Origin of the sequence: Aliirhizobium smilacinae, from assembly GCF_006335145.1 — a bacterium.
Taxonomy (GTDB): Bacteria; Pseudomonadota; Alphaproteobacteria; order Rhizobiales; family Rhizobiaceae; genus Neorhizobium; species Neorhizobium smilacinae.
Genome location: NZ_VDMN01000005.1, coordinates 1 through 55,389, shown reverse-complemented (window position 1 = coordinate 55,389; position 55,389 = coordinate 1). Strand labels below are relative to the sequence as shown.

The window sequence follows — 55,389 nt, the reverse complement described above, 5'->3', positions numbered from 1 at the left end:
GCAAAAAAGCGATATTCGCCGAGTTGAGCAAACTCGCCGAACCGAACGCAATCTTGGCAAGCTCGACTTCCAGCTTTCCGGTTTCGACATTCGCTTCCGAACTCGATAATCGCGAGCGATGTATTGTCGTCCACCCTGCGACGCCACCGCACCTCTTGCCGGTAACGGAAGTGTGCCCTGCCCCTTTCACCGATGAGGATGTGACTTCAGCGGTATTCGCATTGCTGCGGGAATGCGGTCAGGTTCCCGTACTCATCAAACGCGAGATCCCGAGTTTCGTCCTGAACCGCTTGCAGGGTGCTCTTATCGTGGAAATGTTTCGCTGCCTGAACGACGACATCATCTCTCCCGCGGACATGGATACGATCATCAGCGAGGGGTTCGGGCTCCGCTGGGCATTTCTCGGCCCATTTGAAGCGGCCGACCTCAGCTCTTCAGGTGGCGTAAGGGAATATTTCGAGCGTTTTGGATTCATCTTCAACGCAATTGCAAGCGATTTCGGGATTGCGGAGCCAGTCGTTGTGCCTGCTTCCATTGATAAGATAGAAAGGTATGTGCGAGAGCGCCTGCCTATCTCAGCGATCGCAAGCCGCGCTCAATGGCGCGACGAATCTATCATATCATTGCGGACGCTGAAAATTTCGCAGCGATCTCCAACCCTAGACTCAGATGGACCCAGTGGCGGCATCGAATGAACGCGAAGGACGCGCTTTGGCTATTTTTGCTCTTGGCCAGGTTGAACCTTCGACCCATTGTTCGACGCCAACGAAGTCTGTGATATTCTTTTGAAACTTGCTGGCTATGTACTGTTCATTTTCAATGCCACGCCGGGCGCGGCGTAAACCTAACTCTTTGCGCGGTTCGTCTAATTCCATTGGTAGCTCCATGTGAGCAAGATCGGAAATGGAAAAGCGGTCGAGACAGGCTTTGACGGTATTATTTGCCCCAGGCATAACCTGATCGAGACCGCGATCCTCGGCCTGCTCTCCGGTTGCCTTCGCCCCTTTTGAAGCCCCAGGAGATTGGGCTTCCAACCGACAGATAATGTCGCCGAGCGAGACGGTTTGGGCCGGCCGCAAGAGTTCCAGTCCACCGTTGCGGCCGCGCTTGGCCTTCACAAAACCGGCGTTGACGAGCTTCAACACGATATGTGCGGCTAAGTCCGCAGTCGTGGCGTCAGCTGCTGCGGCATCCTCCGTCCTTAGTCGGCGCTCATTTGACAGGGCACAGGCGACCAATATTTCAATTGCCACTTCGGTTTCGGGTTTCATCTTCATGCAATGTGTTCTCCGAGATTTGATCTGTTTGTTCGTCCCACGTCACACCTGCGAGAATGCTCCACCTCCGCTCTTACGCAGCGTTGCTCCGCCCCTGAGCTAGATTAAGCGCGCGATATCGCCCAACGGCCTTCGACGGCAGATCACTGTGTCTGCCTCCTCCACGATACTTCTGTCTTCGACAGCGACAATCCGGTCGGCATTGGTAATGGTCGCTAGTCGATGGGCAATGACCAGCGTCGTGCGCCCTTTAGACCGTTCGGCTAGCGATCGCTGGATTGCCCGTTCCGCCTCGCTGTCGAGCGCCGATGTTGCCTCGTCCAAGATCAAGATCGGTGGGTTCTTTAAGGAAGATACGAGCGATCGAGAGTCTCTGCTTCTGGCCACCGGACAGTTTTACGCCGCGTTCACCGATCATCGTATCAAGACCATCGGCCAAGGCTGCGATGACATCGTCAAGACGAGCACGACGGAGCGCCTGGATGATGTCAGCCTTGGTTGCATCGAGACGGCCATAAACGATGTTTTCGCTTGTCGTTCCGGCAAACAGGAAGACGTCCTGCTGAACGATGCCGATATTGGAGCGAAGGCTGTTAAGGCTCGCGTCCCGGATATCGACCCCGCCGATACTGATTGCGCCCCCGGTCACCTCTTCGAAGCGCGGCAGAAGTGCACAGATCGTCGTCTTTCCGACGCCGGAGGGCCTCACAAAAGCGACCGTTTCCCCCGCCACCATCGACAGGTTCAGGCGGGCGAGGATCGGCGTCCCCGCCTGGTAACCGAAACTGACGTCGTGATATCTAATGCGGCCGCTCAGTCGCGAAATATCACACGCATCCGCACGATTCCTGATATCGGGCTGCCGATCAAGAAAGTCCGTATAGCGCTGGAAGCCGGCAATCCCTTTTGGATAGGTCTCGACGATCGAGTTGATCTTATCGATTGGCCGGAAAGAAACGCCGACCAGAAGCAGGAACCCGACGAAACCGCCGGCAATGAGTTCGCCACGCGTCACATACCAGGCTCCGGCCAGCATCACTACGACTTGGACGAGGCGCATCGACAGATAGGAGAGCGACGTGGAGGCGGCCATGACACGATATGCGTCAAGCTTTGTCGCGAGATAGTTGAGGTTGTTTTTGGCAAACAGCGCCCTCTCGTGATCCTCGTTGGCAAAAGCCTGAACAACACGAATCCCGCCAATATTTTCCTCGATACGGGCGTTGAACTCCCCTACCCGACCGCAGTGCTCGTAAGCGCTCCGGGAGGAATAACAGAGATGTCCCTGACGGCTGCGGTTCTGGAGATTGGCCCGCAATATGTCACAGCATGGCATCTGGGCTGCATCATCGTCGTAGCGTTGTTGACGGGTCCAATCTTTTATTTGCAACGCCGCGCCTTAGCGGCACGCCGCTAAGGCAACTGGCATGGCGTGTAGATAAGGTCGAATACATTCGCAGCATATTATCCCGAATGCACGCTCTTGAATGTGTTCGAACCGCTAACCCAGCATTCGGCTTCTAAGCATTGAGCGCCCCATCGCCTACATTTACACCTCTGCTCCTTCCGAGATCGGTCTATCGACCTAGACGGGCCGCATCAATCAAAGCAACTCTACCAGCACATCCAGGAAAGCGCGGACTGCCGGATTGGTCCGGCGGCTCTGTGGCCAGACGGCCGTGATATTGTGGCGCTCAACGGCAAAGTCGGAAAGAACAGGGACTAGATCTCGCCGCTTGACCAAGGGCGCTGCCATAAAGTTTGTGGCCATTCCAATCCCTGCTCCGGCTGCGATCGATGCGATGACAGCCTCACTTGCATCCACGATGATCGCAGAGGACGGCACAATCTCTATCTCCCGGTCACCAACGCGGAATGGCCAACGAAACATGAGACCCGTGCTTTGATAGCGCAGGTTAACGGTATCGTATGCCGGAAGATCATCAGGATGTTTCGGCGTGCCCTTCGTCGCCAGATAATCCGGCGAGGCATAACAACAAAGTCGATGCGAAGAGAGGCGCCTCGATAGAAGCCGTGAATCGGGAAGATCACCGATCCGAATGGCAATGTCTATGCCCTCCTCGATTAGGTCGATCCTCTGATCGCTCAGTCTGAGGTCGATCGACACCTTCGGATGGAGCGTGCGAAACCTTGGAAGAGCGGGCGTAATCACATGCAAGCCGATCGGCAAAGATGCCGCGATCCGCAGCGTGCCGGCCGGTACCGCACGGGCGGCCTTGGCTGCCTGCTCGATCTCTTCTGCGTCCCGCAACAGGCGGAGCGTCCGCTCATGGAGATCGCGGCCCTCGTTCGTGAGCGCCAGAGACCGGGTCGTCCGGGTAAACAAGGATACGCCGAGCTGACGCTCCAGTCGCTGGATGCTTTTGCTGACCGCCGAGGGTGAGATGCCCAAAGATCGAGCCGCGGCCGTGTAGCTGCCCAAAGAGCCGGCCCGCGCGAACGCGATCAAACCCGCCAGCCGTTCAATTCCGATTTGTTCCGTCATGGCATTAGTAAATCGACTTTCGATGCCATTATCAATCTCGAATGCTAGACATAAATGGTGTCAAGGAAACCACTTTGGATAGAGGCTGAAATGACCCAGATGATGAAAGCCGTTCGCCTGCACGAATTCGGCGGCCCGGAGGTTCTGCGATACGAGGATGCCCCGAAGCCGGTGGCATGCAAGAAAGAGGTACTTGTCCGTGTCCACGCGGCAAGCCTCAACCCGCCGGATCTCTATCTGCGTGACGGCTACAGAGCGCTGCCCCCGGAATGGCAACCCAATCCGAGCTTCCCTCTAATCCTTGGCACCGATATCTCGGGAGTCGTCGATGCAATCGGCGCCGGCGTCTCGGGCTTCAATGTCGGCGACGAGGTCTATTCGATGGTGCGGTTCCCGAATGAGTTGATGACGGGGAGCAGCGCTTATGCGGAATATGTCAGCGTTCCTGCGTCGGAACTGGCGTTGAAGCCGCGCAATATCGATCACGTCCATGCCGCAGGCGCGCCAATGTCGCTTTTGACGGCATGGCAATTCCTCGTCGATCTTGGCCATGATGCGCCGAACCCGTTTCAACCATTCGCTCACACACCCATCCCGCTCGACGGAAGGACAGTGCTGGTCAATGGCGCCGGTGGTGGTGTCGGACATCTGGCGGTTCAGGTTGCAAAATGGAAGGGAGCCCGCGTGATCGCAGTTGCATCCGGAAAACACGAAGCGCTTCTGCGCGATCTTGGCGCAGACGAGTTCATCGACTACACCAAACAGCCAGCCGAAACCATCGCATCGGATGTTGATCTGGTCATGGACGCCGTAGGTGGCTCGAACATCGAGCGGTTTCTGAGCGTCATCAAACCGGGTGGCGCGCTCTATCTGGTCAACCCTCTGGGCTTTTCCGGCCATGATGAGGCCGCAAAGCGCGGGATCAGGGTGTCATCGACGCAGGTGCGTTCCAACGGCGCGCAACTGGCCGAGGCCGGCCACCTCCTCGATAACGCCACCATCCGTGTCGTAATCGACAGCACCTTCTCGCTTGCAGAGGCATCGGCCGCACACGAGCATGCGTCCCTTGGCGGAATCCAGGGCAAGGTCGTGCTGATCGCGATGTGACGACCAATGAGTCCCGATCCCACAAACGCGGGGCCTGGGGGCCTTTGCAAGAAGGAACGAGTTATGCTGATCGTCACCGGGCACACATACATCGAGCCGAGCCAACTCTCGCTCTTTCTCGCGGATCTGCAAACGCTGGCCATTGCCACGCGGCTACGTGCCGGCAACATCGCCTATCACGCCGCCGTAGAGGACGCAGCGCTGGGCCAGGTGCTCGTTTCGGAGCGTTGGGCGGACCAGGCGTCACTCAGCGCCCATCTTCAGGCCGCAGGCACGTTGTCGTTTGTCAGTAAATGGCAGGGCCAGATGCACGGCGAGATTAGGAGATTCGATGTGTCAAATGAGCGAGCGCTCACCGATAGCTGATTACCCCCGCGGCCTGAGTTTAATAGCAGCCGCTTTACTATGCATCAATCGAATATGTGATATCACCGGCCGGCGGAAGAGTGCCTTGCGCTCTCTCACCCGCAAGGTGGCTACAGTAAGCCCAGAAACTCACTTGATCACGGTCCTTTGCAGATCGGGGCGCGACCGGTCACCGCTTCACCTACCTGCGCCTCATAGGCGCGAAAGCCTGAAGCGTCGATATTGATGATACGATAACAGGGATTGCCACCAGTCCAGAAAGGCATCGGATCTGTCAGATCGGTGATGAAGCGGTGGGCACAGGCCTGCCCCGAGCTAAAGGCGATCCCTTCGGCACTGGTTCCTGCGAGCGGAACGTGGATGTGACCGAAGACGATATGTCGGATGCCGGCCGGATGCCCAACCAGCCTCTTCATCACCGCCCCGTCATCATGCATGCCGATATGGTCGAAATGGGCGATACCACAGTCCATCGGCGGATGATGGATGAAGATCGTGGCAGGGAGTTCACCTGCTCCAGCCAGCGCCGTATCGAGAAACGCTAGACGATCTTCGCCATACATGCCGCCGATCACGCCTTGCTCATGGCTATCCAGGAAGATCAATCGACCGTATGTCGTGTCCATATAGGACTGTATGAAACCGTAATCGTCGCGGGGATGCTGCGGGAATGCCATTACGAAATTAGGCCGATCATCATGATTGCCGAGCATGAGACGGACGTCGAACGGCACTGGCGCAAGAATGTCTTTCAGGATGTCGTAGGCTTCGGGATCTCCGTGATTGCAGAGGTCGCCAGTCATCACCAGCAGGTCCGCGTCCGCATGTTTCTGAAGGACGTCGGCCATTGCGGCACGCAGATGCTTTTCGGGGTCGATGGCGTGTACCGAATGCCCGCGCGGCATAAGATGTGTGTCTGTGATCTGTATAATTTTCATGGAGAGCTTTCCGGAAACAGAATTGACCGCGGAGAAAATCCCCGCGGCCTTGGACGAGTGTCCTCAGAGGTTACTTCATCAGGGCGTTGGTCTGCTCGACGATCTGCTTCAGGCCGTCTTCCGGCGTAACTTCGCCACGCATGACGGTGCCGATGATGTCGCGCTGGGTGCGCCATATGCGAACGCTGTCGCCACCCGGATAGCCTGCCCAGGGAAGCGAACGATCAGCCTGCAGCGAAGCAGTCTTAACGTTCGGATGCTCGGCATAATAGGGAGCCAGGAATTCCGGGCCGGTCGCGAGCTTGTTGGTCGGCAGATAGCCGGTGATGCGAACGATGACGTTCTGGGCTTCCGGGCCGGTAACCCATTTCAGATATTTCCATGCCGCGTCCTGCTTGGCTGCGTCCTGCGTCAGCATGACTGCCGAGTTGCCACCGGTGGGAACGCCACCTTTTTCCGGGTTATCGAGCGGGAAGGTTGCAGTCTTCAACTCGAAACGATCGCCGACCAGACCTTCGACGGTCTGGACGTGAGCTGGAGTGGAGAAGATGAAGCCCGTCAGGCCTGCACCGAACTGCTGGCGCGACTGGTCCCAGTCGAGCAGGTTCTGGCCGCCTTCGGTGACAAAGCGGCGGGTCAGCTTCAGTGCGTTCAGGCCGATTTCGTTGTTGAAGCCGACAGTCTTCGTCGCTTCATCGACAAGCTTGCCACCCTGGTTGGTGACGAGTGCTTGCCACAACCAGTCATCCGGCCAGAGATTGATGTCGTAGCCCATGCCGGCAACCTTCCCGTCCTGGGCATGGATCTTCTTTGCCAGCTCAATCAGGCCTTCGAAAGTCTTCGGCATGTTGTCAGGATCACCGCCAGCCTTACGGACGAGTTCAGCATTGATGTAGATGATCGGCGAGGAAGCATTGACAGGCAGGCCGTACTGCTTGCCGTCGATCTTGCCGAGAGCAGCCATGTTCGGCGTGTAGTTCTTGTCGAGGAACGCCTGGCCACCTTCCTTTTCAATGAACGGTGCGAGATCGGTGATCTGCTTGCGCGGCTCAAGTGCGTGAACCAGTTCCGCGGTCAGGTTATAACCGGAGAAGTAGACGTCAGGCAGGTTGCCGGTGACTGCAGCGCGAAGAACCTGCTGCTGGCCATCGTTGTAGCCAGGTGCCGGTGCGAGGAAATTGATCTTGATGTCCGGGTTGTTCTTCATGAATTCATCGGCCAGCGGCTGATGGAATTTGGTGAAGCCGGGCAGGTTGTAGAGGACGTTGAGGGTTACGTCCGCAGCAAAGCTCGGTGCCGAGAAGCCGCTGAGGGCAAGACCGAGTGCCAGGCCGCCCAGAGCGGTCCGTCGATTGATGTTCATTGCGATCTCCGAGGAGTGGGGTTGAGGGAGGAGGAGAGTTACTTCACGCCGGTCATTGTGATGCCGGCGATGAAATGTTTGCGGGCGAGGAGGAAGCACACCACCATTGGCGCAGTAATGATCGTCGCACCTGCCATCAGCGCGCCGTAGTTTGCGCCGGATTCGACGTCGGCGAAAAACAGCATGCCGAGCGGCGGCGGAGCGAGGTTCGTGTCTGTGACGACGATCATCGGCCAGTAGAGGTCGTTCCAATGGGCCACGAGCGAAAAAACCGAGAAGGCGGCAAGCGAAGGCAATGAGCCGCGCAGCACCAGCCGCCAGCAGATCTCAAGCTCCGAAAAGCCATCCATGCGGGCCGCCTCGATGATCTCGTCGGGATAGCTGCGGAAGGACTGGTTGAACAGGAAGATCGCGAAGACCGAGAGCAGGAAGGGCATCATCATCGCGAAATAGGTGTTGAGCATCTGCGCCTTTGCAAGGCCAACGAAGAGCGGAAGCGCGAGCGCCTGGATCGGCACCGTCAGGGCTGCGATAATCAGTGTCAGCAGAAGCTTGCGGCCCGGAAAGCGTAGCTTCGCAAGTGCATAGGCCGCGGGCACCGCGGTGAGGATCTGGACGATAAGGATGCCGAAGCAGACGATTACGCCGTTTGCCATGAATTTCAGCATGGGCACCTGGCCTGCGGCGCGCGAATAATTATCGACCGCGGCAAATTTCTGCGGGATCGGCCAGAGCGACACGCTGAATATTTCCGCCGGTGAGCGGATTGAGGTCAGGAACATCCAGTAGAAGGGCAGAAGCATGACAAAGGCGCCAAGGCCCAGCACGGCATGCGGCATGTATTTGCGAAGCGCGAGCATCAGTAGTGTACCTTCCTGTCCATATGCAGCGTCTGGCCGATCGACAGGATCAGCACGATCGCAAGGAAGATGAGGGTCAGGGAGGCCGCGTAACCGGTGTTGGAATATTCGAAGCCTTCGAGATAAAGGGCGTAGAGAAGAACTTCCGAACCCGAACGACCCTTGGTCAGAACTGCCACCGTCTCGAATACCTTGAAGGCGGAGATCGAGGTGGTGACGACAACGAACATTGTTGTCGGTCCGAGCATCGGCCACGTGACAGTCAAAAAGCGATCGACCGGGTTCTTGGCGCCATCGATACGCACGGCTTCATGAAGGTCCTTCGAAATTGCCGTCAGGCCGGCGAGGAAGAGCACCATGTTGAAACCCAGAACCTGCCAGATGCCGATGATCGCCATGGTCGGGATGAGCAGGGAAGGATTCGACAGGAAGCCGACTGGTTCGAAACCGAACCATGTGATCGCGGCGTTGACGGGCCCGAGAGAGGGATGCAGCAGGAACTGGAAAACCGTTGCCATGGCCACTAGCGTTGCGGTCACGGGAAGAAAATAGGCGATCTCCCAGAAGGCGCGGCTGCGTTTGCGGTTATACACCAGGAGCGCAATCCCCAGCGCCAGAAAAACGCCGACCGGAATGACGATGACTGCGTAGATCACCGTGTTAAGCAGTGCTCTCATGAAGACCGGGTCGGCAAAGGCCTTGCGGAAATTCTCTAGCCCGATGAAACTGGTCGATAACGCGCCGAGCTGGTAGTCGGTCACCGAGAATGCGGCAAGTACGATCATCGGAATGATGTAGATTGCCAGCAGCAGCAGGACGGCCGGAAACACGAAAAACATGCCGCGAACCGCCATGCGGCGTGCTGGCAGAGACTTTCCAGCCTTTGCGGCAGGCGCCCCAGATGAGACATTTACCGCTGTGCTCACGCCATCACCTGTTCGAGCTGTCTCACAATGCAGCGTTTTTCGTCAGAGCCGAAAAGATGAATTTGCGTTTTGCTGAAGCCCAAACGGATCAACCCTTCGCTATCCACGCCGGTCGTGGTGCCAGCCTTTTCGCGCATAACGAGGCAGATAGATGTGTCATCTACGAGTTGGCAGGTGACAAAACGATCGGCGCCCTGGGTTTCCGTGCGCAGCACGCGCGCCGGGATACCATCCGTCGCCGGAAAGATATCTTCGGCCCGGATGCCAATCGTGGCCGGGCCGCGAGACGTGCCGTCGGCCTGCAGGCCAAGCTTACGACTGAACAGGACGATATTGCTCGAAGCGTCGATCTCGGCCGGCAGCAGGTTGATGGACGGTGTTCCAATGAAACGGGCAACAGTCAATGTCGCGGGTGCCTGATAGAGTTCATCAGGTGTACCCAGCTGCTCGATCCGGCCTTCCGACATCAGCGCGATACGATCGGACATGGTCATCGCCTCGATCTGGTCATGGGTGACGTAAATGAAGGTCGCGCCCAGACGGTCATGCAGATTGCTCAGCTCGCCGCGCATATGGGCACGCAGCTTGGCATCGAGGTTCGACAGCGGTTCGTCCATGAGGAAAGCGGCTGGCGAACGCACGAGGGCGCGGGCAAGCGCCACGCGTTGCCTTTGACCGCCGGAAAGCTGGGCCGGCTTACGGTCCAGAAGGTGGCTGATCTGCAGGACATCGGCCGCCTGTCGCACGGAGGCGTCAATCTCGCGAAGCGTTTCCGCCTTCGCGACTACACGGCCGAGAAGGGGAAGCCTTGCAAAGAAGGGCAGACGGCGCATGCGCAAGGGCGTCGCGATATTGTCACGAACCGTCATATGCGGATAGAGCGCATAGGACTGGAACACCATTGCGAGGTTGCGGTCCGCCGGATCGATTTCTGTTACATCACGGTTGCCGATCGAGATCGTCCCGCGATCCGCCGTCTCCAGGCCGGCAATAATCCGCAGCAGTGTGGACTTTCCACAGCCCGACATGCCGACGAGAGAAAGAAACTCGCCCGGACGAATGGAAAGATCAATGCCCTTGAGCACGTCATCGGCGCCGAAGCCCTTGCCGATCCCCGAAATATTTACTGATTGAGGCTGCATTCTGCGCTCCTTTTCGGGGGCGCGTATGCGGCGTTTCCGTAACAGGTTTGCGACAGTTTTTAGAAGCTTCTGTCACATCTTTAGCGCCTGAGGTAAGGAGCAAGAGCCCCGAAATCCCTTGGAGCCCACGGCCAGAAGACTTTCCATGCGATCGTTTCCGACGCCTGCGACATGGCGTCGCATCTACAATTATCGAGAAGTGAATGCGCGAAGGACAGCCCGGAATTCTGTCCGCAGAAGGCCGCCCTCCCCTATTTGCTGGTTCTGGATCTTCGTAACCGTCGTTTATCCGGCCAAATAAATACTCGAGACGTGAGCAGCGGCTGCGTGCCAAAGGTACTCGGCATGCATCCTCATCTTCGTTCGGCGGGATGTCTATATCTATAGCTTTAGAAAGTAGGCACTTTTGCCGCGCAAGAATGTCGCCGTCTTCGACAAGCGAGAACCACGTCGCCTACGCAAGGAAAACTGCTGGACTTCCGGGGAAGTCGATGCTGGGGACCAAGCGCGCCCCTTGGCTCTTGGAATGCAACAACATGATCAGAGGATTGAAATGCAGCCTCATGGCAGCATTCTCTGACGAACTTTCGGTCACAGCTTACCATGCCCCAAGTTTTATCCAGTTTTAAGTTCGCGCCGCGATTTTTGGTTTCGCTAGCTCGGGCGGTAGCCGCGGGTTGTGGTGCGGAGCCATTTCGACTGCGCACCACTGCATCACGTCGCGGGTTGATGGCCCGAGCGAGCGCGGCGGGTGTCAGCCAGCCGAGGCCAGAATGTGGTCGATCATCGTTGTAATCGTTGCTTCAGTCAGAGAGCACTGATCAAGCCTGTGTCAGTGCTGAGAGGAGCATTTCATTCAAGAACTCGTCGCGCAGCCGACCATTGAAGCTTTCAATGAAAGCGTTCTGGAGCGGTTTGCCGGGTGCGATGTATTGCCAATCGACTGTCGTCCGGTCGGCCCATTGCGGGACCGCGTTGCTGGTGAGCTCACTGCCGTCGTCGCTTACGATCATCTTCGGCTTGCCGCGCTCCTCGATGATCCGGTTCAGCTCACGGGCAACGCGCAGAGCGGAAAGCAAAAATGTATCGACGGCAAGGCTCAGACATTCACTGGTGCATTCGTCCACAACCATTGGCCTGCTGCCGGTTTTTCGGACACGAGATTAAGCTAATCCCACCTTGGTTTCAAAGTCATTTGGGCTGAGATAGCCCAGTGTAGAATGGCGACGTTTCGGGTTGTAAAAGCGCTCGATGTAATCGAACACGTCCGCTCTGGCGTCGTTCCTCGTGCGATATACCTTGCGTGCCGTTCTCTCCGTTTTCCGTAATGAGAAGAAGCTCTCCATTGCTGCGTTGTCCCAGACATTTCCGGAACGGCTCATCGAACAGGTGATGTGGTGTTCGCCCATGAGGCGCTGGAACTGCTCGCTCGTATATTGGGCAGATTCAACTGGTCGCCGCAACACCTTCGATCATATCTGATTTGAGCAACCCGTCGAGCGCTTCTGCCGGCGTGCGATAACCCAGCGTTTTGCGCGGCCTGCTATTGAGGGCGTGCGCTACGGCCCTAAGCTCATCAGCTCCATGCTGGCTGAGATCCGTGCCCTTCGGAAAGTATTGTCGCAGCAGGCCGTTGGTATTTTCGTTGCTCCCACGCTGCCACGGGCTTTGAGGATCACATAAGTAGATATCGAGGCCAGTATCGATCCTGAGCTGTGCGTGTTGAGCCATCTCGGCCCCTTGGTCCCAAGTCAGGGATTGGCGTAGGCGCGCTGGAAGCTCCATGATAGTTTCGGCGATAGCATCACGGACTGCTTCAGCGCCGTGCCCGGCAAGAGCCGGACCGTTTTTGACGGACTTGTCGATCCCGTGACCTTCCGTGCGTGGCAGGTGCAGAAGCATTGTGAACCGCGTCGTACGTTCGACCAGCGTGCCGATCGCGGAGCTGCCGAGTCCCAGAATAAGATCACTTTCCCAATGACCAGGCACTGCTCGTTCGTCGATTGCGGCCGGGCGATCGCTGATCATGATTCCATTACCAACAAAGGGCTTACCCCGATTGCGAGCACGTTCGCGAGGTAAACGCAGTGCTCGCCCGGACCGCAAGCAAGCCGATAGCTCTCGTTTCAAAGCGCCTCGGCCTTGAATATAGAGTGCCTGGTAGATGGCTTCATGGCTGATGCGCATGGTCGCGTCCTTGGGGAAGTCCAGTCTCAGACGCTGGGCGATCTGTTCGGGGCTCCAGGCTTTTGACCAGCGTCGGCTTTGCCGATGAACGGCCCGTCGTCCTTTCCATACCACGGCAGGGCCATCAAAGGCGATGCCGCCAGGCGTGGCAATCAGCCCCGAGAGCCGGTCCTGCACGTAATCGCGAAGGGCGACATTGGTTACCAGCTTCGCTACCTTTGGCCGCAGGGCCGCTCGATCAGCATGCCATTGCGCAGTGATGGCGCGATAGTTGAAGTAGCCGCCGCGTGTTGCCGAATTTCGTCTGATCTCGCGCGAGATTGTACTGGGTGATCGTCCCAGCTTACGTGCGATGGCTCGGACGCCGGTGCCTCGAGCACACTCCAAAGCAATTTCCTCTCGCTCTGCGAACGTCAGGCTGCGGTTTTTGAGTGGCGTTGCCGAGGGTGAAAGATTTGTGGGAGGCATACCGCCTGAACTCCGAAACCACCGGTTCCCAACGGGGGCAGAGACGCCGGCTTCCACAGCGGCATCCTCGCTGGACAAGCCAGCCGCTATTTCTCGCCAGAACCGACACAGGTTCTCACGCTGCCATACTGGTGGTCGGCCTGGCGAGGATAATTTCTGCCGCGTAGATCGCTCCGATTTCCTTCTTCCCGTAACCATTCACACCTCCTAGTTTGGGGGTGTTGCGACGACCGGTTGAATCTGCCTTGGCTACCTTGATCGGAATGGTGCAGCAGCGCGTCCGCTTTTCCTCGACGCCAGATCGCCATGATCAGTGCATCGGTGACGAGTTGGGCCGTCATGTTGGCATTCATCGACCAGCCAACGACACGGCGTGAGAACAGGTCAATGACGGCTGCGACATACAACCAACCTTCTGCGGTCCAGATATAGGTGAAGTCAGCCACCCACTTCTGGTTCGGACGGTCCGCTACAAACTGGCGGTCGAGGACGTTCGGCATGATGACGGCACGGTCACCGGCATCCTTTGGCAAGCCACGCCGTCTTGGCCTGGCCCTGAGCGCATTCAAGCGCATCAGCCGCTCTATACGATGGAGGCCACAGGATAACCCCTCTTCCAGCACATCGTGCCAGACCCGTGAGCACCATAAGTGCGGTCGCTGGACTTGAAGCTCTGCGTGATCTTGTCCAGCAAGAGCTTATCATAGCGGGCGTGTTCGCTCGGAGAACGATTGAGCCAGGCGTGAAAGCCTGATCGGGAAACTCCCAGCGCTTCGCAGAGCCATGCCACCGGCCAGATTGAACACCGGACCAAGCTTGATTATGAAATGCTATGGGATGCGCTGCTGCTTTCACACAGCCTCGGCCGAAAGCTGACGACCTCCTCATTATGCTCTTGAAGGGATCAGAACTGCTGACCCCGTAGTTTCCTGCGTAGTCTCGCCAGATTGGACAACCGGTCAAGAACATAGCAGTGAATTAGACGGACCAGTCTTCGACGCGTAAACCGGCCACGCGATCAAACTCGCGGCGGTTGTTTGTGACGATGATCAATCCACGCGAGCGGGCGTGTCCCGAGATCAGTTGATCATATGGACCAATGGGCGTTCCATTCCTCGCAAGTTCAGCACGTAACTGGCCAGTATGGGTGGCTGCTATCTCGTCATAAGACAGCACTTCAAGGCGAGCTGCGAATCCCTCAACTACGGCCAAGTTTCGTTCTGGGTTAGCCGATTTCTCTGCACCATATATCAGCTCCATCAAGCTTATTGAACTCATACAAAGCTGACCGTGGTGGCGATTGAACGCATCGCGCACCTGCTGCGGTTTGTTCTTGATGGTGAAAATGCAGATGTTGGTGTCCAACATGTATTTCAGCATTAAAATGCCTCGCGCTCCTGCAACGCAGGCTGATCACGTTCGCTCATGAAGTCGGAGGTTGCAGCGATACCTTCAAACCAGCTGTCCCAGACCTCGCCTACGGGTGCTATAATTCGAGTACGCCCGACCGCGACGATATCGACACGCTTTACATCATCCGGAAGAGCAACTGCCTTTGGCAGCCGGATAGCCTGGCTACGATTACTCTGGAATACCGCACCTTGCTCCATGACATACTCCTCTGGCATCTACATATGGGATATCCCGAAATTAATGCCCAGCGAAGGATATGTCAACGGGATATACGCCGCTATCCAAAGTGGCTTGCGTTGAGCTCTTGATGGGATAAGAATCTTCGGCCACAAAAAAATCTCTTTGAAATAAATAGTTAGGCTATTTCAGCTCCGACACGTCTGTGCTTTCACGCGCTTCCGGCACCTTGAATCGCGCCATGTCTTTGATCGGGGGAAGACCGAACATCCGCGCGTATTCACGGCTGAACTGAGACGCACTCTCGTACCCTACGGCGAATGCGACTGTCGTGGCGTCCCGGTGTTCAAAGAGCATCAGTCGACGGGCCTGTAGCAGCCGTAACTTCTTCTGGTACTGGATCGGCGTCATTGCCGTCATCGCCGTAAAGTGCCTGTAAAAGGCCGGCACGCTCATTCCTGCCATCTCCGCAATTGCCTCCGCGCGGATGGTCTCGGTAAAATGCTCGCATAGCCAGTCGATCGAACGGCGGACCCGCGACATCCTGCTGTCTCCTCGAGCAATCGAGCAAAGCATAGGCCCCTGCGGTCCCTGAGACACCCTGAACAGGATCTCACGCTCGATCATCGGCGCCAGCATCGCCACGTCATCGAGCCGGTCAAGGAGACGCATCATCCTCAGCCAGGCGTCGACGAGATCGGGAGCGGCAGCGGACGGGGCAAAATCCGGTGTTGCCTTGCAGGCGCCCACATCCGCTCCGAGAACGCTCGCGACCACCGAAGCGTCAAGGGTCAAGCTTACCGCGAGATATGGTCCTCCAGCATCGTCGGAATTCACCTGGCCGATGGCTGGAAGATGAACGGGAACGACGAAATAGCTGGCCGGTTCGAACCGCAAGACATGCTCGCCTACGGATAAGATCTTGGAGCCCTGCAGGACGACATGGAGCATCGGCTCGTAGACCTGATCCGAGCATGCTTCGCTCCGAACCATCGACACGCGAGGGATCCCCGTGGCCGTCCACCTGCTTTCGGCGCGCATCACGATGCTGCGCAGTTCGTCCAATGCACTTTCCATGAGAGGCATATGGCGACAGGCACGCGGTCGAACAAGCGGATGAGAAGAATAGGCAAGGATGAGAGAAGAACCGGCACGCGGGTGACGCATCTGCAACCCACATCTCGATTGTCGATGGGGCCGACCGGCTCCGACACATGAGACCTATGAGGTTTTCAGATGAGACTAAATGGAAAAATCGCCGTCGTCACTGGCGCATCCAGCGGCATCGGCGCCGGGATTGCCAAGGCGCTCGGCGCCGAGGGCGCGACCGTCGTCGTCAACTACTCGACCAGCCGGAAGGGTGCCGACGCCGTCGTCGCATCGATCGAGGCGGCCGGAGGTAAGGCCGTCGCCGTGCAGGCAGACATGAGCAAATCGGCGGATGTCATTCGCCTGTTCGAGACCGTGAAGGTCGACCATGGCAAGCTCGACATCCTGGTGAACAATGCCGGACTGGCCGTTTTCGAGATGGTCGCCGACCTGACGGAAGAGGCGTTCCACAAGCAGTTCAACGTCAACGTCCTCGGATACTTCCTCGCCATCCGCGAGGGGCTGAAGATCTTCGGCGACACAGGCGGCAGCATTATCAACATCAGCTCAATCCTCAGCACCGATCCCTATCTGGCGTCGAGCGTCTACGCGGCCACCAAGGGTGCCGTCGACACGATGACCTTCGCCTTGGCGCGCGAACTCGGTCCCCGTGGCATCCGGGTGAACTCGATCCTGCCCGGTCACACCAACACGCCGGCAACCGACGGCAATTTTGCCGGTGAACTCGGCGAGAAGCTGCTGGCGGGTACGCCGCTCGGCCGCTTTGGCGAACCGGAAGACATAGCGCCAGTCGCGGTCTTCCTTGCCTCCGACGATGCACACTGGGTCACCGGCGAATCCCTGCGCGCCTCAGGCGGCGTCCGGGGCGTGGGCTACTGACGACCAGTTCGTCTTCATAACCCTGAGCCAACGACGTCCGGCCACCTGCGGGACGTCCTCGCATGTCCTTCTCGTAAATACGGAAACAACTATGGCCAGTTCGACTGACGGGGGCAGCGCTCCCACATCGGCGCGACGCGCGCTCACCCTGCTTATCATCCTTGCCGCCCAGCTCATGCTCTGCATGGATCTGCTCATCGTAGTCGTGGCGCTCCCGCGCATCGAACAGGACCTGAGCTTCACTCCGGCGGCTCTGACATGGGTCCTCAATGCGTTCGGTCTCGCCTTCGGCGGACTGCTCCTGCTGGGCGGCAGGCTGGGTGACATGGTCGGACAGGTTCGCGCGTTTCGCATCGGGATCGTGATCTTCATCGCAGCATCCCTTCTCGGCGGCCTTGCCCAGACTGCCGCGATACTGGTGATCGCCCGCGTCCTGCAGGGACTTGGCGCAGCATTGGCGGGTCCAAGCGTTCTGGCACTGGTGATGGTGACAGCGCGCGACGCCGACGAGCGTGCCCGCGGGCTGTCTCTCTTCATCGCCGTGTCTTCCGTCGGCGCATCGGCCGGCCTGATCCTCGGCGGCGTGCTCACCGAGTTCCTGTCGTGGCGCTGGTCGCTGCTCATCAACGTCCCTATCGGCGCCGTGGTCGTGATGGCGATCGGCAAGCTCGTCGCGGAAACCCATCCGAAGCAGGCTCGCCTCGATGTCGGCGGCGCGCTGACCGCGACGCTTGGATCGGTCGCGCTGGTCTACGGCTTCATCAGCGCCGCGGACCACGGCTGGACGTCGCCCGGTACGATCGGATCCTTCGTCATTGCCGCGGCAATGATCGTCACCTTCTTCAGGATCGAGCGCACACATGCGGAGCCGCTCCTCGACCTCGAACTCGTCCGCAACGGATCACGTCTCGGCGGACTTGCTGTGATGGCGCTTATCGTCGGCGTGCATTTCGCGGTTCTCTTCATGCTGGTTCAATACCTGCAGCGGGAATTGCATTACACGCCGCTGGTCGCAGGTCTCGCCTATCTGCCGTTGACCATGACCGTGTTCGTGATCAGTCACTTCGTGCCGAAAATGCTCGGGCGTTTCGGCCCTCGATCGCTGCTGGTGACGGGAAGCATTCTGGTGGCCGCAAGTCTCATCGGCTTCGCATTCCTCGGGCCTGACAACGCTTTCTTTCCCTCGGTCTTCGTTCCACTTCTCGTGCATGCCGCAGGGATTGCTCTGGTTTTTGCACCGGGCACGGTCGCGATCATGCATGGCGTACCCGACAAACATGCCGGATCCGCATCCGGGCTGTTGCAGATGGACCAGCAGATCGGCGGCGCGCTCGGTATTGCGGCGATTGCGTCGATCTATTCCTTCGCCGTCGTTCCCGGAGAATATACGTCCGGGCTGCCTGCAGCCTTTGGCAGCGGCGCTGCCATCGCACTGATCTCGGCGCTCATTGCCTGGTTCTGCGTTCGCAATCCGAACGATACCGATCGCGCCGTCCATGATAGGAAACCGGACGAACCACGCGTCACCGAGTGCGCCGGCTAACGTGAGACAGCAACCGGAGTCCCGAACCAAGGGCGCTCCGGCCCTAAAAGGATATGATCGTGGACCAGCTATTGGCGATGCGCGTCTTCATCCGGATCGTCGACGCCGGATCGTTTGCAAAGGCCGCGGACTCCCTCAACCTGCCCCGCTCGTCGGTCAGCAAGCTGTTACAGGATCTCGAACAACACCTCGGGACGAAGCTCGTGGAGCGCAGCTCTCGGGCGCTGACGATCACGGCCGAGGGCGAGGCCTACCGCGACCAGGCCGTCGATCTTCTCGCCGACCTCGACGCAATGGACTTGTCCGCCAGATCGACGAGGTCCGTGCCCCGCGGCAGGTTACGGGTGGATGTCGGCTCATCGCTGGCCAACCTTGTGATCATCCCCGCCCTTCCTGATTTTCGACGACGATATCCCGACATCGATCTGCTGCTGGGCGTGAACGATCGCCCGGTCGATCTGGTCGGCGACGCCGTCGATTGTGTGATCCGAGGCGGCGAGCTGTCGAACAGTTCGCTGATCGCCCGCCGCCTATGCCATCTTGAATACGTCACCTGTGCGACGCCGGAATACCTGGCAGCACACGGCATGCCCAGCCATCCGTCGGATCTCCACGGCGATCATGTCGCTGTCAGCTACTTCTTCCCGCAAACGGGCAGGATCCTGCCCCTGCAGTTTGCCAGGGACGGCGACCCTGTCGAGATCGAACCGCGCTCCGCGGTCAGCGTCAGCGAAAGCACGGCCCTTACGGAGGCGCTTTTGGCGGGCCTCGGGATTGGCCAGACGTTCGGCTTCAGCGCCCGGCCGCATCTGGAAACGGGCAGGCTCGTCTCCGTGCTCGAAGACTGGACGCCGCGATCCCATCCTCTCCATCTCGTCTATCCGGCCACCCGCCATCAGAGCGCCAAGCTCCGGGCTTTCGCGGATTGGGCCGTCGAAATATTCTCCGGAATGGTGTGACGCTTCTGCCGGTTTGATCGTCCATACCAGTGGATCTTGCCTCCATGGCCGCGAGCTTCTGCCGCCCCACGCATGGGCCTACATCAGCGTCAGGATGTCGGCCTGAACTGTTCGGATCGACCGCTCCCAACCAAGGAGAACGACCATGTCGGACAGACTGGATGGAAAAATCGCCGTCATCACGGGCGGCACGACGGGCATTGGACTGGCAACCGCAAAGGTCTTTGCGGCAGAGGGCGCTCATGTCTACATCACCGGCCGCCGCCTGGATGTGCTCAAGGCAGCTCTGAACGAGATCGGCGGCAATGTCACGGGCATCGTGGCCGACTCCACCAATAACGCAGATCTCGACCGTGTCATGGAGCAGGTCAGGGTGGAAGCGGGTCGGATCGACGTCCTGTTCGCCAATGCGGGCGGCGGCGGCATGCTGCCGCTCGGTCAGATCACGCAGGAGCACATCGAAGGCATATTCGGCCGCAATGTCACATCGGTGATCTTCACCGTCCAGAAGGCGCTGCCCCTGCTCGCCAGGGGCGCGTCTGTGATCCTGACGGGATCGAGCGCCAGCATCGAGGGCGCGGCCGCATTCAGCGTCTATTCGGCCTCGAAGGCAGCCGTTCGCAATCTGGCACGAAGCTGGGTTCTCGATCTGAAAGAGGCCGGCATCCGCGTGAACGTGGTCAGCCCCGGCCCTGTCCGCACGCCGTTTCTTCTGGACTTTGCAGGCGACGACCCGGCCCAACAGCAGGGGATGCTCGACTATCTCGGCACGCGGATCCCGCTCGGCCGGGTCGGCGAGCCGGAGGAAATCGCCAAGGTGGCTCTGTTCCTGGCTTCAGACGATTCAAGCTTCGTCAACGGCGCCGAAATCTTCGCCGATGGCGGTCAGGCACAGGTCTGAACAACAACGGCGGCAGGACGATTTCCCCGCCGCCGCTTTCAGAAGTGTGGACGCTTTGTCCAAAAGCTTTTTGTCGTAAAGCCGCAAGCCCGCAACAATCGAGAACATGGCAGCCAACTCGGGGACTGCGCTTCGGTAACCGATAAAACGGGGAAGACTTCACTCCCTCCTTTGAGACTGTCGATCTACATTCGGAAAACCAATGCCCCACCGACAAGTCCGGCGCCGACGGCAGCCATCAACAGATGTTCCCCTTGCCTGAACTTGACGTCCTGGTTCGTGACCGACAAAGACAGTGCAATGGTGGCGGCAGAAGAATTCCCGTAGGATTGAATCGTGCGAACGGTCTTTTCTTGCGGCAGCCCCAGATTTCCTGCGACGATGTCCAGGATACGGGAATTGGCCTGATGGGGGATGAAGCGGTCGATGTCTTCCGTCGCGACCTGCGCCTGTACTATTGCTTGCTGGGAGACATTCGTCATCATGGTCACCGCTCGCGAAAAGACCTCGCGCCCGTCTCGCATCGTCATCAGGAATTCTTGTGCGCCAAACTCCGGCGAGAATGGTCGATTGCTGCCGCCCGCCCGTATCCGGATCAGATCATAACCGCTGCCATCCGAGGCGAGTTGCGAGGCGAGAAGACCGCGGGCGTGGTCTTTCTCCGGCACGAGCACAATGGCGCCGGCGGCGTCGGCAAACAGAACGGCACTCGTCTTCTCGGCAGGGTTGATCCGCCGACTGAGAATGTTGGCGGCGACGACCAGCACAGCGCGTCCATGCGTCCGAACAAAACTGTCGGCAAGAGTGAGCGCATAAATGAAGCCGGAACAGGCGCCAGCAAGATCGACCGCACCCGAATTCGCAAGACCAAGCTTGTATGCCAGCAGCGGCGCCGATGGCGGCAGAAGATGATCCGGCGTGGACGTGGCAAGCAGGGTCAGGCCGATCTCGCTGCGGCAAATCTTAGCGTCGTCAAGCGCCATCTGGCCGGCGTTGGCGGCAAGGCCGCTCAGCGTATCCTCGTCATCGGCCCAATAACGCGTACGGATGCCGGTTCGGCGCTCGATCCACCCAGTCTCAAGTCCCAGCCTCGCCTCGATTTCCGGATTGTCGACGCGCCGACCCGGAATGGCATGGCCAAATCCGGCCATGCGCGACGAGCCCACTGACTTCATCTCGCGCGCTCCAGCACAATGGACGCCACCTCGTCTATGGCATCATAGGCCCGGTCAACCTCCTGCGCCGTCAGGCAGTAGGGAGGCATCAGGTAGAGGACATTGCCAAGCGGACGGATAAGGAGGCCACGCTCCCGAAATAGCGCCCGCATCTGCTGCCCGACTTCCGCAAGATAGCCGCCTGTCGGCACCACCAGGTCCAGCGCCGCGATCGTGCCGGCTTGACGAAGATTGGCGAACCGGGGATCGCCGGCGAAGCGAGCAAGGTTGCACCGATGGGCCGCTTCTATCGTCTCTATGCGAGACAAAACCGGCTCCTCCTGCCAGATTTCCAGATTGGCGACCGCCGCTGCGCAGGCAATTGGATTGGCGGTGTACGAGCTCGAATGGAAGAAGGTTTTCCGTCTGTCGGTCGAGAGATGAGCATCGAAGATCTCGGCCGTTGCAAGCGTTGCCGCGAGCGGTATGGCGCCGCCGGTCAGTCCCTTGGAAGTGCACAGGATGTCTGGCGCAATCCCGGCCTGCTCGCACGCGAACATCGTCCCGGTTCGACCCCAGCCTGTCATGACTTCGTCGGCGATCAACAGGCAGCCGAAACGCACGGCAATATCCTTCAACGAGGCCAGCAGACTGGCCTCATAGATCTTCATCCCGCCGGCACCCAGAACCAGAGGCTCGATCAGGAGGGCTGCGACGCCGCTCGTCCGGCAGATGGTCTCGAATCGATCGAGCATGTCCTGCTCGCGCCCGGCCTCCGGGAACGTAAGACGGTCAACGGCGAAGAGCAGCGGTTCGTAAGCGACGTTGAACACGCCCCGCTCCCCTGCCGACATCGTGCCGATAGTGTCGCCATGGTAACTCCCCTCCATCACGACGATACGATCGCGCGGTTCTCCGCGGTTGTGGAAATAGCCCAGTGCCATCTTGATCGCCACCTCGACGGCGGTCGATCCACTGTCGGAGTAGAAGACATGCTTCAATCCCGGTTGAGCGATTTCGATCAGCCCTTGCGCCAGCCGCTCGGCGGGCTCGTGCGAAAATTCGGCGAAGATGATCTGGTCATAGGCTTCAGTCGCGGCACGGATCGCCGCCATGATCTTCGGGTGCCGATGGCCATGCGTGATGACCCACCAGGAAGAGATGGCGTCGAGGAGGCGATTGCCATTTTCATCGATGAGATAGGCCCCATCTGTCGACGCGATGCGGGTCATCGGTGGCTCGAGCGCATGCTGGGTGAAAGGATGCCAGACGGTTGATCGGTTCATCGGGAGCCCCCAGCGAAAGTCGACAGGTCGAAATTCTCGGCAAATGCGCGGCGCAGTCCGTCGCAGTTCATCTCAGCGATCCACGGCAGGCGGCCGAGGATGCGGGCGCCGCTCACATGGCCGATGATGCGCTGCGTCTCCCGGTTTTCCTCGCCGATGAAGGCGATCCCGAAAAGCGGGATGCCGCGATGCTTTATCGCCTCGACGGAGAGCAGCGTATGGTTGATCGTACCGAGAGACGTGCGGGCGCAAAGAATGGTAGGAATCTGCCATTGCGCGAAAATGTCGGCAAAGAGCAGGTCATCCGCAAGCGGCACCAAAAGGCCCCCGGCCCCCTCAATGACCAAGGGTGCGTCCGTTTCCGTTGGAACAAGTCGGGCGGGATCGATTGCAACGCCATCGAGACGGGCAGAGAGATGTGGCGAGGCAGGTGTTTTCAGACGATAGGCCTCCGGCAGAATCCGTTCACGGCCAAGGCCAACGAGCCGCAGCACGGCCTGGCTGTCGGTCTCATCGTCGAGGCCCGACTGCACGGGTTTCCAGTAGACGGCGCCGAGAGCAGCGGCCAGCGCCGCGGAAAAAATCGTCTTTCCGATACCGGTATCCGTCCCTGTTACGACATAACGCGGATTCATGATCTGTCCTCCTCGATCGCAGCACCCAACCGCTCGATCATCGCAGCGATCTGACCTTCATCGACATTCAGGGTGATGGAGAGACGAAGGCGCGCGGTGCGATCGGGCACGGTTGGCGGCCTGATCGCCCTGATATCGAAACCTTCGTCTTGCAAGCGCGCCGCAACCCGCAACGCCCGGGCGTTGTCGCCGATCATGACTGGCTGGATCTGCGATCCGCTGGGACTGATCTCGAGCTTCGAGCCCAACAACTCGGCGGTGAAATCTCGCAGAGTGTCGAGACGTTGCCGTCGCTCGGGCTCATCCGCCACTATCCGCAACGCCTCGCGTACACCGGCTGCGACGAGCGGCGAAGGCGCGGTCGAATAGATAAAGTTGCGGGCGCGGTTGACCATGTAATCCGCCAGAACGGCAGGCAGGCCGACGAGCGCGCCGGAAACACCCAGCGCCTTGCCGCAGGTATGCAGCGTGATCAGGCTATCCGAACGCGTGAGGCCAGATGAAAGCCCGCGGCCGCCAGGGCCGAAAACGCCCGTTGCATGTGCCTCATCCACGACAAGAAACCCGCCATGCCGTTCGGCGATCTTCAACAGTTCTACGAGCGGAGCACGGTCGCCATCCATGGAGTAGAGGCTTTCGACAGCGACCCATGGACGGCCCTTGCCACCAGCTCTCCGCCAGTCACGGATCGCCCCATCGAAAGCTTCAACGTCGTTGTGACGGGCAGCAACTGCATCGGCCTTGCCGGCAGAAATGCCATCATGGACGCTTGCATGGATCAGCTCATCGTAAACGATGAGATCGCCGCGCCGCGGCAGGCAAGAGAACAACGCGACATTTGCAGAAAAGCCGCTGCCGAAATACAGAGCCCTTTCTGACCCGAAGAAGGCTGCGGCCTCGGCTTCGAGTAGTTGATGGACCCAGTGATTGCCATGCAACAAGCGCGATCCGCCAGAGCCTGCAGGGATGCCATGCTCGATCGCAGCAGATATCGCCGCGGCGAGGCGCGGTGAACGCGACAATCCCAGATAATCGTTCGAAGTGAAGTCGATGCCCTGATGTCCAGACAATTCCCGCAGCCGTGAATTTCGACCCAGGCCGTCGAGCGTGGCTTCGTAGCGGCCAAACAACGGCGCGCTCACCTCTGCTGCTCCAACTCCAGGGGCTTCAGGCCGAGTCGGCGGAAGAGAGCACTGTCGTGATCCTCGCCAGGGTTGTCGGCCGTCAGCAACGTCTCGCCGACAAATATGGAGTTGGCGCCCGCGAAGAAGCAGAGCGCCTGCATCTCGTCGCTCATGTCGGCACGTCCAGCGGAAAGCCGAACATAGGATTTCGGCATGAGAATACGGGCCAAGGCAACGATGCGGACGAAATCGAACGGGTCGATAGGCGCTGCGTCTTGCAGTCTCGTGCCGGGGATGGGGATCAGCATGTTGATCGGAACGCTTTCCGGCGGAGACGGCAGGTTGGCCAGTGCCACCAGCATGGAGATGCGGTCATCGATGGTTTCACCCATGCCAAGGATGCCGCCAGCGCAGACTTTGATGCCGGCTTCCCTTACATTGGCCAGCGTCTCCAGCCGGTCTTCGAAGGTGCGGGTGGTGATGATCTCCGGATAGTGGCGCTCGGACGTATCGATATTGTGGTTATAATAATCGAGGCCCGCATTAGCGAGCTTGGCGGATTGCTCCGGTGTCAGCATGCCAAGCGTCATGCATGTCTCCATGCCGAACGCCCTGACGCCCTCGACCATTGCGACCAAGGCATCCATGTCGCGGTCCTTCGGACTGCGCCAGGCAGCGCCCATGCAATATCGTGAGGCCCCGCTCTCCTTCGCCTTGCGCGCTTCCGAGAGCACCCGTTTGACCTCCATCAGCTTCGACGCCTTCAGACCTGTCGGAGCGTGGGCGGATTGGCTGCAGTAACCGCAATCCTCCGCACAGCCTCCGGTCTTGATCGAGAGGAGCCGGCTCATCTGGATGGCATTGGGATCGAAATTTTGACGATGGTCCTGATGTGCACGGAGCAGAAGATCAGAAAATGTCATTTTGTAGATAATTTTGGCGTCCGCAAATGTCCTTTTGGGCAATGATTGTCGATTAGGTCGGTTTTCGCTCTGATTTTCGGCCGAAACAATTTCCAATGCACCATCCACTTCGAATCATAATAGATATCTGATTTAAATTATCTATTATTTTGTAAGGCGCAAGTCTGTGGGCGTACCCACATGGAGGGAGTGTAAAATGGACCTTCTGTAGGGCTGCTATGCGATCTGCAGGGCGGCGCCAGAGCGGTGGCGCTTCTCAATCAACCGCAGCACATGGCGCTCGAGTATACGGACTGCTTCATCGAGATCGCCAGAGCGAAGATGCTGCAGGACCGCGTGATGATCTGCATCGAACCGCGGCACAGCCCACCCTTTATTGCCTTCAAGAAACAGAAATCGGGAGCCGACCATATGGAGATCGTCGATTTCCGCGAGCAATCTGGGCATCTCGCAGGGTGTGAGCAGCATGCTGTGAAATTGTCGATTTGCAGACTCTTGCTGAACAATATCGACCGCTTGATCACAGTTTCTAGCAACGACCTCAGCCTGATCGAGCATGTGCGGAGTGAGATGCGGGGCAGCTTGCCGAAGCGCCAGGCCTTCAAGGACAGATCGCATTCTGGTCGCCTCTTCGACTGCCGCCGAGTTGAAAGACGCAACCCTCACACCGCGACGTGCTACGCTGACGGCGAGGCCTTGAGCTTCGAGCCTTCGCAGCGCCTCGCGAACCGGGACATGGCTCGCACCGAATTCTTCTGCGATATGCTCTTGCCGCAGCCGCGTGTCGGCCCGGAGCACGCCTGTGACTATCCGGTCTGCCAGGACGCGGCTGATGCGGTGTGCAATCGTATCTTCTGTGGTGCTCATCCTTGCGTGGATAAATTTTTCAGGGCCTGCTGTCGAGGCCGAGAGCGATGGTCCCACGATATTTCATAATCTGGAGTGCCGAACCAAGCTTCAAATTGGCGGCGAGCCCTATGGTTCACCGCCATTCACGTTACAGCCCTAGACCACCGAGAGAACGGCGGGATCGCCCGACCGCCAGATGTTATCGACCGTGTTGCGGGTAATGACCCAGATGTCGCCATCTCTCGTCAGTTCGACGTTGTAGCGGTTCTTCATCAGATAATGACGTGACGGATCGCTTCGGGGAACATGCTGGGCCTCCACGAGAACATCCATGTGTGCGGTGTCGCCATCGATTGTCACTCGCGGATTGCTGACCGAATGCGTCGTGTCCAGTGTGGCGAGCGAGGTCGTTAACGCCGAGACGATGACATCCCGGCCCTGGATGACCGGATACTCGAAGCCGGCCTTGGTGGCGGCTGGTCGGAAGTCGGAAACTGCGTCTTCCGCAAGCGCAGAGGACAGAAGCTTGCTGTCTCGAAGATCGATCCCGGCTGTAAAGCGATAGAGGGCTTCGACGACGGCGAGACGGTCGGCGGCGTCCTGTGCGAACGATAGCGATATGGTCATGAACGTGCTCCTTGTTGTGCCGGAGGCCTGCGGAGTGCAAGCCTTGTCGGCATCGGCGCGCAAGGCGCCAATGGTTCTGGTTCGATAGGACGGTGGGGTGTCTGTTATTCGAGGTCGGCGTCGATGCGCTCGATCAGGCTGTCTGGATTGATCGCGACTTTCAAAATCCCGATCTCGTGTCCGAAATCGCCTGTGAAATCGAGCCTGACATCCGAATGGTGACCGTCAAGTTCGTCGATGGACAACAGCTTGCTGTTGGTGCTGTAGCCTACGAAGAACCGCTCGAGGTATTGGCGGACACCATCTTGGCCGACGAAGACGTCGCCGACAGAAACATCGTCGATGACGGCGTCGGTTGCGAACAGCGACAGTGCCCCTTCGACGTCGAAGGCATTGGCGGTCGCGATGAAAGATTCGACGAGCTTCTGCATGGTACCGGGCTCCTTAGACATCGTTGATCGAGGTATCGGCGATGGTCTGCGCGAAGCCGCTTCCAAACAGGGCTGCAGGCGTCTGGAAGCCGGGACGGACTTCGCCGCCTAGGACACGCCGGCCGGCCTCGGCTGCCGCCATTGACGTGAAGGTGTAACCGTTGACCGTGTCGAGAATGGAACGGGTGACTGTTCCATCTGCGCCGGTGACTTCGACTGCCGCTTGGTAGCGGTTCGCCAGCCTCTCCTCTTCACTCGGGCCGTCCGAGAGCGCCGAAAGGTCACCCTGCGGGAAGCCATCGCCGGTGACATGCACGAAGGTTTCGACGTTGGGAACGCCTGTCGCCCGCCAGATGGTGATGAGATCGGGCAGCGTCACGGGGAAGCTGTCGACCGGACCCTTGCCGAAATCGAACTTGTGGATGCCGTCGGCGGCAATGGCGACAAGCTCGCCGTCCACCCGAGCCAGGGTCTCGGTGGTGAGATTCTCCATGGCGCTGATCGCCGATCCCCGTGAAAGTCCGCCAGCGACATGGAGAGCGATCCTGATCCTGCGAGCGTCGTTCACCCGCGAGAGCGCATGCCCGGCGAGGCTGCCAAGCATGGCGACGCTTCCGCCGCCGCCCGGCATGAGCATCACGCCTACAGCCTTCGCCTCGTCGTCGAGCGCGCCGGCCAGACGGTAGCTGTCGAGTTCGGCAGCCGTGTCGAGATAGTGGACACCGCTGCGGATCGACGCCGTGATCAGGGCGTTGGCGGTGCGCATGAATGGACCGGCGCAGTTCAAGAGGACCGAGATGCCGGCCAAACCGGCATCGATTGCGGCAGCATCGTCGAGACCGAAGACGCGGCATTCGACGCCGAGTTCTGCAGAAAGTTTCGAGAGGGCCGCTTCGTTGCGGCCGGCGAGAACGAGGGGCGTGCGGGCCGCCTTCGCATGTTCCGCGGCCATGCGGCCGGTATAGCCAGTCGCGCCATAGATCATCAGTTTGGTCATGTCAGTGCTGCCATTCCTTGTAGACAAATTCGAGGCTGTAGCCGTCCGGGTCGCGGACTTGGGCGGCGTAGTAGCGTGGGTCGTAGTGGAGCTGCGCTCCCGGTGGATGGATTTTTGACCCACCCGCGGCAATAGCAGCGGCGAAGGCTGCATCTACCTGGGAGGTGCCATCGGCGACAAAGCCGATATGAGCGGCGCGGCCTTCGACCACGCCTTCGCGCAGCCAGAAGAACACCTTGCCGTTCGCGCCGAACCCTTTCAGGTCAGGATGGCCGGGCGGCCCGTCCTTCCCGTCATAGTCGTGCGCATGGACGATCTTGAGCGGTGCCAGCGTCGCTTCGTAGAAGGCGATCGACCGATCGATGTCACTGACGGATATGAAGACATGGTCGAGCATGCTGCTCTCCTTTGCTCAGATGATGTAGCCGCCCGCGACTTCGATGTTCTGGGCGTTAATCCAGCGGTTCTCGGAAGACAGGAGACTGGCGACGACGCACCCGATCTCTTCAGGCTCGCCGACACGACCGAGCGCAGTCTGGCCTGCCAGCATGGCCTCGAACGCGTCGTTCAGACCGCCGCCGAGTTCTGTGCGGATTGCGCCGGGAGCGATCGAGTTCGCGCGGATGCCACGCTCGCCGAACTCCTTGGCCATGTAGCGGGTCAGGACTTCGAGTCCACCCTTGAATGCGGCATAGGGCGCGACGCCTGCGGTCGCTACGCGCGAGGTGGCGCTGGTGATGTTGACGATCTGGCCGCCGTCCGCCATCAGCGGCAGCAGGATCTGGGTCAGGAAGAACGGCCCCTTGAGATGGACGTTGAACAACCCATCGAACTGTTCTTCTGTAACCGTCGCGATCGGATTGAAGAGGCCGTATCCGGCATTGTTGACGAGATAGTCGAAATCCTCCCGACCAAAGACGGATTGAAGTTTCGAGTCAACGACGTCACGAAACGCCGGGAAGGATGTGACGTCGCCGACGTCGAGCCTCAGGGCAGCGGCCTTGCCACCACCCTCCACGATCGTCTTCACGACGTCGTCTGCTTTTGCGGGATTGCTGTTGTAGGTCACGACGACGCCCATGCCGCGGCGAGCGCATTCTATGGCCGTGCTTGCTCCGAGACCCCGGCTTCCTCCGGTGACGATAACGATCTTCATGGTTGTTTTCCTTGCCCGTTTGGTATGAGCTGAAGGTAGTCCCGCATCGGATTGGCCGCTCACCCATTCCTCTCTGAAGTTTGCCTATTTCTGCTTTGCGGTTGCAGATTCTATCCCGACCTGTCACGGTCTTCTCCATGGAAAAGCAACTTCAGGAACTGCGCGGCCTCGCGTCTTCGGCGGAGAGCCGTCGGACGGAAACGGGCATTCCGCGCGTCGCGATGGTCCAGGGTGAGATTCCCGAGCATCGGCTTTCGGCCGTCTACGAGCCGATGATCAACCTGATCCTGACCGGATCTAAGACGATGACGGTCGGTGACCGGACCTTCGCCTACGACCCCGCGACGTATTTCGTGATGTCGGTCGATCTGCCTGCCGTTGGCTCGGTGCATCCCTCGGAGACCGGGGAGCCGTATCTGGCCGTCAGCCTGACGCTCCATCCGCCAACTGTCGCCGCCCTCATCAGCGATCTGCCGGTGCAGGTCTGCAGCAAGCTGTTCGGCTCCGGCTTCTCGGTCGCACCGGTCAACGAGGAGTTCCTCGACGCCTGGGTGCGGATGATGCGGCTGATGGACCGTCCGAACGAGATCGCGGTGCTCGGCCCCGCCTACGAGCGGGAAATCTTGTTCCGTGTGCTACAGGGGCCGCTCGGCTGGATGCTGCGCGACATCGCCGCGCCTGATGCGGCGCTGTCGCGGATTGGCGTCGCGATCCAGTGGATCCGTGAGAATTTTGCCAAGCCCTTGCGGGTGGAAGCACTCGCCGAAATGGCTGCACTCAGCGTCTCGGCGTTCCATCGTCACTTCAAGGCTGTGACGGCGTTGAGCCCGATCCAATACCAAAAGCAGGTCCGGCTATTACACGCTCGGACGCTTATGATGGCTGGAGAAGAAACGGCGACATCGGTTGCGTTTGGCGTTGGCTATCAAAGCCCGAACCAGTTCAGCCGGGAATATGCGCGGCGGTTCGGGTTGCCACCATCGAAGGATGTTTTGCGTCTGAAGGGCTACGCCGCTTAGGTCACTGAAGCGGGTTTTCTTTCCAGCGGCGAAACCCGCCTACAGGTCTTGAATGAATACGAACCGAATATGCATACGTAAACTTATCGCCAGACAGCATTGTCGTTCCACGAAACAAAAACATGAGTAAAATTGTCTTGTTAAGAGCATGAGACGGTGATAGCTGCGTTATATGGACAACGCAGACCATCCGGAAATCCTAGATGCCTATTTGGGCGTTCGCACGCGCCTCATGCGCGTTATTCATCGTCGGGTACGTTGCTCGGCGACCACTGCAGACCTTCTGCAGGATACCTTTCTGCGTTTTTGGGAAAGGCCCGGTCTCCTGCGCGATGTCGCCGATTTGGCCGGATACTTCATGATTACCGGCCGCAACTTGGCCATCGACCATGAAAGACGCAGAAGGATTGCTCCCTTTGTCGACGGTATCGACGGTCTTGAGGCCATTTCAGACCCCACCCCGTCAGTGGAAACCTCAACGATCAGCAGACAAGAACTCACACGCGTTCAGGCTGCGGTGGAGAATATGCCCCCTCGCGCCAGGCAGGTTTTTATGATGTCGCGCATCGACGGCCTGACTTATGTGGAGATTGGCGAACGACTCGGCATATCGCCTAAGACTGTTTTCGGTCATATGGTCGTAGCACTTGAACGGCTCCGAGCAGAAATGAAGACCGAGCGCTAAGAAGTCGCGCGGTTTTGACAGATGAGGCAGAAGATGAGCGGCTCATCCAATCGGGAACATGATCCTGACGATGGTGCGGACGTCGACAGACAGGCCGCGGAATGGTTCGCTTTATTGCTGGATGACGGCGCCACACCGACAGATCGCGCCAATTTCAGGGCATGGCTTGAGCGAAATCCTGCACATGCGACAGCCTATGCAGAACTTGAACGACTGTGGCTCGGCGCCTCCGCTCTGCCAGAGGTCGCTCGGCCAACGTCACAAACCCGCCGGAAAATTCTCAGATCCGGCGGTGCCTTTGCCGTTCTTACGATAGCCGGCGCGGGTTCCGCGATCTATCTGCGGTCTTCAGGCGCCGACTATCAAACCGGAATTGGAGAGACGGCACGCTTTACCTTGTCAGACGGATCGCTCGCCGAACTGTCGACCGCCAGCGCGATCTCGCTGAACTTCACGGCAGGTCAGCGACAGGTGATCCTGCAACAGGGTGAAGCGTTCTTTACCGTCGCCCCAGACGTCAGTAGGCCGTTTATCGTCGACTGTGGGCAACTCAGAAGTATCGCGCTTGGAACCCAGTTCTCGGTCGGCATGCATGATGATGGTATTGTTGTCGGAGTTGTTGAGCATACGGTGAGGGTCTCGTCCCCAACCCAGGAGCAGGACGTCCAGGAGGGACAGTCGGTTCTGTTTGCCAACGGGAAGCTTTCCTTGCCGACCCAGACGGATGTCGGCACTCAAGTCTCATGGCGCGATGGAAAACTCGTATTTATCTCGACGCCCTTCGAGGACGTCGTTGCCAAACTCTCCAGATGGCGGCGCGGCAAGATGATCGTCATGGACAAGGGACTGGCGCGCCGGCCCGTCAGCATTATCGTTGATGTCCACCGGGCAGGCCTGATACTGGAAAATCTCGAGCATGGCTTGCCCATTCGCATCGCCAGATACTCGCCATGGCTGAGCCTGATCTACTCCCAGTAAAAAAAATCGAAAATCGACCAAGGTTTTTTCCAGTCGAAGGCGTCCCCTTGTTGAGACGCCCGAGATCGATCGGGCTTTGGCGCGTTTGCAGGGGGCAACGAGTGGAAAAAAATAATCAATTCGGCGGCAATCACCTTCGGCTGTTTCGTCGAATGCTGCTGGCAGCCTGCGTCGGATTTGCACCGCTGACCGTATCGGGATTGACCGAAGCTCAGATGACCAAGAGCTTCGAGTTCGCAATTTCGGCACAATCTCTGTCGGCCGCGTTGGTGCGCTATTCATCCGTGACCGGTATCGACATCGCATTCGACGGCCCCCTCTTCGCCAATCTGCGCACAAGCGGCATCAGCGGTGATCTTGGAGCCGAAGCGGCGCTGACAAGGCTCTTGGCCGGCACGGGGCTAACATATCGCTTCACGACGACAACTACGGTCCTGCTGATCGCTCCGCAGGCAGCTTCTGATGCAGGCTCGGCGGACGGAGCCACATCCTTGCAGCCGATCATTCTGCAAGGTGAGCAAGCCCGCGGGCCAGTCGATGGATTTGTCGCCACTCAAAGCGCGACCGGCACCAAGACTGACACATCGCTCAAAAATACCCCGCAGGCCATCAATGTCGTAACGAAGGACCAGATGGCCGCTCAGGGTTCGGCGACGTTGACCCAGGCACTTCGCTATACACCGGGCGTCATCAGCCAATATGGCGACGATTCACGCTATGACTGGTTCACGATTCGCGGATTTCGCCCGAGCCGATATCTCGACGGCCTGCGGCTACCCTTCGGATCTCGCGGTTATGCACAGCCACGCGTAGAGCCTTTCGGCCTCGAAAGGGCAGAAGTACTCAAGGGACCCGCGTCGGTTCTTTATGGCCAGGGTGATCCGGGCGGTCTGATCAACATGGTGTCAAAGCGGCCGAGTGCGACAGCGCCAAACGAAGTCGAAATACAGCTCGGGACGGACAAGCGCATCCAGACTGCGTTTGACCTCGGCGGCACGATCAACGGTGACGACAGCCTGCTTTACCGCATTGTCGGTGTCGGCCGCCTGACTGACACCCAGTACGACTACGTGCGCGAGAAGAAGGCCTATATCGCGCCATCCTTTACCTTCAAGCCGGATGAAGGAACGTCGCTGACGCTTTATGGCAGCTACCAGCGCATCGATTCCCCGGGAGGCGGGGGAGCCCCGGCGCTACCGGCAAACGGCACGCTATATACCGGCATCTATCCTGAATTGCCGCGCGGCGCCTTTCCCGGCGAACCGAGCTTTGACCACTACAAGAGCGACCAGGCATCAGTCGGCTACGATTTTGAGCACGAGCTCGATGAGAACTGGACCGTTCGCCAGAACCTTCGCTATTCCTATATCGACACAGACTCGCAGCGCGTTCAAGCCGCTTGCATTTTCGCCTGCGCTCCGACCGGTTTTGACCGTTATGCCTGGGCATTCCCTGAGAGCGCTCGCGCGGTCACCGTGGACAATCAGGCCGTTAGACATTTCCAGACGGGAAATTTCGCTCACACCGCGCTGTTCGGCTTGGATTATTCATACGAGAGCAGCCGTTACGAGGAGTCCGCGCTTCAATTCATACCGGCACCATTCAACGGAATGGATCCGGTATATGGCACGCCGGTCACCAGGCCGCCAATCGCCACCCGTATCGATCAGGATCGCAGTCAGATCGGGCTTTACGCTCAAGACCAGGTGGAGTGGGACAATTTCGTCTTCTCCGTTGGTGGCCGCTACGACTGGGCAAACACGGATACCAGAACCCGCACCAGCACTTCTGATAACAAGGTTGATCAGAAGGACGGCAAGTTCACCTGGCGCGCAGGTCTCGTCTACAACTTCGACAGCGGTTTTTCGCCCTACGCCGGCTACTCGACGTCGTTTAATCCCGCCGGCGGCACCGACCGCGCCGGCAATGTGTTCCAACCAACCACCGGCGAACAGTTCGAAGTAGGCGTAAAATATCAGCCGGAAGGCAGCAACAGCTTCATCACCCTGTCCGCCTATCACCTGACCCAGGACAATGTCCTGACACCTGACGGAGGGACACCAACCAGAAACGTTCAGACTGGACAGGTAACGATGCGCGGTGTCGAGCTAGAAGGTAAGGCGGAGATTACCGACGCTTTCTCGGTACTGGCATCCTATGCTTACACCGACAGCGATATCACCAAGGCCAATCGTAGCAACCCCGCCGATCCTAGCACTAGCAATGAGGGTAACCGCTTCGCCTTCGTGCCCCGCCATCAGGCGTCGCTCTGGCTCGATTATGCGCTGCAGACATCGACCATCTGGGAGGGCTTGAGCTTCGGCGGCGGTGCCCGCTACACCGGCCAGACCTTTGGTGATAACGCCAACCAGTTCGATATCCCATCTTACACAGTCTTCGATGCGGCAGTCCGTTATGATTTCGGCAAGGCCGATCCGAAGCTCGAAGGCCTGAAAGCATCGCTCAACGTCAATAATCTGTTCGATCGCAAATATGTCTCGACCTGCATTGCAGCCACGGGATGCTATTGGGGCGAAGGGCGCAGCGTTTATGCGACCCTTAAATACAGCTGGTAAGGCCGTGCCTCATCCTGCCGAGTCAAACCATGACCACAAACTGACGCGACGGCAATTTGCCGCCGCGTTGGCGACTATCCTGGTGCCGGTGAATGCGGCGGCAACGCCCGCCGTATCGAGAATCGCAGTCCTTGACTGGGGATGGGCGGAAAGCCTGCTTGCGCTGGGAGTTCAACCAACGGCCGTTGCGGAAGCACCTCTCTATGGTGATCGGGTGGTTGTCCCGGCACTATCGTCGGAGACGATCGACCTCGGTTTGCGGTCCTGGCCGAACATGGAGTTGCTGCGGTCGTTGAAACCGGATCTGATCCTTGCACAGGCGGGATATGGTGTTTCGCAGGCTCGGCTTAACGAAATAGCCCCGACACTTGCACTGCCGCTCTATAGTGCAGAGCGCATGCCGTTGGTCGCCGCTGAAGCGGCGTTAAAGGAAATCGCCGCCAGAACCGGTCGGGAAGAGGCGGCGATCGATTATCTGCAACGCGCCCACGCCCGGCTGGAGACAATTGCTGCGAAGGCGAAGGCGTATGACGGGCGGCCGCTGCTGATCATCAAATTTACCGACGACAGGCTGATCGATATCTATGGCGAGGGAGGTTTGTTCGACGATGTTTTGAAACGCCTCGGCATCGTCAATGCCTGGGATGGAGCGACCAATAACTGGGGCTTCGCAACGGCTGGGCTGGATGCGATTGCCCGCTACCCGGAGGCTCGCCTGATCATCATCGAGCCAGGTCCACCCGGCCGGTTCCTGCAAAGCACGCTCTGGCAATCGCTGCCGGCGGTGCGCAAAGGCCATGTGGCAACGATCCCGCCCACGTGGGTCTTTGGCGCCTTTCCTTCGGCCATGCGTTTTGCCGAAGTCATCCGAGAAGGCATCGGCATCGCATGAGCTCAAGCTTGATAACCCTCACCCGCCTTAGCGTCGTGATGGCGCTTGCTGCGATTGGCCTTTATGCCGTCGCCGTATTCGGCTACATTCCAGTCGCAGATCTGTCGGCGGCGCTGCGTCATCCGGACCCCGCCTCCTTTGGACAGATTTATGTCCATTATTCACTCCTGCCTCGGATGTTCGTCGCATTGCTTGCAGGAGGAGCGCTTGCCTTTGCCGGCACAATTTTCCAGCAGCTGCTGAAAAATCCGCTCGCCGAACCGTCGACGCTCGGCATCCTTTCCGGCGCCCAGCTGGCAATCACGCTCATGACGCTCTCGACCGTCACGGTATCGGCTTTCCAGCGGGATATTGCGGCGCTGATCGGTGGCCTGGCTGCGGTTGCGATTGTCTCGGGCCTTACGCGAAAGACCGGCTTCGCGCCGATGACCCTGCTTCTTTGCGGCCTGGTCATCAGCTTCTCGGCGGGCTCGGCCTCGGTCATTCTGGCGCTTTTCCACCATGAATATCTGCGAGGTGTGTTCATCTGGGGGAGCGGATCGCTGATCCAGAACGATTATGCGAACGCGATCGCGCTGGCGGTACGCTTCATCATTTTCGTGCCTGTCCTTCTGCTCTTCCAGAGGCCATTGGCTATCGCTGGGCTGGATGACGCAAACGCCCGCAGCCTCGGGCTATCCCTCACCAGCATGCGCGCGCTTGTTCTAATCATCGCCACGATCCTAACGGCGCTTGTTGTCGCACGTGTCGGCGTGGTCGCCTTCGTCGGCATTGCGGCAAGCCATGTCGCTCGCATGGCCGGGGCGCGAACCCTGAACGAGCGCTTGTTGTGGGGCGCGCTAATCGGCGCCCTTCTGCTACTCCTCGCCGACGGCATAGTTCTCGTCAGCGCGCCCGTCATCGGAGATGTTCCAACCGGCACAATCACGGCAATCGCCGGGGCGCTCTTGATGCTCGCGCTGCTGAAGAGCGTTCCCTCATCAATCGACCAGTTCACGCCGATTGATGGGCGTAATTCTACAAGCCGAACCTCGGGTAGCGTCCTCGTTCTGGTCTGCATTGTGACCCTGACCTTCGTCGCGATCCTTTCCTTGACCGAGCAGATGTTTACCCATGGCCTCGATCCGTGGGGGCTCTTTACGGGCCGTTGGCCGCGTGTGCTGACTTCTGCCAGTGCCGGTGCCATGCTCGCGATGGCCGGCGCCATCACACAAGCGATCACCCGCAATCCGATGGCCAGTCCCGAAGGCCTCGGTGTTAGTGGCGGAGCAGGCCTTGGGATTATCGCCGCGTTCTTTTTCGGCGGCATGGCCTCTCCCCTGATGCCGATCGCCGGAGGTATCCTTGGCGCAATCCTGTCCTTCTCCCTCGTTTTAACGGTTGCCAGGCGCAGAAGCTATGCAACAGGACCGGTTCTGCTCGGTGGCATCGCAGTCGGCGCGCTCGCCACCGCCATCATGTCGCTCATCGTTGCCAGCGGTGACCCTCGTGCAAGCTATATTCTGGCATGGACGATGGGACCGACATTCCGCGCCACGGGTATTGTCGCTCTCATCGCTTCGTCGCTTGCGCTTATCGGCTTTGTCGTTTTCCCGCTGTTCCGGCGCTGGATAGAGGTACTGCCGCTCGGCGATGGTACGGCGCGCGCGCTGGGCGTCAATCCAAGACGGTCGCGCGGCGTATTGCTATTGTTTGTCGCTACCCTCACCGGCATCGCGACACTGGTTGTCGGCCCATTGAGCTTCGTCGGCATGATGGCGCCACATATCGCGCGAATGGCTGGCGCGCGCGGACAGACACGCATCGTCCTGGCCGCAACCACAATCGGGGCCACACTGATGATTGCAGCCGACTGGCTCGGTAGAACTGCAGACTTTCCCTACGAGATCCCAGCGGGTGTGATTGCGGCATTTATCGGCGGACCGTATTTCCTTTGGATCATCCGCTCAAACGGCAAGACGACTTTGCGAGCATAGGAGCGAGAGACAGGTCATGACTGACTTATCGGAACACTTTGAACTGTCCCCTTCGCCTGGTCCTGACACAGATCTCGGCGAGAGCGCTACCTCCCTGTTCGAGCTAAACCAGGCAAGCTTCTCCGTTGGGCAGCGCATCTTGCTCAAGCCACTAACGGTAACGCTCCCCACACGCAACGTGATTGGTCTCATCGGGCACAACGGTTCCGGGAAATCGACCCTGATCAAACTTCTCGCGCGCCAGCAGGCGACCACCGGCGGTGTGATCTCCTTCGAAGGCAGAAAATTGGAGGAATGGCGCGATCGTCCATTTGCTCGCAAGGTTGCTTATCTGCCCCAGCAGGCACCGGGGGCGCCCGGCATGCTTGTCGGCGAACTCGTGGCGTTCGGCCGCTATCCCTGGCATGGAGCCCTCGGCCGCTTTGGTGCCGAGGACAAGAGAATGGTCGAGGAAGCAATGAAACTGACAGACGTGGCGATCTACCGCGACCGCGTAGTCGATACGTTGTCCGGCGGGGAACGTCAGCGTGTCTGGTTGGCTATGCTGGTTGCCCAAAACCCGGACTGCCTTCTCCTTGATGAGCCAACCTCTGCGCTGGACATTGCCCATCAGGTCGAAGTCCTCTCGCTGATTCGGCGGCTGACCGAAGAACGTGGACTGGGCGTTGTCGTCGTCCTCCACGACGTCAACATGGCCGCCCGCTTTTGTGATGAAATCCTTGCTCTCCATTCGGGTGAACTTATTGCTCGCGGGACACCGGTGGAAATCCTGACACCGGATCGACTGCAGGCGATCTATGGGACTAGGATGGGCGTCATGTGCCATCCCGACTTAGGCTATCCTATGAGCTACATCAGGTAGCTGTAACTTCAATGGCGAAGCCTTTAATGCAATATGAACCGGTGACCCCGTCAGTTAATCAGAGAACTACCTAGCCTCTCCGTCTGAAACGCATTCAGCTCAATGGCACCCGTGGCGTCACATAGACACGTGTCGCTTTGTGTAACGATCCTACCAGTTCGTCACCGAGCCATCACGGCGCCTTAGGTGTGGCGCTTCCCAGAATTCGAAACTCTGTTTTGCCAAAACTTCCTCATTCACCTCGATGCCGAGGCCGGGAGCGTCGGAGACCGGATAATATGCTCCTTCCAACTTCGGTTGAACGGGGAAGAAATCCGAATTGTCAAAGCCGAGATGGGTTTCTGCAGGGCTGCTGCGGGTTTCCAGCCACGAAAAATTTGGCACGGCTGCGCAGAAATGCACGGTTGCGGCAGTGCAGACCGGGCCAAGCGGATTGTGCGGCATCATATCGACGTAGTGGGTCTCGCTCCATGCGGCCACCTTCATCGACTCCGTCAGGCCACCGACATTGCAGACGTCGAGGCGATTGAACTGATGGATATCCCGTTCGATATAAGATTGGAACTGCCATTTGGATGAAAACTCCTCGCCGATTGCAAACGGCACATCCGTCATCCGCCGCAACGCCTCATAGGCGCCCGGGCTTTCGTCGCGGATCGGCTCCTCGAGAAAATCGAGCGTGCCGGACGGCATCTTTTGACAAAAGCTTGCGGCCTCTGCCACAGTCAGCCGGTGGTGATAGTCGATGCCAAGCACGATATCCTCACCGAGTTCCTCCCGCGCCTTCACCAGCCATTTCGCCGTCGTGGCGATGTGTTCACGCGGCTCGTAGATTTCCTTTTCCTCGTGTCCGGAAGGAGAAAGCCGCATTGCCGTCCAGCCGTGTTCGACCAGCATCTTCGCCTGTTCGATCATCTCAGGCCCCGGCCCGGCAAAGGTTGTCGCGAAGGTCGGAATACGATCACGCTGCTTTCCGCCGAGAAGCTCATAGACCGGAACGCCAAGCGCCTTGCCCTTGATATCGTGGAGCGCGATATCAATCGCGGAAATCGCCGCTTGCAGCACGCGGCCGCCCTCGAAATACTGGCTGCGATACATTTCCTGCCACAGTGCACCGATCCTGAACGGATCGCGCCCTTTAAGGAATTCCGCATAATGCTCGAGCGCGCCGACGACGGCCTTTTCGCGGCCCGAAAGCCCGCTTTCGCCCCAGCCAAAAATACCCTCGTCCGTCTCGATCTTGACGAGAAGCTGGTTACGAATGCCGACCTTGACGGCGTAAGTCTTGATGGTGGTGATCTTCATTATCTGTTCTTCCTATTCGGTCGCCTACCAGTGCCAAAGCGTCCCGTCTTCGAGACGGTTCACCGGTAGGTAGGCGCGCTGGTATGGGAATTTCGCTGCAAGCTTCTCGTCAATGTCGACCCCATGGCCGATCGCTTCGCCCGGATGCAGGTAGCCGTCATCCAGGCTCCAAGCGCCGGGGAAGACGTCGAGGATCTGCGGCAGGTAGCCGGAATATTCCTGGATGCCAAAATTCGGAACCCAGAGATCGAGATGGAGGTTTGCGCCGAGGCAGATCGGCGACATGTCCATTGCTCCGTGGCAAGCTGTTCGAACATTATAGATGCTGGCGAAATCCATGATCCGGCGCAGCGCCGTGACGCCGCCGGCATGCACGCAGGTGGTACGGATATAGTCGATTAGTTGCTCCTCGATCAGCAATCGCGCGTCCCAGATCGTGTTGAACACTTCACCGACGGCAATCGGCGTCGTCGTATGCTTGCGGATGAGGCGGAACCCTTCTTGATGCTCGGCGGCGACCGTGTCTTCCAGCCAGAACAGGCGGGCGAATTCCAGATCCTTGCCAAGCCTTGCCGCTTCGATCGGCGTCAGGCGATGATGGCTGTCATGCAGAAGTTCCACGTCCCAGCCATGGACCTCGCGCACCGCCTCGAACAGCTTTGGCATATGGCGCAGGTATTTCGAGGTCGACCATACCTCCTCATGCGGGACAGCGTCGTCGATGGCATTGTTGGTCACCGTCTTGGCGCCGGTGCCGTAGACATCCGGCAAACCGGGAATGCCGCACTGGACACGAACTGCCTTGTAACCCTCATCGATCCGCTTGCCGACCGCTTCGACCGCCTCCGCGATATTGGTGCCCTGCGCGTGGGTGTAGCAGAGCACCTTCTCGCGACTGGCACCACCAAGAAGCTGGTAGAGCGGCATATTGGCGGCCTTCGCCTTGATGTCCCACAGCGCCATGTCGATGCCGGCGATCGCCGCCATCGTGACAGGTCCACGACGCCAGTAGGCACCCCGGTAGAAATACTGCCAGATATCCTCGATGCGCGATGGATCCCGGCCGATCAGGAGTGGCACGAGATGCTCTTCCAGATAAGCGACGACGGCCTTTTCGCGCCCGTTCAGCGTTGCGTCACCAACACCCGTCAGCCCCTCGTCGGTGAAGATCTTGACGGTGACGAAATTGCGGCCGGGCGAGCAGACGATGACTTTTACATCTGTGATTTTCATGGACTTATCCGTTTGCTGAAACAGGGTTGGCGACATAGCGGACACGATGGTGCAGACGCCTGTCGCGCGGGTCTGGATGGGGAATGGCGGAGAGCAGCGCGCGGGTGTAATCGTGCGCCGGATTGTTGACGACCTGGTCGGTATTGCCCGCCTCGACGATCTGGCCGCGATACATGACGGCGACGCGGTCGCACATGTAGCGGATCACCGACATGTCGTGGGAGATGAAGATATAGGAGAGTCCAAGCTCGTCCTGCAGTTTCATCATCAGGTCGAGAATCTGCGAACGCAGCGACACGTCGAGAGCTGACGTCGCCTCGTCGGCAACGATCAGCCGTGGCTTGACGGCGATGGCACGGGCAATGCCGATGCGCTGGCGCTGGCCACCGGAAAAGGCGTGCGGATAACGTTCGCGCCAGGCGGGTTCCAGCCCCACCTGTTCCATCAGTTCCGCGACCCGCTCGTCGAGTTCCTTTCCGCGCATGCCGGCAAGCTTCAGTGGCTCGGCGATGATCTGAGCCACCGTCTTGCGTGGACTGAGCGAGCCTACCGGATCCTGGAAGATCATACGCACCTCGCGGCGAATCTCCCTCAACTGTGATGTGCTCGCCGTCCGCAGGTCTATGATGCTGCCGTCGGGGCGCAGATAATTGATATTGCCGGCTTCCGGATCGTAGATGCGCAAAAGGCAGCGGCCCATTGTAGTCTTGCCGGACCCGGACTCACCGACGATGCCGAGCGTCTCGCCCGGGCGCACGCTGAGCGAGATGTCATTGACCGCCTTCAGGCCGGACGGAAATGTCAGCGACATGTTGCTGACTTGAAGCAGTGGCGCGGCATCGGCCGGGATCGGCGCCCGCGTCAGACGAATATCGGCCTTGTTTTCCAGCCTCACGACCGAGCCGATCAACCGCTTGGTATAGTCGTCCTTAGGCGCGTGGAAGACGTCCTCAACGCTGCCGTGTTCCTTCACATGGCCGCGATACATGACGAGAACCTCGTCGGCGATTTCCGCCACCACGCCCATGTCGTGGGTGATGAAGATTACCGCCATGCCGTGGCTCTGCTGCAGCTTCTTGATCAGGTCGAGAATTTCCGCCTGGGTTGTGACGTCGAGCGCAGTCGTCGGCTCGTCGGCGATCAGGACGGATGGATTGCAGGCGAGTGCCATTGCGATCATCACGCGCTGGCGCATGCCGCCGGAAAACTCGAAAGTGTAGCGATCGATCGCCTGTTCGGGACGCGGGATCTCTACCTGCTTCAGCAGTTCCAGCACACGTTCCCGCCGTTGCTTTTTCGGCATGCCGAAATGGATACGCAGCGCCTCGCCGATCTGCTCGCCGATCCTGTGGACGGGTGACAGCGAACTCATCGGTTCCTGGAAGATCATTGCAATCTCCCGGCCGCGAACCTCGCGGATCTGCTTGCCACGCGGATCGAGCCTGGCCAGATCGACCGTCGATCCATCCTGACGGGTCAGGACGATCGAGCCGCCCTCGATCCTGCCGGGCTTGTCGACGATCTGCAGGATGGAGCGGGCGGTGACCGACTTGCCGGAGCCGGATTCACCGACGACGCAAAGCGTCTTGCCGCGCTTAAGTTCGAATGACACGCCATCGACGGCCTTGAACACGCCGGTGCGGGTCTTGAAGTAGGTGCGAAGGTCTTCGACCTTGAGGATTGTATCACTGGTCATCAGGCGTTCTCGTAAGGATCGGCTGCATCGCGCAGTCCATCGCCAAGGAAGTTGAGAGAAAGCACGGCGATGACGATGGCCGCGGCCGGTGTGAAGAGTAGCCAAGGCGCCTGCGCCACGGCACGGATATTCTGCGCCTCCTGCAGCAGCACGCCCCAGGAAATGATCGGCGGCTGCAGCCCTATCCCGAGGAAGGACAATGCCGTTTCGGCCAGGATCATCGTCGGGATGGCGAGCGTCACGGTGGCGATGATATGGCTCATGAAGGACGGCACGAGATGGTGGAAGATGATGCCGAATTCACTCATCCCGTCGAGCCGCGCGGCAGTGACGAAATCCTCGCTGCGCAGCGACAGGAATTTTCCGCGTACTTCCCGCGCCAGGCTGGTCCAGCCGAGCAACGAGACGATCAGGGTTATGACGAAATAGGTCCTGAGCGGTGGCCAGCCGACGGGGATCGCGGCCGCAAGTCCCATCCAGAGCGGGATGGTCGGGATGGAACGCAGAAGCTCGATGACGCGCTGGATCACCACGTCGATCCAGCCGCCGAAGAAGCCGGAAATGCCACCGATCGCAACGCCGAGCACGAGGCTCATCGCAACGCCGACGAGACCGATCGATAACGAGATACGGGCGCCGTAGACGACACGAGAAAAGATATCGCGGCCGAGGCGGTCCGCACCGAAGACATAGAGGCTGTCGCCGGGACGCGCGTTGACGAGACCGAAGAGCTTGGTCTGCATCGGTATGATGCCGGCAAGCGTATAGGGATCGGACGACACGAAAAAGCCGACAGCGAGTGGCTTTCCCGGATCCGCGGAAAACTCGCGCCGCATCGACTGGGTGTTCAGCGTCATCTTCAACTGGTCGACATGCGGCATGAACGAGCCGTCATGGATCAGCGATAGGCCTTGCGGCGGCGCATAGGTGAAGCGTGCATTGGTGGCGTTGGGATCGAATGGTGCGATGAATTCGGCAAACAGCGCGACGAGGTACATGAATGCGATGATGACAAGGCTCGCCAGAGCGATCTTATGCTTTTTGAACTTCAGCCAGAACAGGCGCCATTGGCCGGCAACGGCGATGTCCTTGCCACGGAGATCGATGACGGTATCCGTATCGGAGGGAATCTGGGTCATGTCGGTCATTGCAGTCTAATCCTCGGGTCGGTCAGCGCCAGCAGGAGGTCGGAGATCAACGTGCCGATGATTGTCAGCACTGAGATCAGGAGAATGAGCGATCCGGCCAGATACATGTCCTGCGCAAGCAGCGCGCGCAGAAGCAACGGGCCTGTCGTCGGCAGGCTCATGACGACGGAAACGATGATCTCCCCGGAAATGACGGCGGGCAGGATCCAGCCGAGAGTCGAGATCAACGGATTGAGCGCGAGCCTGACGGGATAGCGCATCAGCAGTTCGAATTCGGACATGCCCTTGGCGCGCGCCGTTGTGACGTAAGGCTTGGAGAGTTCGTCGAGCAGGTTGGCGCGCATGATGCGCACCAGCGCCGCAAGCGAACCTAAGCCGATCACGATCACTGGCAGCCAGACGTGCTTGGCAAAATCGACAAGCCTGCCGAAGCTCCATGCCGCATCGGCATATTCGGGGGAAAACAGCCCGCCGACGCTTTGGCCGAACCATGCCGACATCAGGTACATGGCCGAGAGCGCCATCAAGAAATCCGGCACGGCAAGGAAGAAGAAGGCGAGGAAGGTCGCGAAATAATCCTGGATCGAATATTGCCGCACCGCCGACAGGATACCGATCGGGATAGCCACTGCCCAGACGAAGCAAAGCGTCAACAGCGACAGGAGCAGCGAAAAACCCAGTCGGCTCCAGATCAGTTCGGTCACCGGCTTGCCGAGCTCGAACGAGATGCCAAAATCCCCATGCAGGATTATGCCTGCTATCCACTTGTAATACTGGACATACATCGGCTGATCGAGGCCATAGCGCTCGCGCATGGCAGCGAGCGTCCCGGCTTCGACGGCGCCACCCTGCGCGGCCCAGTCAGCCATTAGCGTCGTCAGGTAGTCACCCGGCGGCAACTGGATGATGGCAAAGGCGATGATCGATACGGCAAACAGCGTCGGAATAGCGAACACCAGCCGCTTGGCAATATAGCGAAGCATGAGCAATGACCGTTTTGGGGTGCGGTGTGACCGAAAGCCATATGCTTTCGGTCACTGGAGGATCTTGAGGGACCGGCTTACTTGGCTTTGTCGAAGTACCACTGCGAAAGTGTCGGCGCCGGATGCCAGAGGTTGCCGGTAATCGGAATCCCATCGACGACATTCTTCAGGTTCTTGGACACCATCATGTATTTGGGCATCGGGCGGGAAATGCCGATATTGAGGAAGTTTTCTGCCGAAAGCGTCAGAAACTCTTTCATCCGCGCCTTACGGTCTTCGTCGCTGGCGGAAGCGTTGACCTTGTCATAGGCTGCCATCAACGCCTTGATCTCGGCCGGCGGTTCCTCGCCTGTCTGCGGGTTGGCGTACCATTCCGCCCACCGGACAGCGAAAAAGATGTCGGCCTTCTGGAACGGCATATAGCAGCGCGGATCGGTATAGACCTCGTTCAGCCCGCCGACACAGTTCCAGATATAGGCGTCCTGCTCATTGGCGTTCCACATCGTATTGAGGCGCGCGCGATCGGTAGTGCGGATCTGGATGTCGATGCCGACCTGCTTGGCGTATTCCTGCACCATCTGCACGATGTCAGGGTAGGACAGGCCGAAGGCGTCGGCGACCATGAAGTTAACCGTGAAGCGCTTGCCCGTCTCGTCGAGACGGTAGCCCTGCCCATCCTTGTTCGGCATGATCTTGTCGAGTGCCGCGTTGGCAGCATCCGGATCATATTCCGTGAACTGCGTCGCCTCCTTCTCGTTGAACAATTCGTGCTCGGGCTGGACGGCCACCTGCGCCGGTGCGCCCTGCCCGACATAAACGAGATCGATGATTTCCTGGCGGTTGATGGCGCGGCTAAGGGCGATGCGAAAATCCTTGTTCTGGAATACCTTTTTCTTCACCGGATCGGTGGAGTTCAGGTTCAGCAGGATGACAGCATCATTAGCCGGCAGATCTTTGACATCCACGAAACGGAAATTGCCGCTCTCCTGGCCGTCGAACAGAACTGACTTGAACGTGGCGTTGTTGATGTGCCGGAAAGCGAAGTCGAACTCACCTGATGTCATCTTGAGCGCCATCAACTGCGGGTCGTCGAGCTTCGCCCAGGTGACATTGTCGATATAGGGCAACTGGTTCCCCTCGCTGTCGACTTTCCAGTAATAGGGATTACGCTTGGCCGCGACCCTTTCGCCATCAGCATAAGGGATGGTCAGGATCCACGGATTGAGCGTCGGCAGTTCGAGATTCTGCCAATAGGCAGGTTGGAAGGTAAGCGAGATCTTCGAGTTGAACAGCGCCACCCAGTCGCCGGCAGCCGGGTTAGCCTTCAACAGGTCGGGGATACCGTCCTTGTTATACTTCTCGTGGAACTGGCTGAGATAATGCTTCGGATAAATCACCGGCAGATGGCCCTGGCCATAGGCGAGCTGCTGCAGGAAAAGGCCGTAAGGTGAATCGAATTTGAACTCGACCGTCTGCTCGTCGACCTTGCGCACCTTGACCGGCTTGCCGGCGACGGTGAAGGTCGGGTTCTTAGCCGGCGAAAGCGCCGGGTTCATGAACACGTCCTCGTACCAGAACATGATGTCATCGACAGTGAACGGTTGGCCGTCGCTCCACTTCAGGCCCTTGCGCAGCGTGAATGTGTAGGTCGTCGCGTCATCGGAGGCGGTGAATTTTTCTGCCAGCGACGGCTCGACCTTGCTCCACTTTGGGTCCCATCGCACAAGTAGTTCGTTGGCGATGGTACGCGTCAGGTTATACTGGTCCCCATTGGCTAAAATGGTTGTCCGCAGCGTGCCGCCATAATTGCCCACGCCATCGACCATCGTTTCCACGAACGGATTTTCCGGCAGACGCTCGGTTACAGCGGGTAGCGTACCAGCCCTCACTTGCTCCTCGAGCACCGGCGCCTGTCTGTAATCCACGGCCCAGGCGACAAACGGCCCTCCGGAAAGTACAACCGTAATGATTGCTGCAGACAGGCCAAGCCTGTTCAGCGCGTGCTGATAGCCCATTAGAATTCTCCTCCTGCCGAATACCGGCTCTCCCTAAGCGCACCCTCCCAGGGCGCTTATTCACACGAAAATTCCTTTATTGTACATTATTTGTCAATAGTCATGTATGCAATTGGCGTTTTTATAGTAGCAAATCCGAAAAAAATGCATTAAAAGCAACATCATGAGCACGATCGTGAAGTTTGATACATCGGATATGCAACACGCCCAGCAAAACGACGAGGCTGGCGGGTCGATCTATGAGCGCCTGCGTGACGATATCATTTCAGGCCGGGTGAAGGCGAATGAGCGGCTGAAGGTCGCCGAGCTGGCCAGCCGCATGGGCACGTCGACAAATCCTGTTCGCGAAGCATTGCAACAACTTCGAGGTGAAGGCTTCGTTGTGATGACGCCAAATCGTGGCGCGCGCGTGAGGCCGATCGACGAGGATTTCGTCCGCGATATCTGTGAGATCGAAGTGCTGATCGAACCCGCGTTGACCCGCTGGTTCGTAGGCATTGCTACACGCGAAGATGTCGAGGAGCTCGAGCGGCTGCAGGAAGAGATCGAAGCAATGAACTTCGGCGATGAGCTTGCGCATTCCAATCTCGATCTGCAGTTTCACCAATTAATGTATAACCGGCACTACAATCGCCATGCCGTAGAACTATGGGTACGCCACCGCCACATCCTATGGGCGATCAGCCGCGGTTTCCCGACCTCACTCAGCCGGCAGGCCAATGTGCTTGGCGAGCATCGTGAGCTGATAGCCTGCATCAAAGCGCAGGACCCGGAAGGGGCCGCAAATGCAATTGCGCGCCATGTAGAAGGATCCGGACGACATATCATGGAGCGTATGCGGCTCAGCAAACGTTAGGGTTATTGAAGTTCTTGAAGGGATTCGAACTGGCGACCCAGGACGCTAGGTTACGGTGACCCTTTGCAAATTTGGCAGTTTGCCTGAGTGGGCACCACCAGTATGGCCAAACGGCCGGGTTGAAACTTTGCTCGTCGAGCGTGATTAGAGACCAGGCGACGAAAGGCAATGTGGGGTAGCACACCGGTTACTGTCGACCGCAACGTGCCGTTCGATTTCGGGGGGGGGGGGGGGGAGAGAGTTAATCCTGCCTCCTTCGCCCCTGCGCGGACTTTGATCTCAACGACAGGGCGTCAGAGGAAAACAAGGGTTCCTTCAGAGAGGCGCAGCAGAGGATGGTCTTTTCGGTGTACTCTCACAGACGTGGTAGTGGGCTGAGTTGAACGAGCGTATTTGCTTGAAACTGGCGAGAGCTGGAAAAGGGCGGTCGGACAGCGACTACCAGCGCCACTGAAATCAGGCCGTCTACGAAATCCTCGGGGATGACCAACATGAAGCACCATCGTAAATCAGGAGGTTGCTGCAATCGAGATCAAAGACGCGAGACTGCCCGAGGCAGTACATCCGTTCGGATGTCCAAGGCCCGATGAAACCTGAACCCAGAAACACGATCGTAATTTCACGAAGAAAAAAACGAAGGGCGCTCAATCCATTTCTGGAGAGCGCCCTTCGAAGACCCGGACAGCCTCGCGCGCGACAGGGTCACTGCGGCAAGGCCATCTATAACGGGTGATGGACCATAGATGCGTTCGGCCGAACCCGTTTTCAAGACCGCCGACCACTGACCTATCTATGTTGACTTGGCTAACACCAGGCGATTGCCGTCGAGGTCTTCGAATATCGCTATGTCGAACTTCCCCGAACTTCGCTCGGTAGGCTGATGACCAAGTTCTGCAAGACGAGCCAGCTCAGCGTCGAGGTTGTCAGGAACGAGTGTCGCACTTGAATTACCCGCCCTTTTCGCATCCCCGAAGACCTGAACGGTGGATCCTCCAGGGAAATCCCATTCCATGTCGGTGTCCATGGGAATTCTGTCCGGCTCACGGTCGAAGAACCCCGAGTACCAAGCCTTGGCGGCTTGCATGTCCGCAACCGCGATACCTGCTAGTATATTCTCGAAGGCCATGACACTTCCTCCGCGTTGACTCAATCAGTCCGGGCTGACAGCTGATGGTGGCTTGATGTCCGCGGCGGTCTCAGTATTCCCGTCATCCTTGGCGAACTTGTCATCGACTTCCTGATTCACTTTGGTCACGTCGTCAGATTCCTGCTCGGTCAGCTCATGCTGTTCCTCTGCACGTCTCCAGTGGTCATCATGAGCACCCTCGAGACGACCTTCGTCCTCCCAGATTTTGTAAGCACGTTCGCGGCGCTGCTGCTCTTTGTCGACCATGGTTGTCTCCTCCTGATGGCCTGACATAACTCCGGCTCGGATGACTCGTTCCTCGAACGGAGGATGACAAATCAGTGAGAACAAACAGCCGAGACATCAGCTTGCAAAGTCCCAAGGACACCGAGGCAGTCGGCTGCTCTCATCGCCTTCCCAATCAACTTGCGAAAGCACGGACTTCATCTGTTGTCGTAGCGGTGCGTGGCCGCCTCGACCTTGTCGCCGTTCGCCGCCGCCCATAAACACAGCGCTTCAAACGGCTCTCGCAGTGAATGCCCGAGGGGAGTAATCGCATACTCGACGCCAATCGGCTGCGTTGGAAGCACCGTCCTCGTGACAAGGCCGTTTCGTTCAAGTCTCTTGAGAGCATCGGCCAAAGCCTTATGCGTGATCCCATCAAGACGCCGTTTGATTTCGTTGAAGCGCGAGGGTTTCGGACAAATCACGGTCAATATCAAAATCGTCCATTTGTCCGCGATCTTGTCCAGCACCGGGCGAACCAGTGGCATGTCGCAAAGCGCGCGATGAGAGAGAACTTCGAGGTCGGTATACTCGTCCATATCTAGGCTATTCCAGGTGCGTAATTGATATCAGATATCGAACGTATACCATGGCGAGACCATTCAGTGAAAGGATTTACAATGGCTCGAATGAGTAACAAGGTGGCTCTGGTTGTCGGCGGCGCGAAGGGTATCGGCTTGGCGATTGCGGAGCGGCTTTCTGCAGAAGGCGCAACTGTCTTCATCACCAGCCGTAGAGGTGAAGACGCAGAGAAGGCGGCCAAAGCCATCGGCGATGGCGCGGTCGGCATTACGGCTGACGCGAGCTCGCCGGAAGACATGGTGGATGCGGTCGAAAAAGTGCGTCAAGCATGCGGTCGTGTCGACGCGCTTGTTCTGAACGCAGGTCTTTCCGAGCCATCACAGATTGCCGAGATAACGCCAGGGCATTTTGACCGTCACTTCGGCGTCAACGTCCGAGGGATGGTTTTTGGTCTCCAGGCAGCTCTCCCCGCGATGACAGAAGGCAGCTCGGTCGTCCTCGTCGGATCGATTGCCGGGAACGCGGGCTACTCGGGCTACGGAACCTACGGCGCAACCAAAGCGGCCGTTCGGGCCTACGCCAGAGCCTGGACGACAGAACTCGCGCCCAAGGGTATCAGGGTCAACGTCGTCGCACCCGGCCCCACCGATACGGAGATGATGGCTGCCGTCGCCGAAGACCATCGCGCGGCAATTGTCGCTCCGATCCCGATGGGTCGTATGGCACGGGCTTCAGAAGTGGCGGCGGCCGCCCTGTTCCTGCTAAGCGATGATGCCAGCTACATCGCGGGTGCCGAACTGTGCGTCGACGGCGGGCTACAGCAAGTCTAAAAAACACCCAAAACGCTGTACTCGACTAGAAGTGTTCGGGTACAGCAAACCCGTTTGTGACGGGTCAGAGGGTCGTCGGCGAACGGCTTCGGCACGGCGGTATCTGCTCCATTCCGTCTGGGAGGAACGTTGCAGTCGCGATAGTAGGCGCGTGTCGGCACGGGAAGGCCTGCCAGCCCGTGCCCAAGGCGGCGCGCGAAGTGACAGCCCATATCGTGTGGTCATCTAGACGCGATAGAGTTGGGCTTTCCGCCGAACAGGCCGTCCGAGGAAACACCGCATGAGAGAAGAAACTTAAGGAGATCGAAGCAATGGCCGTGACGATCAAGGAACTGGTCGTTCCGGGCATGAAGCCCAAGGAACTCATCGAGGCTGTCAAGGAACGACATCCGAAGGCCTCGAAGAAGGAGATCGCCAGGGCGGCCTTTCTCACCGTTATCCTATCCGCCGAATTCGACCCGGATGACACTCAGGCCCTTCACGACCTAGCGATGGATACAAGGGACGAACCAGGTTCCTGACCAGTGACGAGTTGGGAAGACACTTCGGAGATTGACCGGGAACCGTATGATCCGCTTGGTGGTCACCTGATTTTCGGAGAAGCGTCAGGATCGCAGGGATGTCCGGCAATTCGTTTGCTAGATGCAATGAACCGGTTGGGAGTGTTGAGGCATGCCCGTTTGCGATCAAGGGACGGCCCCGCTATCGATCTTTGCCTTCCTCCACTTCACCAGGTAGCCAAAGCCCGGTCCGATCAGGGCTCCTCCGACGATCAACGCCAGGGCCAACAACAGGCTGTTACGCGAGCTTTGCATGAGGCCTCATATTTCTGAATGGCGGGCAGGCCAGATGGCGATGTCGATGACATCCGGCTCGATCGGCACGCTGTCGTCTCGGCTGCCCTGGAATTCCATCCAGCTGATCCTCACCGCACAATCGACGCTGTCGACGAGGAATAGAGGTCCATTGGGCAATGGGTCTGGCATCGAGAAACTCTTCGAGGGAAACCTGACCTCGACATTCTCCACATGCGTCCAGGGCTTGTCGCTCATGGGATCGACCGACGGATGTTCCGGCTCTCGGTCGTAGATCGCGATCCGGATGTGCTATTGCAGGCATGATTGCGTGTAAACTGTGATGCCCGAGGTCATGACAAAGAGGCTATGTTCCTCCATTTCAGGCGTGATCTCGGTAGGGGCCTCGAAGGCTTGGTCTTCTCTGTCCACAAGGTAGAACTGGCCGTAGTCGGACTGCCAGGCGAATGTCGCCCAGCCTTTCGGTGAGGCGGCCATTTCCATCATCCTTCGTGGGCCTCCGTCCAATGAAGATGGGTCACGTAAGCCGTCAATGCTCCCTCGCCTTCCGTGGTGATGGTTACCGCTTCCCCCTTCGGCATGTAGACGATATCGCCCTGCCCCGCCGTCACGGTTCCGTCGCTCGTCGAGACAAACAGACGGCCCTCAAGGACAATCATGGTATCGTGAACCGCCATGGTTTCGGTAAGTGACTGGTCAGGTGCGTAGCGCCCATATCCGATGGTGACAGGGCCGCCATCCTTCTCGTCGATCAGATTTCCGACAAAGATATCGGCTTTCTGGCCAGGAGAGCGTTCAAGTTTGGCGTCGGCTAGGCTGAATTTCTGAGCCTTCATTACTACCTCCCTATTCCGAGCAGGAGGTAGTGCGGTCGCCGAGATCGCCAAGACCGACACCAACGGAGAACAAAATGACCCAGAGCTGCCCCGTCCCGACACCCGAACAGCGACAGTACATGGAGATCAGGGAAGCCGCTGAACGCGCGATGCTCGACAAGGTCTACAAGGCCATCGAGGACGCATCCGCCGAAGTGGCTGACAAGTTCCGGGAGGCCGGGCTGGAATTCGAGCCTACGAGCACGGACTACTTTACGTTCGCGACGCAGCAGGTTCTTTTCGTGCGCCTGAGCGGCGGCAATCCTGATACTTTGGAGGGCGGCGATCCCGAGATCGGCGAACGCATCGTTCGCAATGGACAGCATATCATCGACCATTACTGGCGAGGCAACCGCAAAGAACCCTGACGGCCTTCGAGCTGTCGAACGCACGTCCGACGACCTAAATGCGGTTACCCGCCCTACCTATCGGAAACGACCAACATTCACGGCCGCCAATGCCCGTTTTCCTGGACTTCGAAGCCTCTTCCCTGAGCAAACACAGCTACCCAGTCGAGGTGGCGTGGGTCTTCGAGGACGGGCGCTCGCGTTCATATCCTTCCCAAAAACTTCTCTGTGGCGGCCATGAACGAACCTTTCATCGAAACAGTGCGGGAAATCTGAATATCTCGCGCGACGCACAGTTGCTGATCGAAGTCAGCCCGCCACTCGGCAAGACCTCATCTGTCCCGTTGATGGGAAGCCAAGCAGCGCTGAACCGGGCTCTCCCCTTGATCAAGCCTTGATGTGTTGAACTTCAGGTACTCTGTGCACATTTACAAGCTATGCCAAAGACCGCGAACTCCGACATCGAACTGCTGAAATCGTGGACGCTATCGTCTGCCGCTACGCTTGGGTCGTCTGTTCGTGCCAAGGGAATCTTTCAGGAAATCCAGGCCAGACTTCCAACCGTTTCAAAAAAGTCCCTGGTGCTGGAAGGCAGCGATCTCACTCTGGCAATGCCAGCATCCGATAAGGCCGCGTTCGTTGCAGCAGTCGCTATTGCCTCTAAGGTGGTGGACGAAGTCGACACCCTGCCCGTCATCCCGCGCGAAATACAAGATATCCTCACCATCAAGACAAGCGAACGCCATCGATGGCTCGCGGACGGACGTCTGCCGAGCGCGGGGACTCGCACTGTTCGGTTGAACGGCCGAGCCCGCAGGATAACGTTCCACGTCTTCGACCCTAAGGTCGTGGAGGACCTTCTAGACCGGGGCACTGTAGACGAATGGCGGGAGGAAGACGCCGAGGCGAAAGCGGAGAAAAAGCTCAAAGCTGCATATCAAGCAAAACTCACGCGCTTGCTGAAGAAAACTCATAAGGCTTCCAAAAAGACCAAACGAGATGCCGACGATCAGAACGTGAATCTAAAAGGCTGGGATGATTTCGATGTCGATGGACTGCTTCGCTAGTTACCGCCCCGACTTCGGTCGCCGAACTCTGACGCAACCTATCAGGTCTCATCGATGAACAGCTCGACCGCAACCACCCTTCATTCGCTGCCGAGGGGGTTTCGAGCGGTGGTCATGGGTGCGAGTGGCGGGATCGGATCTGCGATTTGCAATCACCTCAAAGCAGATCCACACGTCGGCGACCTTGTTGAGCTATCCCGAGGACACAACGGTCTCGACCTTCTCGATGAGCCGACAATCGCGGCGGCTGCAGAGAAGTTATCGCAGACGAAATTACATTTACTTGTCTGTGCGACGGGTATCCTTACTGTCGCCGACCACGCACCAGAGAAGTCCCTTCGCGAAATTGACCCCGATATCATGCTCCATCAGTTTCGCACGAACGCCATAGGTCCCGCCCTCGTCGCAAAACATTTCCTCCCATTGTTCGACAAACGAGACCGCTCCATCGCGCTCTTTCTATCGGCTCGGATCGGATCCATTGGAGATAATCGGCTGGGAGGATGGATTTCATACCGGTCATCAAAAGCCGCCCTCAATCAGATCGTGAGGACGACTTCGATCGAGTTGTCGCGTACTCACCCTCAGGCGGTTATAGCCGCCGTTCATCCGGGTACCGTGCGAACCCGCCTATCAAATCCTTACTCTGCCACACACCCTACCGTCAGTCCAGAACAAGCAGCATCCTCAATTCTCCACTCGACCGACAACCTCACTGAAACTGGCACGTTCATCGCGTATGACGGGAGCACGATCGAATGGTGATGAAGGAACGGCCATGACCCTGGGCGACCTGATCAATCTTTACCGTCCTCGGCTGCTAGACGAAACGGTAGGAGTGCAGCGCAGTTGGGAGGATACGTTCAAATATACTCTCAAAATCTACCCGGCAAACACGCCGTTGGAGGCATTTGACCTCGATCGTCTGGCTGTGGAGATGAGAGCCTCTGGAATGAACCAAGCCTTTGTTGACGGCTATGTTGATCGATGGCGGCGCGTGATTGGGGGGTAAAGTGTCATTTCCACCGGGGCCGGAACTTAATTTCGGCGGCTTGCCATCTCTAAACGTTTTAGTTGCGACTACTTTCTCCGGGTGTAAGGGTAAGGTGGTGTGGCGTGGGAAAACTCGAACTTACAGTAGCAGGGGTACTTGTGTTCCCGATTTTTGCGACTGGAACGGCTTATTCAGCCGAAGGCAGCTACAACATGCCCGCAATAATCAGCGATTTGACGACCTGTGTTGGAGAGTACGAAGCGGCGCAACAATACGTCGATGGATAAGCCGAAGCTCATTTGAGATCGACCACAACCCTTAGGCTTAGGACCTATTAAATAGCTTGCGATGGCTTGTTTCGTTTGATTCATTGGGTACAACGGAGGTAGCCGCGATGGGTGATTTGCTGTTGTCATCGCAGGCGCAGATGCGTCGGATCGATTCATACTTTCCTTTGTCGCACGGGGTGCCGCGCGTTGATGATCGGTTGATCCTGAGCGGCATAATCTTTGTCTTGCGCAATGGATTGCGATGGCGGGACGCGCCCAGGGAATACGGTCCGCACAAGACGATCTACAATCGCTTCATCCGCTGGAGCAGGTTCGGCGTGTTCAACCGGGTTCTGGCAGAACTGATCGCCAAGCGGGGCAAGCCCGAGCAATTGATGATCGACGCCACCCATTGAAAGCCCATCGCACCGCAGCCAGCCTGCTAAAAAAGGGGATGTCCCCAGTAGCCGCCGCCCAAACCGATCTGATATCCATGATTGCGTCCGTCGAGATCGACACGGAGCACAAAAAGAAAAAGCTCCTCTAGGCTTATGCCGAGGAGCTTTTGGTGGAGTTTCCCGAGTGGGGGAATTTACAAGTCTCATTGGTTGCGGGGGCAGGATTTGAACCTGCGGCCTTCAGGTTATGAGCCTGACGAGCTACCGGGCTGCTCCACCCCGCGCCAAGCGCAAACTTTGGTTTGCGCGACTGCGTCACAGCTTTGCTGTGAT

57 protein-coding genes, 1 tRNA gene and 5 pseudogenes (1 of these 63 only partly in view) are annotated in these 55,389 nt (G+C 58.5%); 24 read left to right on the top strand and 39 right to left on the bottom strand.

Annotation, left to right across the window (positions count from 1 at the left end):
* A protein-coding gene (locus FHP24_RS20240) for a 3-hydroxyacyl-CoA dehydrogenase (protein WP_139678051.1) crosses the window boundary here: on the top strand, positions 1-695 show its 3' portion. The gene continues 286 nt to the left of window position 1, outside the view; only the last 695 of its 981 coding nucleotides appear in the window; its start codon lies off the left edge, out of view; the stop codon is at positions 693-695.
* Here FHP24_RS20240 and FHP24_RS20235 read toward each other — a convergent pair.
* Positions 666-1,277: an Rrf2 family transcriptional regulator gene (locus FHP24_RS20235; RefSeq protein ID WP_139678050.1), complete on the bottom strand. Its 612-nt coding sequence runs from the start codon at positions 1,275-1,277 to the stop codon at positions 666-668. The genes FHP24_RS20240 and FHP24_RS20235 overlap by 30 nt on opposite strands.
* 250 nt (positions 1,278-1,527) lie before the next feature.
* Positions 1,528-2,613 carry an ABC transporter ATP-binding protein gene (locus FHP24_RS20230; RefSeq protein ID WP_342782349.1) on the bottom strand — a complete coding sequence of 362 codons (1,086 nt, stop codon included), beginning with the start codon at positions 2,611-2,613 and terminating at the stop codon, positions 1,528-1,530.
* Between FHP24_RS20230 and FHP24_RS29450 the strand changes: the two genes are divergently transcribed.
* Entirely contained in the window at positions 2,557-2,694 is a 138-nt protein-coding gene (locus FHP24_RS29450; RefSeq protein WP_394344653.1) for a hypothetical protein, read from the top strand. The two genes, FHP24_RS20230 and FHP24_RS29450, sit on opposite strands and share 57 nt — an antisense overlap.
* A 186-nt stretch (positions 2,695-2,880) precedes the next feature.
* Here FHP24_RS29450 and FHP24_RS20225 read toward each other — a convergent pair whose 3' ends face one another.
* Positions 2,881-3,783 (bottom strand): LysR family transcriptional regulator, encoded by a 903-nt coding sequence (locus FHP24_RS20225; RefSeq protein WP_139678049.1) that lies wholly within the window; start codon positions 3,781-3,783, stop codon positions 2,881-2,883.
* Between the two features lie 90 nt (positions 3,784-3,873).
* Here FHP24_RS20225 and FHP24_RS20220 point away from each other — a divergent pair, with 90 nt between their 5' ends.
* Both FHP24_RS20220 and FHP24_RS20215 read left to right on the top strand, forming a co-directional pair.
* Positions 3,874-4,890 (top strand): NADP-dependent oxidoreductase, encoded by a 1,017-nt coding sequence (locus tag FHP24_RS20220; protein ID WP_139678048.1) that lies wholly within the window; start codon positions 3,874-3,876, stop codon positions 4,888-4,890.
* Positions 4,891-4,953: 63 nt separating this feature from the next.
* Positions 4,954-5,256 carry a putative quinol monooxygenase gene (locus FHP24_RS20215; RefSeq protein ID WP_139678047.1) on the top strand — a complete coding sequence of 101 codons (303 nt, stop codon included), beginning with the start codon at positions 4,954-4,956 and terminating at the stop codon, positions 5,254-5,256.
* A gap of 137 nt (positions 5,257-5,393) precedes the next feature.
* Here FHP24_RS20215 and FHP24_RS20210 read toward each other — a convergent pair whose 3' ends face one another.
* The 12 genes and pseudogenes from FHP24_RS20210 to FHP24_RS20155 form a co-directional block, all read right to left on the bottom strand.
* A complete protein-coding gene (locus FHP24_RS20210; RefSeq protein ID WP_139678046.1) occupies positions 5,394-6,194 on the bottom strand; it encodes a phosphodiesterase in 801 nt (266 codons plus the stop codon).
* Between the two features lie 70 nt (positions 6,195-6,264).
* Positions 6,265-7,557 carry an ABC transporter substrate-binding protein gene (locus FHP24_RS20205; RefSeq protein ID WP_139678045.1) on the bottom strand — a complete coding sequence of 431 codons (1,293 nt, stop codon included), beginning with the start codon at positions 7,555-7,557 and terminating at the stop codon, positions 6,265-6,267.
* 38 nt (positions 7,558-7,595) lie between these two features.
* Positions 7,596-8,417, bottom strand: coding sequence for a carbohydrate ABC transporter permease (locus FHP24_RS20200; RefSeq protein ID WP_139678044.1), 822 nt, complete (start codon positions 8,415-8,417; stop codon positions 7,596-7,598).
* Positions 8,417-9,271, bottom strand: a complete 855-nt coding sequence (locus FHP24_RS20195) for a carbohydrate ABC transporter permease (protein WP_139678339.1) — start codon at positions 9,269-9,271, stop codon at positions 8,417-8,419. The genes FHP24_RS20200 and FHP24_RS20195 overlap by 1 nt, the downstream gene beginning before the upstream one ends.
* Positions 9,272-9,339: 68 nt before the next feature.
* The gene (locus FHP24_RS20190) at positions 9,340-10,485 is read right to left on the bottom strand and encodes an ABC transporter ATP-binding protein (RefSeq protein ID WP_139678043.1); all 1,146 of its coding nucleotides are present in this window, start codon (positions 10,483-10,485) and stop codon (positions 9,340-9,342) included.
* A gap of 623 nt (positions 10,486-11,108) precedes the next feature.
* Positions 11,109-11,615, bottom strand: a pseudogene (locus FHP24_RS28925) (integrase core domain-containing protein); the annotation flags it as partial.
* A gap of 33 nt (positions 11,616-11,648) precedes the next feature.
* Positions 11,649-11,927 (bottom strand): annotated as a pseudogene (locus tag FHP24_RS20180) (IS3 family transposase); the annotation flags it as partial.
* A 4-nt stretch (positions 11,928-11,931) separates the two neighbouring features.
* A complete protein-coding gene (locus FHP24_RS20175; protein WP_210237846.1) occupies positions 11,932-13,338 on the bottom strand; it encodes an IS30 family transposase in 1,407 nt (468 codons plus the stop codon).
* Between the two features lie 47 nt (positions 13,339-13,385).
* Positions 13,386-13,942: pseudogene (locus FHP24_RS20170) on the bottom strand (IS3 family transposase); the annotation flags it as partial.
* 176 nt (positions 13,943-14,118) lie between these two features.
* Positions 14,119-14,520, bottom strand: a complete 402-nt coding sequence (vapC, locus tag FHP24_RS20165; protein ID WP_139678041.1) for a type II toxin-antitoxin system tRNA(fMet)-specific endonuclease VapC — start codon at positions 14,518-14,520, stop codon at positions 14,119-14,121.
* Positions 14,520-14,750: a type II toxin-antitoxin system VapB family antitoxin gene (vapB, locus tag FHP24_RS20160; RefSeq protein WP_139678040.1), complete on the bottom strand. Its 231-nt coding sequence runs from the start codon at positions 14,748-14,750 to the stop codon at positions 14,520-14,522. Before vapB ends, vapC begins: the two co-directional genes overlap by 1 nt.
* Positions 14,751-14,913: 163 nt before the next feature.
* Positions 14,914-15,795, bottom strand: a complete 882-nt coding sequence (locus tag FHP24_RS20155) for an AraC family transcriptional regulator (RefSeq protein WP_246091868.1) — start codon at positions 15,793-15,795, stop codon at positions 14,914-14,916.
* A gap of 171 nt (positions 15,796-15,966) precedes the next feature.
* Here FHP24_RS20155 and FHP24_RS20150 point away from each other — a divergent pair, with 171 nt between their 5' ends.
* The 4 genes from FHP24_RS20150 (at position 15,967) to FHP24_RS20135 (ending at position 20,122) form a co-directional block, all read left to right on the top strand.
* Positions 15,967-16,719 (top strand): glucose 1-dehydrogenase, encoded by a 753-nt coding sequence (locus tag FHP24_RS20150; protein ID WP_139678038.1) that lies wholly within the window; start codon positions 15,967-15,969, stop codon positions 16,717-16,719.
* A gap of 91 nt (positions 16,720-16,810) precedes the next feature.
* Positions 16,811-18,262 (top strand): MFS transporter, encoded by a 1,452-nt coding sequence (locus FHP24_RS20145; protein ID WP_139678037.1) that lies wholly within the window; start codon positions 16,811-16,813, stop codon positions 18,260-18,262.
* Between the two features lie 59 nt (positions 18,263-18,321).
* The gene (locus FHP24_RS20140) at positions 18,322-19,221 is read left to right on the top strand and encodes a LysR family transcriptional regulator (RefSeq protein WP_139678036.1); all 900 of its coding nucleotides are present in this window, start codon (positions 18,322-18,324) and stop codon (positions 19,219-19,221) included.
* Between the two features lie 145 nt (positions 19,222-19,366).
* Positions 19,367-20,122 carry an SDR family NAD(P)-dependent oxidoreductase gene (locus FHP24_RS20135; protein ID WP_139678035.1) on the top strand — a complete coding sequence of 252 codons (756 nt, stop codon included), beginning with the start codon at positions 19,367-19,369 and terminating at the stop codon, positions 20,120-20,122.
* Positions 20,123-20,307: 185 nt separating this feature from the next.
* Here the strand turns inward: FHP24_RS20135 and FHP24_RS20130 are convergent, their stop codons facing one another.
* The 11 genes from FHP24_RS20130 to FHP24_RS20080 form a co-directional block, all read right to left on the bottom strand.
* Positions 20,308-21,297: a beta-ketoacyl-ACP synthase III gene (locus FHP24_RS20130; protein ID WP_180356064.1), complete on the bottom strand. Its 990-nt coding sequence runs from the start codon at positions 21,295-21,297 to the stop codon at positions 20,308-20,310.
* Positions 21,294-22,562, bottom strand: coding sequence for an adenosylmethionine--8-amino-7-oxononanoate transaminase (locus FHP24_RS20125; RefSeq protein ID WP_139678034.1), 1,269 nt, complete (start codon positions 22,560-22,562; stop codon positions 21,294-21,296). The genes FHP24_RS20130 and FHP24_RS20125 overlap by 4 nt, the downstream gene beginning before the upstream one ends.
* Positions 22,559-23,197 (bottom strand): dethiobiotin synthase, encoded by a 639-nt coding sequence (gene bioD / locus FHP24_RS20120; RefSeq protein ID WP_139678033.1) that lies wholly within the window; start codon positions 23,195-23,197, stop codon positions 22,559-22,561. The genes FHP24_RS20125 and bioD overlap by 4 nt, the downstream gene beginning before the upstream one ends.
* Positions 23,194-24,339 (bottom strand): 8-amino-7-oxononanoate synthase, encoded by a 1,146-nt coding sequence (locus FHP24_RS20115; protein WP_139678032.1) that lies wholly within the window; start codon positions 24,337-24,339, stop codon positions 23,194-23,196. The genes bioD and FHP24_RS20115 overlap by 4 nt, the downstream gene beginning before the upstream one ends.
* Positions 24,336-25,286: a biotin synthase BioB gene (gene bioB, locus FHP24_RS20110; RefSeq protein ID WP_246091866.1), complete on the bottom strand. Its 951-nt coding sequence runs from the start codon at positions 25,284-25,286 to the stop codon at positions 24,336-24,338. The genes FHP24_RS20115 and bioB overlap by 4 nt, the downstream gene beginning before the upstream one ends.
* A 174-nt stretch (positions 25,287-25,460) precedes the next feature.
* Entirely contained in the window at positions 25,461-26,111 is a 651-nt protein-coding gene (locus FHP24_RS20105; RefSeq protein ID WP_139678337.1) for a GntR family transcriptional regulator, read from the bottom strand.
* 138 nt (positions 26,112-26,249) lie between these two features.
* Entirely contained in the window at positions 26,250-26,720 is a 471-nt protein-coding gene (locus FHP24_RS20100) for a nuclear transport factor 2 family protein (RefSeq protein ID WP_139678030.1), read from the bottom strand.
* A gap of 104 nt (positions 26,721-26,824) precedes the next feature.
* On the bottom strand, positions 26,825-27,151 hold the full coding sequence (locus FHP24_RS20095) for a nuclear transport factor 2 family protein (RefSeq protein ID WP_139678029.1): 327 nt from the start codon (positions 27,149-27,151) through the stop codon (positions 26,825-26,827).
* 13 nt (positions 27,152-27,164) lie between these two features.
* On the bottom strand, positions 27,165-28,148 hold the full coding sequence (locus FHP24_RS20090) for a saccharopine dehydrogenase family protein (protein ID WP_139678028.1): 984 nt from the start codon (positions 28,146-28,148) through the stop codon (positions 27,165-27,167).
* 1 nt (position 28,149) lies between these two features.
* Positions 28,150-28,545, bottom strand: a complete 396-nt coding sequence (locus FHP24_RS20085) for a VOC family protein (RefSeq protein ID WP_139678027.1) — start codon at positions 28,543-28,545, stop codon at positions 28,150-28,152.
* Positions 28,546-28,560: 15 nt separating this feature from the next.
* Positions 28,561-29,304, bottom strand: a complete 744-nt coding sequence (locus FHP24_RS20080; protein ID WP_139678026.1) for an SDR family NAD(P)-dependent oxidoreductase — start codon at positions 29,302-29,304, stop codon at positions 28,561-28,563.
* Positions 29,305-29,441: 137 nt separating this feature from the next.
* On the opposite strand from FHP24_RS20080, the gene FHP24_RS20075 reads away from it, so the two are divergent.
* The 7 genes from FHP24_RS20075 to FHP24_RS20045 all read left to right on the top strand — a co-directional run bounded on the left by FHP24_RS20075 (position 29,442) and on the right by FHP24_RS20045 (position 38,292).
* Positions 29,442-30,323, top strand: coding sequence for an AraC family transcriptional regulator (locus FHP24_RS20075; RefSeq protein WP_139678025.1), 882 nt, complete (start codon positions 29,442-29,444; stop codon positions 30,321-30,323).
* Positions 30,324-30,495: 172 nt separating this feature from the next.
* Positions 30,496-31,008: an RNA polymerase sigma factor gene (locus tag FHP24_RS20070; RefSeq protein WP_139678024.1), complete on the top strand. Its 513-nt coding sequence runs from the start codon at positions 30,496-30,498 to the stop codon at positions 31,006-31,008.
* 33 nt (positions 31,009-31,041) lie between these two features.
* A complete protein-coding gene (locus tag FHP24_RS20065; RefSeq protein WP_139678023.1) occupies positions 31,042-31,986 on the top strand; it encodes a FecR family protein in 945 nt (314 codons plus the stop codon).
* 101 nt (positions 31,987-32,087) lie between these two features.
* A complete protein-coding gene (locus tag FHP24_RS20060) occupies positions 32,088-34,562 on the top strand; it encodes a TonB-dependent siderophore receptor (RefSeq protein WP_246091864.1) in 2,475 nt (824 codons plus the stop codon).
* Positions 34,563-34,629: 67 nt separating this feature from the next.
* The gene (locus FHP24_RS20055; protein ID WP_139678022.1) at positions 34,630-35,454 is read left to right on the top strand and encodes an ABC transporter substrate-binding protein; all 825 of its coding nucleotides are present in this window, start codon (positions 34,630-34,632) and stop codon (positions 35,452-35,454) included.
* Positions 35,451-37,430: a Fe(3+)-hydroxamate ABC transporter permease FhuB gene (fhuB, locus tag FHP24_RS20050; protein WP_139678021.1), complete on the top strand. Its 1,980-nt coding sequence runs from the start codon at positions 35,451-35,453 to the stop codon at positions 37,428-37,430. The genes FHP24_RS20055 and fhuB overlap by 4 nt, the downstream gene beginning before the upstream one ends.
* A gap of 16 nt (positions 37,431-37,446) precedes the next feature.
* Positions 37,447-38,292 carry an ATP-binding cassette domain-containing protein gene (locus tag FHP24_RS20045; protein ID WP_139678020.1) on the top strand — a complete coding sequence of 282 codons (846 nt, stop codon included), beginning with the start codon at positions 37,447-37,449 and terminating at the stop codon, positions 38,290-38,292.
* A gap of 150 nt (positions 38,293-38,442) precedes the next feature.
* On the opposite strand, the gene FHP24_RS20040 is transcribed toward FHP24_RS20045, so the two are convergent.
* The 6 genes from FHP24_RS20040 to FHP24_RS20015 form a co-directional block, all read right to left on the bottom strand.
* Complete coding sequence (locus FHP24_RS20040; protein ID WP_139678019.1) at positions 38,443-39,597, bottom strand: mandelate racemase/muconate lactonizing enzyme family protein; 1,155 nt, start codon at positions 39,595-39,597, stop codon at positions 38,443-38,445.
* A 24-nt stretch (positions 39,598-39,621) separates the two neighbouring features.
* A complete protein-coding gene (manD, locus tag FHP24_RS20035; RefSeq protein WP_139678018.1) occupies positions 39,622-40,830 on the bottom strand; it encodes a D-mannonate dehydratase ManD in 1,209 nt (402 codons plus the stop codon).
* Between the two features lie 4 nt (positions 40,831-40,834).
* A complete protein-coding gene (locus tag FHP24_RS20030) occupies positions 40,835-42,526 on the bottom strand; it encodes an ABC transporter ATP-binding protein (protein ID WP_139678017.1) in 1,692 nt (563 codons plus the stop codon).
* The gene (locus FHP24_RS20025) at positions 42,526-43,674 is read right to left on the bottom strand and encodes an ABC transporter permease (protein WP_139678016.1); all 1,149 of its coding nucleotides are present in this window, start codon (positions 43,672-43,674) and stop codon (positions 42,526-42,528) included. Before FHP24_RS20025 ends, FHP24_RS20030 begins: the two co-directional genes overlap by 1 nt.
* Positions 43,671-44,657 (bottom strand): ABC transporter permease, encoded by a 987-nt coding sequence (locus FHP24_RS20020; RefSeq protein ID WP_139678015.1) that lies wholly within the window; start codon positions 44,655-44,657, stop codon positions 43,671-43,673. The genes FHP24_RS20025 and FHP24_RS20020 overlap by 4 nt, the downstream gene beginning before the upstream one ends.
* 77 nt (positions 44,658-44,734) lie before the next feature.
* Complete coding sequence (locus FHP24_RS20015) at positions 44,735-46,672, bottom strand: ABC transporter substrate-binding protein (RefSeq protein ID WP_139678014.1); 1,938 nt, start codon at positions 46,670-46,672, stop codon at positions 44,735-44,737.
* Between the two features lie 196 nt (positions 46,673-46,868).
* On the opposite strand from FHP24_RS20015, the gene FHP24_RS20010 reads away from it, so the two are divergent.
* Positions 46,869-47,528: a GntR family transcriptional regulator gene (locus tag FHP24_RS20010; RefSeq protein WP_246091891.1), complete on the top strand. Its 660-nt coding sequence runs from the start codon at positions 46,869-46,871 to the stop codon at positions 47,526-47,528.
* A 790-nt stretch (positions 47,529-48,318) separates the two neighbouring features.
* Here the strand turns inward: FHP24_RS20010 and FHP24_RS20005 are convergent.
* From FHP24_RS20005 to FHP24_RS19995, 3 genes are all read right to left on the bottom strand, one after another.
* Complete coding sequence (locus tag FHP24_RS20005) at positions 48,319-48,654, bottom strand: VOC family protein (protein ID WP_139678012.1); 336 nt, start codon at positions 48,652-48,654, stop codon at positions 48,319-48,321.
* Positions 48,655-48,678: 24 nt separating this feature from the next.
* Complete coding sequence (locus FHP24_RS20000) at positions 48,679-48,921, bottom strand: DUF2934 domain-containing protein (protein ID WP_139678011.1); 243 nt, start codon at positions 48,919-48,921, stop codon at positions 48,679-48,681.
* A gap of 176 nt (positions 48,922-49,097) precedes the next feature.
* On the bottom strand, positions 49,098-49,478 hold the full coding sequence (locus FHP24_RS19995; RefSeq protein WP_139678010.1) for a winged helix-turn-helix transcriptional regulator: 381 nt from the start codon (positions 49,476-49,478) through the stop codon (positions 49,098-49,100).
* 81 nt (positions 49,479-49,559) lie between these two features.
* Between FHP24_RS19995 and FHP24_RS19990 the strand changes: the two genes are divergently transcribed.
* Both FHP24_RS19990 and FHP24_RS19985 read left to right on the top strand, forming a co-directional pair.
* Positions 49,560-50,291: an SDR family NAD(P)-dependent oxidoreductase gene (locus tag FHP24_RS19990; RefSeq protein ID WP_139678009.1), complete on the top strand. Its 732-nt coding sequence runs from the start codon at positions 49,560-49,562 to the stop codon at positions 50,289-50,291.
* Positions 50,292-50,602: 311 nt separating this feature from the next.
* Positions 50,603-50,812 carry a hypothetical protein gene (locus FHP24_RS19985; RefSeq protein ID WP_139678008.1) on the top strand — a complete coding sequence of 70 codons (210 nt, stop codon included), beginning with the start codon at positions 50,603-50,605 and terminating at the stop codon, positions 50,810-50,812.
* Positions 50,813-51,112: 300 nt separating this feature from the next.
* Here the strand turns inward: FHP24_RS19985 and FHP24_RS19980 are convergent, their stop codons facing one another.
* Genes FHP24_RS19980 through FHP24_RS19970 form a run of 3 tightly spaced genes read right to left on the bottom strand, consistent with a single transcriptional unit; the run spans position 51,113 to position 51,942 of the window.
* Positions 51,113-51,343, bottom strand: a complete 231-nt coding sequence (locus FHP24_RS19980; protein ID WP_139678007.1) for a hypothetical protein — start codon at positions 51,341-51,343, stop codon at positions 51,113-51,115.
* A gap of 54 nt (positions 51,344-51,397) precedes the next feature.
* A complete protein-coding gene (locus tag FHP24_RS19975) occupies positions 51,398-51,592 on the bottom strand; it encodes a hypothetical protein (RefSeq protein WP_139678006.1) in 195 nt (64 codons plus the stop codon).
* The gene (locus tag FHP24_RS19970; RefSeq protein ID WP_139678005.1) at positions 51,589-51,942 is read right to left on the bottom strand and encodes an ethanolamine utilization protein; all 354 of its coding nucleotides are present in this window, start codon (positions 51,940-51,942) and stop codon (positions 51,589-51,591) included. The genes FHP24_RS19975 and FHP24_RS19970 overlap by 4 nt, the downstream gene beginning before the upstream one ends.
* A 74-nt stretch (positions 51,943-52,016) precedes the next feature.
* On the opposite strand from FHP24_RS19970, the gene FHP24_RS19965 reads away from it, so the two are divergent.
* From FHP24_RS19965 to FHP24_RS19940, 6 genes and pseudogenes are all read left to right on the top strand, one after another.
* Complete coding sequence (locus FHP24_RS19965) at positions 52,017-52,349, top strand: hypothetical protein (protein ID WP_139678004.1); 333 nt, start codon at positions 52,017-52,019, stop codon at positions 52,347-52,349.
* 89 nt (positions 52,350-52,438) lie between these two features.
* Positions 52,439-52,537: pseudogene (locus tag FHP24_RS29070) on the top strand (transcriptional regulator); the annotation flags it as partial.
* A 228-nt stretch (positions 52,538-52,765) separates the two neighbouring features.
* Complete coding sequence (locus FHP24_RS19955) at positions 52,766-53,395, top strand: hypothetical protein (protein ID WP_139678003.1); 630 nt, start codon at positions 52,766-52,768, stop codon at positions 53,393-53,395.
* 54 nt (positions 53,396-53,449) lie between these two features.
* Entirely contained in the window at positions 53,450-54,160 is a 711-nt protein-coding gene (locus tag FHP24_RS19950; RefSeq protein ID WP_139678002.1) for an SDR family NAD(P)-dependent oxidoreductase, read from the top strand.
* Between the two features lie 13 nt (positions 54,161-54,173).
* Entirely contained in the window at positions 54,174-54,407 is a 234-nt protein-coding gene (locus tag FHP24_RS19945) for a hypothetical protein (RefSeq protein ID WP_139678001.1), read from the top strand.
* Positions 54,408-54,783: 376 nt separating this feature from the next.
* Positions 54,784-55,112, top strand: a pseudogene (locus FHP24_RS19940) (transposase); the annotation flags it as partial.
* A 151-nt stretch (positions 55,113-55,263) separates the two neighbouring features.
* On the opposite strand, the gene FHP24_RS19935 reads toward FHP24_RS19940, so the two are convergent.
* Positions 55,264-55,340, bottom strand: a tRNA-Met gene (locus tag FHP24_RS19935).
* Positions 55,341-55,389 lie beyond the last annotated feature (49 nt).

Excerpts from the sequence above, each read along its gene's own strand:
- FHP24_RS20190 (WP_139678043.1), bottom strand. The coding sequence starts at position 10,485 with ATGCAGCCTCAATCAGTAAATATTTCGGGGATCGGCAAGGGCTTCGGC.
- manD (WP_139678018.1), bottom strand. The coding sequence starts at position 40,830 with ATGAAAATCACAGATGTAAAAGTCATCGTCTGCTCGCCCGGCCGCAAT.
- vapB (WP_139678040.1), bottom strand. The coding sequence starts at position 14,750 with ATGGAGCAAGGTGCGGTATTCCAGAGTAATCGTAGCCAGGCTATCCGG.
- FHP24_RS20235 (WP_139678050.1), bottom strand. The coding sequence starts at position 1,277 with ATGAAGATGAAACCCGAAACCGAAGTGGCAATTGAAATATTGGTCGCC.
- FHP24_RS20195 (WP_139678339.1), bottom strand. The coding sequence starts at position 9,271 with ATGGCGGTTCGCGGCATGTTTTTCGTGTTTCCGGCCGTCCTGCTGCTG.
- FHP24_RS20130 (WP_180356064.1), bottom strand. The coding sequence starts at position 21,297 with ATGAAGTCAGTGGGCTCGTCGCGCATGGCCGGATTTGGCCATGCCATT.
- FHP24_RS20000 (WP_139678011.1), bottom strand. The coding sequence starts at position 48,921 with ATGGTCGACAAAGAGCAGCAGCGCCGCGAACGTGCTTACAAAATCTGG.
- FHP24_RS19995 (WP_139678010.1), bottom strand. The coding sequence starts at position 49,478 with ATGGACGAGTATACCGACCTCGAAGTTCTCTCTCATCGCGCGCTTTGC.
- fhuB (WP_139678021.1), top strand. The coding sequence starts at position 35,451 with ATGAGCTCAAGCTTGATAACCCTCACCCGCCTTAGCGTCGTGATGGCG.
- FHP24_RS20230 (WP_342782349.1), bottom strand. The coding sequence starts at position 2,613 with ATGCCATGCTGTGACATATTGCGGGCCAATCTCCAGAACCGCAGCCGT.
- FHP24_RS20020 (WP_139678015.1), bottom strand. The coding sequence starts at position 44,657 with ATGCTTCGCTATATTGCCAAGCGGCTGGTGTTCGCTATTCCGACGCTG.
- FHP24_RS20145 (WP_139678037.1), top strand. The coding sequence starts at position 16,811 with ATGGCCAGTTCGACTGACGGGGGCAGCGCTCCCACATCGGCGCGACGC.
- FHP24_RS20200 (WP_139678044.1), bottom strand. The coding sequence starts at position 8,417 with ATGCTCGCGCTTCGCAAATACATGCCGCATGCCGTGCTGGGCCTTGGC.
- FHP24_RS20025 (WP_139678016.1), bottom strand. The coding sequence starts at position 43,674 with ATGACCGACATGACCCAGATTCCCTCCGATACGGATACCGTCATCGAT.
- bioD (WP_139678033.1), bottom strand. The coding sequence starts at position 23,197 with ATGAATCCGCGTTATGTCGTAACAGGGACGGATACCGGTATCGGAAAG.
- FHP24_RS20125 (WP_139678034.1), bottom strand. The coding sequence starts at position 22,562 with ATGAACCGATCAACCGTCTGGCATCCTTTCACCCAGCATGCGCTCGAG.
- FHP24_RS19945 (WP_139678001.1), top strand. The coding sequence starts at position 54,174 with ATGACCCTGGGCGACCTGATCAATCTTTACCGTCCTCGGCTGCTAGAC.
- FHP24_RS19965 (WP_139678004.1), top strand. The coding sequence starts at position 52,017 with ATGACCCAGAGCTGCCCCGTCCCGACACCCGAACAGCGACAGTACATG.
- FHP24_RS19985 (WP_139678008.1), top strand. The coding sequence starts at position 50,603 with ATGGCCGTGACGATCAAGGAACTGGTCGTTCCGGGCATGAAGCCCAAG.
- FHP24_RS20105 (WP_139678337.1), bottom strand. The coding sequence starts at position 26,111 with ATGAGCACCACAGAAGATACGATTGCACACCGCATCAGCCGCGTCCTG.
- FHP24_RS20030 (WP_139678017.1), bottom strand. The coding sequence starts at position 42,526 with ATGACCAGTGATACAATCCTCAAGGTCGAAGACCTTCGCACCTACTTC.
- FHP24_RS20085 (WP_139678027.1), bottom strand. The coding sequence starts at position 28,545 with ATGCTCGACCATGTCTTCATATCCGTCAGTGACATCGATCGGTCGATC.
- FHP24_RS20100 (WP_139678030.1), bottom strand. The coding sequence starts at position 26,720 with ATGACCATATCGCTATCGTTCGCACAGGACGCCGCCGACCGTCTCGCC.
- FHP24_RS20095 (WP_139678029.1), bottom strand. The coding sequence starts at position 27,151 with ATGCAGAAGCTCGTCGAATCTTTCATCGCGACCGCCAATGCCTTCGAC.
- FHP24_RS20215 (WP_139678047.1), top strand. The coding sequence starts at position 4,954 with ATGCTGATCGTCACCGGGCACACATACATCGAGCCGAGCCAACTCTCG.
- FHP24_RS20015 (WP_139678014.1), bottom strand. The coding sequence starts at position 46,672 with ATGGGCTATCAGCACGCGCTGAACAGGCTTGGCCTGTCTGCAGCAATC.
- FHP24_RS20010 (WP_246091891.1), top strand. The coding sequence starts at position 46,869 with ATGCAACACGCCCAGCAAAACGACGAGGCTGGCGGGTCGATCTATGAG.
- FHP24_RS19990 (WP_139678009.1), top strand. The coding sequence starts at position 49,560 with ATGGCTCGAATGAGTAACAAGGTGGCTCTGGTTGTCGGCGGCGCGAAG.
- FHP24_RS20225 (WP_139678049.1), bottom strand. The coding sequence starts at position 3,783 with ATGACGGAACAAATCGGAATTGAACGGCTGGCGGGTTTGATCGCGTTC.
- vapC (WP_139678041.1), bottom strand. The coding sequence starts at position 14,520 with ATGCTGAAATACATGTTGGACACCAACATCTGCATTTTCACCATCAAG.
- FHP24_RS19955 (WP_139678003.1), top strand. The coding sequence starts at position 52,766 with ATGCCAAAGACCGCGAACTCCGACATCGAACTGCTGAAATCGTGGACG.
- FHP24_RS20045 (WP_139678020.1), top strand. The coding sequence starts at position 37,447 with ATGACTGACTTATCGGAACACTTTGAACTGTCCCCTTCGCCTGGTCCT.
- FHP24_RS20065 (WP_139678023.1), top strand. The coding sequence starts at position 31,042 with ATGAGCGGCTCATCCAATCGGGAACATGATCCTGACGATGGTGCGGAC.
- FHP24_RS19975 (WP_139678006.1), bottom strand. The coding sequence starts at position 51,592 with ATGATGGAAATGGCCGCCTCACCGAAAGGCTGGGCGACATTCGCCTGG.
- FHP24_RS19980 (WP_139678007.1), bottom strand. The coding sequence starts at position 51,343 with ATGAGCGACAAGCCCTGGACGCATGTGGAGAATGTCGAGGTCAGGTTT.
- FHP24_RS20220 (WP_139678048.1), top strand. The coding sequence starts at position 3,874 with ATGACCCAGATGATGAAAGCCGTTCGCCTGCACGAATTCGGCGGCCCG.
- FHP24_RS20205 (WP_139678045.1), bottom strand. The coding sequence starts at position 7,557 with ATGAACATCAATCGACGGACCGCTCTGGGCGGCCTGGCACTCGGTCTT.
- FHP24_RS20210 (WP_139678046.1), bottom strand. The coding sequence starts at position 6,194 with ATGAAAATTATACAGATCACAGACACACATCTTATGCCGCGCGGGCAT.
- FHP24_RS20090 (WP_139678028.1), bottom strand. The coding sequence starts at position 28,148 with ATGACCAAACTGATGATCTATGGCGCGACTGGCTATACCGGCCGCATG.
- FHP24_RS20135 (WP_139678035.1), top strand. The coding sequence starts at position 19,367 with ATGTCGGACAGACTGGATGGAAAAATCGCCGTCATCACGGGCGGCACG.
- FHP24_RS20150 (WP_139678038.1), top strand. The coding sequence starts at position 15,967 with ATGAGACTAAATGGAAAAATCGCCGTCGTCACTGGCGCATCCAGCGGC.
- FHP24_RS19970 (WP_139678005.1), bottom strand. The coding sequence starts at position 51,942 with ATGAAGGCTCAGAAATTCAGCCTAGCCGACGCCAAACTTGAACGCTCT.
- FHP24_RS20070 (WP_139678024.1), top strand. The coding sequence starts at position 30,496 with ATGGACAACGCAGACCATCCGGAAATCCTAGATGCCTATTTGGGCGTT.
- FHP24_RS20080 (WP_139678026.1), bottom strand. The coding sequence starts at position 29,304 with ATGAAGATCGTTATCGTCACCGGAGGAAGCCGGGGTCTCGGAGCAAGC.
- FHP24_RS20175 (WP_210237846.1), bottom strand. The coding sequence starts at position 13,338 with ATGGTTACGGGAAGAAGGAAATCGGAGCGATCTACGCGGCAGAAATTA.
- FHP24_RS20040 (WP_139678019.1), bottom strand. The coding sequence starts at position 39,597 with ATGAAGATCACCACCATCAAGACTTACGCCGTCAAGGTCGGCATTCGT.
- FHP24_RS29450 (WP_394344653.1), top strand. The coding sequence starts at position 2,557 with ATGTCCCTGACGGCTGCGGTTCTGGAGATTGGCCCGCAATATGTCACA.
- FHP24_RS20005 (WP_139678012.1), bottom strand. The coding sequence starts at position 48,654 with ATGGCCTTCGAGAATATACTAGCAGGTATCGCGGTTGCGGACATGCAA.
- FHP24_RS20075 (WP_139678025.1), top strand. The coding sequence starts at position 29,442 with ATGGAAAAGCAACTTCAGGAACTGCGCGGCCTCGCGTCTTCGGCGGAG.
- FHP24_RS19950 (WP_139678002.1), top strand. The coding sequence starts at position 53,450 with ATGAACAGCTCGACCGCAACCACCCTTCATTCGCTGCCGAGGGGGTTT.